The sequence below is a fragment of the Pseudomonas sp. Cab53 genome (genome assembly GCF_018325965.1).
Taxonomy (GTDB): Bacteria; Pseudomonadota; Gammaproteobacteria; order Pseudomonadales; family Pseudomonadaceae; genus Aquipseudomonas; species Aquipseudomonas chlororaphis_E.
This window is the reverse complement of record NZ_AP021902.1, coordinates 3,700,164-3,757,834: the sequence shown is the minus strand read 5'-3', so window position 1 is coordinate 3,757,834 and position 57,671 is coordinate 3,700,164. Positions and strand designations below refer to the sequence as shown.

The window sequence follows — 57,671 nt, the reverse complement described above, 5'->3', positions numbered from 1 at the left end:
GGGCGCCATCCGTGGTCAGCTTCACGGCGTCGCCGTCGTACAGTTTTGTTGCCGCCATGCTTTCGATGAGCCCGACCATGTCTTCGAGCTGCGCAGTTGGCCCCAGGGTGTTGGTTCCGATTTGCAACAATGCCCTGACCAGAGCGGTTAGCGGCATCGGGACATCCCTGGACATTCCCAGCGCGACGGCTTGATCGACGTCTTTGAGCATCAATGCCAGGGCGAAATTGGTAGAGGGTTTTCCCTGGGCAAGCGCGGGTAGCATTCTGTCTGTGGTTTGATTTCGCGCTTTGCTGCGGTTCAACACGTCCGCCATCAGGGGCAGTGACAGGCCGGCTTTTTTGCCCATGGCCACGACCTCAAGAGTCCCTAGTCGGCAACCGGCATTCATGGCGTTGTTGACCATTTTCATGGCTTGGCCGTCGCCGACCCTGTCGCCACAACGATAAATCGTTTGGGTAATAACTTGTAAAACGGGGAGGGCACGCTCGTAAACCGTATCCGAGCCCGCAACCATCAGCGTGGCTTTGCCTTCGGCAACGACCAGAGGACTTGCAGACACCGCAGCATCCATCATGTCGATACCGCGTTCGGCCAGTTCTTCGGCCATGCGTCTGGTCTCACCCGGGATGCCACTTGTTTGATCAATGATCAGCGTCCCTGGTACCAATCCAGCCGCGAGGCCGTTTGGACCGAACAGTGCAGACCTGACGTCCGAGCTGCGTGGCAGGCACAGGAAGATGACGTCACACCGGCGAGCCAGGTCGGCCGCCGTGGGCGCGACGTCGGCGCCCAGTTTCTTGAACGTGTCGACGGCGGCCGTGTTGATATCCCACACGCATAACGAGTGAGACAGGAATCGACGAGCGAGTTGACTGCCGAGGGCACCGAGCCCGATATATCCGATTTTCATTGCCTGTCGCCTCTCTTGTGACCATTCAACCGACGCATGCGACGTATAGGGGGGAATGGTGCAGATACTTTTATTGTTCTTGGGGTGTGATGAGAGCGTATTGCCTGATTGCTAAAGCAATGAACCGATCATGCCGCCATCAACGCTGATGCTCGATCCAGTGATGAAACCCGCCTGCGTGGAGGCGAGAAACGCGACCACGCCACAGACCTCGTCTTGCTCCCCCATACGGCCGAGCGGCGTAAGTTTGCGGCGTGCTTCTGCCTGCTCCGGGGTGTACGCGGCGGTGCCGGTGCGGTGCGATGTGTCGATCAATGCCGGCGCTACACAATTGACAGTGATGCCGCAAGAGCCCACCTCGTTGGCGAGATGTTTCATGTACGCGGTGACGCCTGCGCGAAAAACGGTTGAAAGGCTATGGTGCGGCATGGGTTGCTTCACCGATGCCGAGGTAATGGCGATGACGCGACCCCATTGCTTCTTGAGCATCTGAGGAACCATTTCCTTGGCGACCTGAATGGTCCCCCAGAGTTGATTTTGATAGGCCTCTTGCCACCGTTCCTCTTCCGTTTCGTCGAGCGTCGCCCGCAGCGGATTTGGGGCTCGTCCCGTGTTCAGGACGAGGATGTCGGTGCCGTTGAATGTAGCGTTCACCGTGTCGGCGAGGTGCTTTACATCAGCGGCGATGCGCATGTCGCCGGCAATGGCGACTGCACGCACGCCATGCTTTGCCGTTATTTCCTGGGCGATGGCGGCCAGTTTGTCCGCTGAACGTGCAAACAGCACCACATGAACGCCCTCGGCTGCCAATGCGTGGGCAATGTTCTTGCCTAAACCTGCGCTGGCGGCGGTGATGACTGCCACTTTTCCGTTGATCTTCAGGTCCATGATTTACTCCGACACGATGATTTCATTGCCTTCGACGCTAAATCGATGGGGCATGTCTTCGGAGGCCCATTCCAAGTAGGAAAGCACTTCCTGGAATCGAGGATCGTCGTGATTCAGCACTTCAGGCCGATACCGTGCGTCCATGACCATCGGAACGAACGAAACCTTTTGTATACCGTTTTTGGTCGCCACTGCTTTGGCGAGCAAGCTCAACGTACAGGCCTTGCCGTAGGGCATGAAAGGATATTCGGGATCGAGGTCCGCGTGATTGCGAACCGCACCGTGAGACCAGGCGGGCTCGCTCCATGAAGGCGCGGGAAATGACTTGGTCATTGCGAACACGCCGAGACTGTAGAAGACGGCTTTGCCCTTATACATCTCGATTGCTTTGGGAATATGCGGTGCGTGGCACACCACCATATCTGCACCTGCATCAATGGCAGCATGGGCTACGGTCACCTGGTAATCGGAGATCACGCGCGGCAGCCGGATGACGCCGGAATGAAAAGCCAGGATAACGACGTCTACCTCACCTTTCAGCTTCTTGATGTCCTCGACCAGGTTCGCCAGGTCGCTGGAGTCAGGTTCCGTGCGAATGCGAACGGGCTGGTGGGGACCTCGTGTTTCATAGGAGGTATCGACCTTGATACTGGTCACGCCAGGTTTTTGCAGTCCTGCCTCGCTGCCGGCAGGACCGAGCGAGGTATAGCCCAAGTAACCGACCTTGATGCCGTCGTGTTCAATGATGGCTGGACGTCGTGCTTCTTCCAGATCCCGACCTGCGCCTGTCACCTGGATGCCGCGCGAGACAAAAAAGTCCCGGGTATCCACGAGGGCATCCGGGCCGCTGTCGTAGCTGTGATTGTTTGCCAGAGTCACCGCGTCGAACCTGCCATTGGTGAAAATAGCAGCCATTTCAACGGGCTGACCGACTTGAGGGGCATGGTCTGCGCGCACGGTGCGATCCGAGTAGGTGCGCATGCAGTTGATGAAACGCATATCGGCCGAGGCAAGAGTCGGCAGGACGAGTTCTGTGTACCCCTCCACCGGGAAGCCGTCTTTCGCTCCATGCGTGGGGCCGCAGTCCCCGCCGATCAGTATGGTGGCGTTCGATGTCATTTTTCCCTCCTATTATTTTTGTGGGAAATTTATGGTTTCGATCAATGAAACAGATGCTGCTAGATAGAACTAATAATAGCACCGCGAAAACGGCATGACCACGATTTGTACAGGCATCATGTCGTTGGATAAAGAGTCAGTCTGGATTTTCGTGGTTCTGATGATTGGAACAGGTATCGATAATAAGAACATGTGATAGTATCGATTTTGACATCCGTCCGGGCGCAGGCGTTACCTACCTGACCGTCTCTATGGCAGGTCGAGGGTCGACACCTGTTCAGGAAAACGACGTTGGTGCCAGTCTACTATTTGAAATTATCAGTTAGTTCAATCGCTTACATGAAAATAAGAGAGGGCGGAAATGGCAAGCTCACTGGATCAAACGCAGGGGCACACACCGGCAGGGCGGCTTGCCGGGAAAGTTGCTGTTGTTATTGGTGCTGGACAAAGCCCGGGCGAAGGCATGGGTAACGGTCGAGCGGCGGCTATTCGATTTGCGCGTGAAGGGGCGCACGTCCTGGCCGTTGATCGGCAAATCGAGTCCGCTGAGGAAACTGCGGCGATGATCATTCAGGAGGGCGGTTCCGCTGCAGCATTTTCTGCGGATGTGACCCGGGAACACGAGTTGGCCCTTGCCATGCAGATGGCAAAAAAACGTTGGGGGTCCCTGGATGTCCTGCACAACAATGTGGGGGTCAGCCTCGCCGGTGGTGACGGCGACTTGATGGACATCACCGAAGATCAGTTCGATAACATTTGCCGTATCAATCTTCGCGGTACCGTCTTTGCTTGTAAGCACGCAGTAGCAATCATGCGTGAACAAGGGGGCGGGGTTATCGTCAATGTGTCATCCGCGGCGGCATTGGGTAAGTATCCCTACGTAACGTACAAGGCTACAAAAGCGGGTGTCATTGCTTTCACCGAGCAGTTGGCGCTTCAAAATGCCCCTTATGGGATCAGGGCGAACTGCATCCTGCCAGGCTTGATCTCGACGCCGATGGCGGTCGAGGCGCGTATTCAAGCGTGGAACCAGACGCGTGAGCAGGTCAGCGCGGAGCGCAACGCCAAGGTGCCGCTCGGCCGCCAGGGAACCGCTTGGGATGTTGCGAACGCGGCCCTGTTTCTTGCGTCCGATGAAGCCAATTTCATCACTGGTATCTCATTGGCGGTGGACGGCGGCCGGCTGCTCAATCGTATTTAATCGTAGTCCCCCACTGCTGGCAGTGGGGGACCATCGGCGCATTACCGCTCAATCAACGTAGCCCGACAATACCCATCCAGTACTGAAGTTGATTTCCTGGCGTCTCGACATCAACGCTTCGAGCGTACTTTAGATGCCCGTCATCACCTATCCGGAATATCGACAGTGTCGCGGGCGTTACAGTCAGCCCTTTTTCATCATCGTATGCGGCCAAGGCCTTGATACTCGCCGTGACGAGCAAGCGGCCACTGGGATCACAGGCAAATGTTCGGACGTGAAAGGAACGAGTGTCCACATGCTGAACGAGTGTGGGCTCGCCTGTTTCAGGGTTGATAGCGTAGACGGCTATGTTGTTTTCACCTCCGGAGAACACTTGGTGCCCCTGGTGGGAGTGCGTCGCATCTGCGCGATTTACTAGGTAAACAAACTTCCCGTTTGGATGAACATGGATTGCACCGGCGAGTTGTCGCGGGCGCACGTGCTCAGGGGTTCGCAGCGTTCCCCGCGTGAAGGCTGGCTCGGCCTCGATCCGGTCACCGTCATGTCGGAACATGTAGAGACGGTTGGTTCGCTCGTCGGCTGCGTAAAGCCACGGATGCGTCGGATGAAAGTCGACATGCCGCGGGCCGAAGTCATGGCCATGATTCGGCGCAACCACATCGCTCATTTGGAGATGCTCTTCAGTTAGCCGAAAAGAACGGAGTGCCCCGGGATCTTCCAGCTTGTCTGTCGTTGCGTTATTGCCGCGGTCAACTACCAGGACTTGTTTGGCGGATGGATAAAACATGACCTGGTGCGGATAGATCCCAAAGTCGGTGTTCGGATCCTGAGCCTGGCAGCTGCCAATTGTGCAGTCTGCGTTGATGCGGTGCACAGTCAATGAGCCGCGCTTGAAATTGTGGGCATTGACGATAAATCGTCCCAGGGGGTCGATACACAAATGTACCGCTCGGTAGGGAAGTCGCGCAGGTAAGCCATGAGTGTTGAGTTGCCCGTCAGGTCCCAACGAGTAAGCGCTGACGTGATTGTGATGGGACTCCACCCTCGGGCCACCGTCGCTTGTTGAGACATACAGGAAGCCGCTGGATGGATGAGGCCATGCGTATTGCACCTTTGAGGCCACAGTGACGCTTTCCATCCTGTGGAGCGTTGCGCTGTCTACGTCAATCATGTAGCGCGTGATGACATCATCTACGGCGCTGTAGAGTACGGCGCGGCTGCTCATTCAAGCCTCCGAATGGTCAATTGTGAACATGGGAACGGACATGCCGCTTTCTGATTCTTTAAACGCGACCCTGACCCGCTGCCCGATGCGAACACTGTCCAGATCAACATCGACAATGTTCGTAAGCATCATCAGTCCCTCGTCGAGGCGCACATAGGCAATGCAGTACGGTGCTGATGCGCCACGTCGTGTGATGCTGAAGGTGTAGATCGTCCCGGTCCCGCTTGCGGTGATCCATTCGACATCGATGCTCCAGCAAAACGGGCACAACGCACGAGGATAGTGATGCGGTTGATGGCAGGTATTGCAGTTCTTCAAGAGCAGGCGCCCCTCGGCCGCAGCGTCGAAATAGGGTTCATCACCGGGGTTCAGGATTGGGTCGCTGATGGGGCGTTCTGTGTAGGGGGTCGACATGTTTTTACTCCCTTTCCATGATGACGGTGGCTGCACCGTGCCGATGACCTATCGCGCCGCCGATGCCGGTGGCGAGGGCTAGCGAACAGTTGGGAACTTGCACCTTTGGATGAGCCTCGCCTCGAAGCTGTCGTACGGCTTCGATTATTTTTGTGATCCCACCGCGATTGGCGGGATGGTTATTGCACAGGCCGCCGCCATCGGTGTTGAACGGCAACTTGCCGATGCCCGAAATAAGGTTGCCGTCCGACACGAATTTTCCGCCTTCGCCTTTTTTGCAGAATCCCAGGTCTTCAAGTTGCAGGATGACGGTGATGGTGAAACTGTCATAGATGGAGGCGTACTGGATGTCGGCCGGCGTCACACCCGCCTCTTCGAAAGCTCGAGGGCCGGTCCACGCGGCTCCGGTATAGCTCAAGTCGAGGTGTCCACCCATCTGGTGTTTTGTGGATTCACCACAGCCAAGTATCCGTATCCGTGGTCTGTTGAGGGCCTTCGCAATCTCCGGGCGGGCAACGATAACTGCGCCGCCGCCGTCGCTCACGACGCAGGAATCGAGACGCCGCAGGGGGTCGGAAATCATCGGCGATGCCAATACATCTTCGACCGAGACCACTTTGCGCAACATCGCCAGAGGGTTGTGTTGCGCATGGTGAGAGGCGGCGACCTTGACCCACGCCAGTTGCTCGCTGGTTGTGCCGTACTCATGCATGTGGCGCATCGCACACATGGCATAGAGGTTCAACGTGACTGGGTTATAGGGCATCTCGAATGGCGCGTCCGGTAGATTGACGCCTCGTACGCGCGCCTGTATCCCAGAGATACCTTCAGAGTTGGGGCGGCCGGCCAGTGTAATCAGCGCCACGTTGCATCTGCCCGCTGCTATTGATTCTGCAGCGTGGGCGATATGGGCGAGATAAGAGCATCCTCCCATATCGGTCGAATCGACATGCCTCAGCTTGTCCAGATTCAGGTAGTTGGCCATCGACCATACATTCCCGCCGGGTGCATCGCCCGCGCAAAAATATCCGTCGATGTCATCTTTGCTTAATCCCGCGTCCTCAATTGCCCCTTTCGCCGCCTCCGCATGTAGCTGTGCCACCGAATGGTGGGGGGCCTTGCGTAGGGGGTGCTCATACGCTCCGACGATGTATGCCCTGCCTTTTATTGTCATCTCTAGGGTTTCCTCAGTGCATGAAGATGAAGCTCGAATGTGCTGTCCGGTACCTTCGTTCAGGGGGGATCGGTCCAGCGTCAAAGACTAAAGTAGCACGGCGCAAAGTTCCGATCAGTGAAATCTGTGCTGATTATCAAAACTCATGCTACCATCGATTCAACGTTGTTTGGAGCGCGGGATGGCGCTGCACTCAAATTTCCGGGCCAAACCAGGATGCTCATTGGATGCGAGCGGTCGCGGGGTAGGGGCAGGCCTTATTTTTTTTGAGACAGGAAGATGAGATGAGTGAAAGCCTGATGGTCAGTTACGAAGTCGAAGGCGTTGTGGCCGTAATCACAGTCAACAATCCGCCCGTCAACGCCCTGACTCCCGAGATGAGAGGGAGCATCATTGACGCCGTTGCCCATGCGAACGCCGACCCGGCTGTCGCGGCGATCGTGTTGATGGGGGCCGGTCAGAATTTCATCGCGGGTGCTGATATTCGACAGTTCGGCAAGGCGAGAACAATCACTACCCGCATGAGCGCCGCGGCACTTGACGCCAGCGCCAAGCCGACTGTCGCGGCTATTCATGGATATGCGCTGGGAGGCGGTCTCGAGCACGCCCTCGCTTGCCATTACCGGATTGCATTGCCCGAAGCCAAGCTCGGATTGCCCGAGGTCGCTCTCGGGTTGATACCAGGAGGCGGCGGTACGCAGCGCTTGCCGAGGCTGGTCGGGGCTGCCGTAGCCACCGATTTGCTCGTCTCAAGCCGCCATGTCCATGCCGCCGAAGCATTGAAGATCGCGCTTATCTCCCAGATTGTTCCAGGAACACAAAGCCAAGAGCTTCGTGATGCCGCCGTAAGCTATGCAAAGGCCGTGGCGCACGCTCAACCGCAGCGCGTACGCGATTTGGTGCTCGAACCGGTGGATGCGACAACCATGGATGTGCTGCAAGCGGCACGCCGCGAAGCAGCCAAAAAGTCTCCTCACAACAAGGCGCCACAGTACGCGATCGATTGTATCGAAGCAGCTTTCAGCCTGCCGTTTGATGAGGCTCTAGAGGTTGAGAGTCGCTTGTTTTCTGAGCTGGAGGGTTCTGATGTTGCCAAGGCACTTCGCTATGCATTTTTTGCCGAGCGTGAGGCTGCCAAGGTTCCGGATGCGCCCCCGGGTTTCAAGCCTGCTGGTGTGACGTCCGCTGCTGTGATTGGCGCGGGAACGATGGGCGCCGGTATTGCCATTTGCTTCGCTGATGCAGGCATTGTGGTGAAACTCCTGGAAGCGAGTGCCGAAGCACTGGACAGGGGCCTGCAGCGCATACGTGACATCTACGCCGTAAAGGTCAAGCGCGGACGAATGACTGTGCAAGAAATGGATGCATGCCTTCAGTTTGTCCAGCCTGTCTCCCATTACGAAGAGATCGGCGACTGTGATGTCGTGGTTGAAGCGGTGTTTGAACGGATAGATCTGAAGAAGGATGTGTTCACCAAACTTGATGCGGTGATGAAGCCGGGCGCGCTGTTGCTAACGAACTCTTCCGCGATTGATATCAACGTCATGGCCAACATGACAGGCCGGCCTCAGAGTGTCGCCGGCGCTCATTTCTTCGCTCCCGCGAACGCGATGAAACTGTGCGAAATCGTGAAGGGTGATCAAACCTCGATCGAGACAGTTGTGCGGGCCATGAAGATGGGCCGCGATCTTAAAAAAGTCTGTGCGGTCTCCGGGACGTGCGATGGCTTCGCGGCAAATCGCAGTCGCGCGCCGCTGGTCACGGAAATGATGCTACTGCTTGAGGAGGGAGCACGCCCTGAGCAGATCGACAGGGTCATGGTTGAGTTTGGCTATCCGATGGGACCGTTCGCAGTGAGCGATCTGTCCGGTCTCGATGTCAGCTATGACACGCGCAAGCGTCGCGCGGCAGCTGACCCTCAATACAGGAAGCTCCATGTCCCGGATAGGATGGTCGAGCTGGGCCGCAAGGGCCAGAAAAATGGGGCCGGGTGGTATCGCTATGAAGAAGGTGACCGCACACCTCGTCACGATGAAGAAGTGATGCGGATCATCGCGACCGTCGCCCATGAGCTTGGCACGCCTCAGCGTACCTTTACCGACAGTGAAATCCTCAGACGTCTGTTATTCGCCTCGATCAACGAGGCCTGCAAGATCCTGGATGAAGGCAAGGCATATCGAGCCAGTGACATTGATGTCATGTGGTTGTACGGCTTTGGATTTCCTCGCCATCGAGGAGGGCTGCTGTACTGGGCCGACACGATCGGGGCCACGGAAATCCATCTGCAAGTGCAGCAATGGCATGAGCAATACGGCAGGCGTTGGGCACCTAGTCCGCTGCTGTCGAAAGCGGCCAATGAAGGGCTGTCCCTGAGAGAGCTGAAATCAGTCATATGAAAAGCACGGCAATGGCAACCATGGCCGCGTGCGGCCGGTAACAGCTGTTCTGGCAAAGTGAAAGCAACGCCCTGGTTGCTGTCCCCCAAGGGTTACGAAACGCTTCCCATGGTCGGCAAAGGGGCCAACAAGTAGAAAATGAAACGGAAGAAAAATCATGAGCAATGACACGTCCACACAAGCCTTGTCCGAGGGCGAATTCAAAATTTGGCAATGCATTTTATGCGGTTTCATGTATGACGAAGCCGAAGGTATTCCGCAAGAGGGCATACCTGCTGGAACTCGGTGGGAAGATGTTCCCCAGGATTGGATTTGCCCTGAGTGTTCGGCGACGAAGCTGGACTTCGAGATGGTCGAGATTTGATTAATTGCCTTTCCGGCACAGTGTTTTTTCGGTGATTGAGGGCGATATCAACCGAGTCCCTTGGCGCCAAATGTAGAGGGAATTCAGATGTCCATTGAAACCAATAATAATGTCATCGCCGACGCTGACCATCCGCGCGTAGGCCTCTTCATCGACGGTGAGTGGATTTTCGACCGCCCCTCTTGCTTTGAAGTGTTGGACCCCAGCACCGAAGCATCGCTCACCAACGTTCCCGGGGCCACGACCGCTGACCTGAAACGCGTGTTGGCCGCCGCTGAGCGGGGGTTCAAAATATGGCGGGACACACCACCGGCTGAGCGTAATATCATCATCAGTCGTGCCATCGCAGGCGTGCGTTCACGTTCCGAAGAAATCGCGCAGATCATCACCCGAGAGAACGGCAAATTAATTGCAGATGCGCGTGCGGAGGTGGAGCGTTCGGCGAGCTTCTTCGATTGGGACATGGCACAGGCCCTGCGAGCCTACGGGACCATCGTTCCGGGCGAAGCCCAAATGCAGAAATCGATTCTTCGTCAGCCAATTGGTCCAGTCGCAGCGTTCACCCCATGGAATGTGCCGCTAAGCGCACCGTCGCGAAAAATCAGCGGTGCACTGTGCGCCGGGTGCTCCATAATTTTGAAAGCCCCAGAAGAAACCCCTGGCGCTGCAGTAGCCATGGTTCAGTGCTTCGAGCGAGCCGGTTTGCCTAAGGGCGTATTGAATCTGGTGTTTGGCAACCCGGCGCTAGTGTCTTCGACCCTGATCGAGTCGCCAGTGACCCGCATGGTGACCTTGACGGGGTCGGTGGCAGTCGGCAAGCACTTGAGCCAACTGGCGGGTGCGGCCATGAAGCCGGTGCTGATGGAGCTCGGCGGCCATGCCCCGGTCATCGTTTGCGAAGGGGTCAATGCCGCGGAAATCGGCAAGATGGCACTCAAGAGCAAAATTCGGATCAACGCTCAGTGGTGCGCTGCGCCAGGTCGCTTCCTGGTACACGAGAGTATCTACGACGAATTCGTAGCGGCGTTTGTGGCAACCGCCGATCAGGTACGTGTGGCCGACGGCATGGATACGAACGCTGACATGGGGCCGGTTACCAGTGGCCGGCGTCTCGCCGCGATGCAGCATTTTGTCGATGACGCATTGGGCCGTGGCGGCAAGGTTGCCGTGGGCGGGCATCGCGTGGGTGAGCGTGGCTATTATTTTGCCCCGACGCTGCTGGTCGACACCCCGCTGGATTGCGCCATCATGACCGATGAGCCTTTTGGTCCGGTCGCTGTCGCGGTTCGTTTCTCGACCCTTGATGAGGCCATCGAGATTTCCAACAGTCTATCCGTGGGCTTGGCTGCTTTTGCGTTCACCAATTCACTTGAAGAAGCTGAACGACTGAGTCGTGAGCTGGATGTAGGGGTCCTGTCTATCAACCATTTCGGTGCGCCGGATCCTGATACACCGTTTGGCGGTGTGAAGGACAGTGGTATTGGAAGAGAAGGAGGGCCCTGGAGCCTGGACTCGTACATGGTCAGCAAGACCGTGCTACAGAAAACTGCTCGCGTCTGACTCGGTGCCCCCAGTTCCCGTGACGGGCGTTGGGGGCTTTGGCTTTATTCGATGATCAAGGCCAATCCAGTGACCACTTGGATTCATAGGAGCATTCACTGAGGCAGACATTTCCTCAAGCCGCTTGCTGCTAACGTCGGAGTTTTTTTGATGCGTAAGGCATCAGCGCGTTTCGCAAGAACGCATCCGACTAAGGAGTCTGCCCATGAGTGCCAATAATGGTCGCCTGCCTATGATCGGGCTACTTGCCCTGTCCACTACAGCGTTTCTCACCATTTTGACCGAGACGATGCCGGCAGCGGTTCTGCCTGCGATGGCGGAGAGCCTTGAACAGCCCCCCGCTGGTATCGGTTTATTGGTTTCCATCTATGCATTGGCCTCCGCTGCGGCCGCAATCCCCATTGTGGCGCTCACTCGAGGTCTGCCTCGAAAATCGTTGTACATCATGCTCGTGCTGAGTTTTGCACTGGCTAATGGCGTCACCGCCATCTCGACGTCTTATACGGTGACGGTCGTATCGCGAGTGATAGCGGGGCTCGCCGCAGGAGTCGTCTGGCCAGTCATCTGCGGTTATGCCATCCGCTTGGTCGATCGCAAAGACATGGGACGGGCCGTCGCGATTACCCTGGCTGGGAGTACCGTGGCCATGGTCGCCGGTTTGCCACTGGGTAGCATGCTGGGCTCACTGCTTGGATGGCGTTTCAGCTATGGACTGCTTTCGCTGCTCGCGCTGCTTGTCATCGTTTGGGTTTTGCTGGTCGTGCCGTCCATGCCGGGTGAACAGCGCAAGGAGGGCACTTCGATTCGTGACGTCATTCGCACCCCGGGGCTGAGAGTGATCTTGGTGTCGGCTTTTTGCGCGATCCTGGCTCATTACACGCTGTACACCTACATGGCGCCGCTCGCGGAAAAAACCAGGCTGTCAGGCGGGACCGCTCAGGGCCTGTTTCTGTTCGGTACGGGCGCCATCCTGGGCGTACTGATTGCTGGACGTTTCGTCGATACAAGGCTGCGGCTCATAGCGACCACCGCGTTAACCTGCACGGCTGTGACGATGGTTGTGCTGATAGCGGCTCCGTATCAAATGATCGCTTCGGCTGCGATATTTGTGTGGGGGGCTTCGTTCGGTGGCATGCCGACCGTTTTCCAATCAGCGACGGGCCGGGTGGCAGAAGATAATGCGGAGCTGGCAACGGCGATATTGACGACTATCTACAACTTGGGGATTTTTGGCGGAGGTGCCGTAGGTGGTCTGCTCCTAAGCTACTTCGGGACAGTAAGTCTCTCGGGGTTTGCGCTGCTCATCGTTAGCGCTTCCCACGTGGTGGTCATGGGCGGGAGGCGTCACGCCTTTCCGCGGCAGTAAATTATTGCGGGATATATCTCCCTGATAGCGCGCGCGACGTAGATGAAATCCTCACAACCGCGCTTAGCTGCTGCCGAATGGTTAGTCGGCATTCACCGAATTGCGACTTGGCGTTGTTCAAGTGATGCAATTCTGTCTATCGCGATACCTCTTAACTCGTTGTTTTCATGGGTGAGTTCTTGATGCTATGACATCTGTCTTTTCAGGACGCGCAACTCATAGCGAAGCCACCGCTGCTCAACGGGGCTCGCGGTAGCGCGTTTCAAGCACGAGCACTGTTGAGAAAAGCTCATGAGCGTATCAACAAGGTGCCGTATAGCCAGCGGCCAATGCCGGGGCTAGGTTTGTCTCGCTGCTGCAGCAGGAATGCTTTCGTTGGATGCGGGACTTGAACGCGCACACCACAGGCATTGCACGCAGTCGTAATTTAATTTTATTACCCAAGCAAAGCAGGGCCGGATATGAATATCGCCGCAGTTAATACCTTGGAGATTCGAGTGATCGAAGAGGTTGACCAATACTTTGAACAGCGTTTAAAGGCGTACGCGGAGACTTTTGAAAAAGTACACGGATGCCTGGGCTATAGCGTGATTCGCAGCTCCCGCGATCCTGGTTTGTGGGTCTTCAGTGGCTACTGGAGCGCGGCATCGATGATGACTGAGCACTTTGAGAGTGAGTCGATGACGGCGTTGGTCAATCATTTGGTAACGTCATGTTCCAACCTGACGTTTGCCAGTTTCACGCCCCAAATCGGAAGGGGACCGCACGATGAAGCTTGATGAATCGCTATTTACGGCGATCGATCTCAATGCCTTGTTCATTCTCTTGGTGGTCTATCGCGAGCGAGGCGTGACGCGGGCAGCCGAACGACTGAACGTAAAGCAGCCAGCGGTGAGCAATACGCTGGCGAAGCTGCGCGTCCACTTTAAAGACCCCTTGTTTATCCGACGTTCCAGGACGCTGGTGCCCACGGCCAAGGCCAACGAAATCGTACGGGGGTTGGCGCCGGCATTGATGAGGATCCAGGACGTTATACGCCCCTTGGAAGGATGATCGGCAACGCTAGTCTGAAGCTGGTGTGGAGCAATCGACGATTAGGTCTGCATTATTCTGTTACATTGATGGATGGGCGCAGTGGGGAGTCGGGGCTTTTTCGTCGTTGATTAACGGAGCAATTTAATGAGCATCCCGTTCTCCGTGGGTATGCTCTGAGCTGTAGCTAAGAAAATTATCAGCGCACCAGCTCTCAGCCTCAAATAATCCAGCAGCTATTAATTACTTTTGTGCATGGCTCCATTCAATTGGATGTGGTGTTTTCTAGGTCGCGCCTCGAATACATTGACCTCGACGAATTGATCCTTTGTGGGCTTAGACGTAATGCCATGAAGGGTAGTGCCCGGCGTCAAAGCCCAATGCTCCGTTCAGCGCAGTTGGCCAGCTGGATTTGATTCCACTGGCGTTCATCGAGCCAGGCCGCAGTCGTTTTGGATGTCCACACATCGGTTCTTAATTAGGAACAACACCATGAAGAAATTATTTTTTACGCTGGCCCTGCTGGCCAGTTCGTTTACTGCGATGGCAGCCGATATGTCCAACGGCGCGAACAACTTTTTCAAGAGTGATAAGGTGACTGAGCAGAAGGTATCCTTCAATAATCAGTACCGAATGAAAGTCGTCGGGAACCTGTATGTCCCGAAAAATTTGAATAAGGCCAATAAAAGCCCTGCGATTGTCATTGGCCACCCGATGGGGGCGGTCAAAGAGCAAAGCTCAAATCTTTACGCTCAGAAACTCGCTGAACAAGGCTTTGTGACCCTTGCGATCGATCAATCGTTCTGGGGCGAAAGCGAGGGGCAACCGCGTAACGCCGTGGCGCCGGATATTTACTCCGAAGCGTTCAGCGCAGCGGTCGATTACCTTGGAACCCAGTCGTATATCGATCGCAACCGCATCGGCGTTCTCGGTATCTGTGGCAGCGGCAGTTTTGTCATCAGTGCGGCAAAAATCGACCCTCGGATGAAGGCGATTGCCACCGTCAGTATGTATGACATGGGCGCAGCCAACCGCGATGCGCTCAAGCACTCGCAAACACTTGAACAGCGCAAGCAGATCATCGCAGAGGCGGCTGAGCAGCGTTATGTAGAATTCACGGGTGGAGAAACCAAGTACACCGGCGGTACCGTGCATAAACTGGACGCGAACACCCATCCCATCCAGCGCGAATTCTTCGATTTCTATCGCACGCCTCGTGGTGAGTTCACCCCGGCCGGGTCTTCGCCTGAAGTGACGACGCATCCAACGCTGACCAGCAACGTGAAGTTCATGAACTTCTATCCGTTCAACGATATTGCGTCGATTTCGCCTCGTCCTATGCTGTTCATCGCAGGCTCTGAAGCACACTCGCTGGAGTTCAGCCAAGAAGCCTTCAAGCTGGCGGGTGAGCCTAAGGAATTGTTCATCGTGCCAGGCGCGGGTCACGTGGACTTGTATGATCGGGTGAACCTGATTCCGTTCGACAAGCTGACTTCTTTCTTCCGAACCAACCTGAAGTAACCCATCTTTGAAGCCGCAACTGCCCGGTTTGCATAGGATGTTGTGGCTTCAAGTCTGAACGTAGGTCGTAGTGCGCATCGCTCGACTTGCCCTTGGTGGAACGTTCATCCCTTGAGTCTTCATGGCTCTTTCAGGCCCTGCACGCTGTGCAGGGCCTTTTTTTCTGTCATGACTCGTGGCGCAACGCGGCGATTAATAACGCCATAGCCCCGGAGGGTTGCCGACGGCTTGGGTAATAGAGATGAAGTCCTGTCCACAGCGGGCACCAGTCTTTCAGTACCGGAATCAGGTGGCCGGCCTTGACATAGGGGGCCGCGATGTCTTCAGGTACATAGGCGATACCCAAGCCTGCAATGGCTGCATCAAGGCAATCATAAATACTGTTGTAAATCAGCTGACCATCAACCCGCATGTTCAACTGCCGGCCATCTTCCCCGAACTCCCAAGGCCACAATCCACCATGGGTAGGAAGACGCAGGTTTATGCAATTGTGCTGCATCAAGTCTTCGGGCGTCTTTGGTTCAGGGCTGCTGGCGAAGTAGCGTCTGGTCGCTACTGCGGTGAATCGCATGTCAGGACCGATGCGTACGGCGATCATGTCCTGGGCTATCGCCTCACCCAATCGGACGCCCGCATCGAAACGATCTGCTGCGATGTCGATAAGCCCATTGTCCGCGAACAGCTCGACTTTTATCCCAGGGTACTTCGGCAGGAATTTCTTCAACTTTGGGGAGATGATCGATCGGATGGCATGATCCGATGCGGTGATGCGTACGGTCCCGGTTGGGCTTTCGCCCAGCTCTGACAACGCCAGTAATTCAGCGTCGATCTCTTCGAAGCGGGGACCGACAGTTGCCAGTAACCGTTCACCTGCTTCCGTTGGCGAGACTGAGCGGGAGTTGCGCGCAAGCAAACGCGTGCCCAGATTTCGCTCCAGTGAGCTGACGGCATGGCTGACCGCGGATTGAGACAGGCCCAGATGCGCTGCTGCTCGAGTAAAACTCTTTTCCCGGGCGACGGCAATAAAGGCCATCAACCCACCAAAGGATTGCTTAAGGATGTCATCTTGCATGGCTTGAATGATCTTCGTGGGTGCGCATGAACAATAACATTCCAGTGCGTGGTGCGTAGAGTTTACGGAGGAGTTTGCTAGCGATGGTGAGTGACAGGGAAGTGTTGCCGAGTAGGGGAAACCAGCCCTCGGGCATGCAGACATTTGCGGTGTGGCTTAAGCCTATGACGTTATCTGACGGTGCTCAGACAAACGAATGATCAGCCGTGCCACAAAAGCCCCTGTCAGGATGACCGCAAACAACCGCAGGGTCTGCATTGCCAGCACCAGTCCCACGTCGGAATGCGTGTCCACCGCGATGATCGCCATCGTGTCGAGCCCGCCCGGGCTGGTGGCCAGGTAAATCGAGAGGAAGTCCCTGTCCGATATTGATGCCAATAGCCAGGCAGATAGTGCGCACAGCGCGATCAAAAGCGTCGCCCCCATTATCATCGCCGGCAGGCGCCGCCAGACGTACCCAATCGTTGGGCGGTCAAAGCGCAAGCCGACGTAGCAACCCAGCGCGCCATAAGCAGTAGCGAGGAGCCAGTCGGGCAGCGCGATGTGCAACAGGCCGCTGATTTGCAAGGCGCCACCCAGCAGCAACGGCATCAACAGCGCCCCGGCGGGCACTCGATTGCCCAGTGCAACACCAGCAAGCAGCGTGGCGATGGTCAGGCCTAGATTAAGTAGTCCGAAGCTTTGCGGCTCGACGTTTGTCACGTGCGTTTCGCCGCCTGTCGGTGCCCCGACCCAGTGGCTCACCAGTGCGCCGATCATCACCACGCACACGACTCGCACGTATTGCATGGTGGCGACCACTCGCGAATCGGCACCGTACTCATCCGCCATCGAGACCATCGCCGAGGCAGCGCCTGGAGCCGTTCCCCATGCGGCGGTGCTGGCCGGAATGCCTGCCCATACCAAGGCGAGCCCGACCAGAGCACTGAGGCAAACCGTTGCGGCGGTTGCCAGCAGCATCATCGGCCAGGACTGGGCCATCGAGAGAAGCACTGCCAGCGTCATGGAATGGGCCGCCAGAATGCCTACACAACCTTGGCCCAGCTTGAAGGCGTAGGGATGGAGCTGTATGCCCGCACCGAACGTTCCAAATACGATGGCGACCATCATCGGCCCCAGGAACTGGCCGGCTGGCACCCCTAGAAACTTCAGCAACTGACCGGCTGCTCCAGCCACTAGCGCAAGCGCCAACCATTTGAATGGCGCGGGGTAGGCATGTAGAGAAAATCTGGCAGAAGAAGACAAGAGTCGTGCTCCAATCGCTGGTCGCCTTGAGGGCGTGGCATCGCTATCGATGTGCTGATAATTATTGATAGCGTGTTTGATAAAGTCTATTTTCTAATATCGATTGATTGATAACTTTGGTTGATAGATATGGACCTGCGTGACCTTGCCTATTTTGAAGTCATCGCCGAGCTGGGCCATCTGGGCAGGGCCGCACAAAAGCTCAACCGCAGTCAGCCGGCGCTGACTAAAAGCATCCAACGACTTGAGGAGTCGCTAGGTGCCCGGCTGTTCGAACGCGACGGGCGTCGGATCAAGCTGACGGCAGTGGGGGAGTTGCTGAAGGTGCGTGGCAAACAGTTGCAGCAGAGCGTTGCCGAAACCCAGCGAGAGATACGTGATGTTGCCAACGGGGTAATGGGCAATATTCGCCTGGGCTGCGCTGCTTCCATGGCTGATCACCTGCTTCCGCACCTGACCGCGACTCTGCTTTCACGTGCGCCGCAGATCACCTTGAACCTGGTGATTGGGCAGGACGATTTACTGCGCGAATCACTTTTTTCCGGGCGGCTGGACATGGTGATCTGCCCGCAGTACGAAGCAGATCCTTTGTTGGAATTTCATGCGTTGTTTGACGATGAGGCAGTAGTGGTCGCCAGCCGCAACCATCCGTTGTTTAGTGCAGGTTATGAGTTGCGCGATTTGTGCCAGTACCGTTGGGTGCTGCCTGCCACCGCCGTGCCGGCCCGACGCTGGATAGACAATGCATTTCAGTCCAGAGACCTGCCTTTGCCTCAAGTACAGATCGAAACGACTTCGATCTCCTTGCTGCCACGCCTGATTGGTGAAACCAACCTGCTCAGCTTTCTGGCCCGGGAGACTCTCGAAGACGTAAAGGGTGTGACGCACCTTCGGGAGATCAAGCTCAAGGAAACAACAATGAAACGCACGATTGTCGTTTTCGTGCGAACCGGCGCCTATTTGTCGCCGGCGGCGCAAGTACTGCTGAATGTGCTTAAAGACGATGCTCCGCTGTTATTGAGGTAGCGGATGCATAGCGACGGCTTGGGGTACAAGAGGCTATCAGGCGGGCGTGGACTGGGTAAGCCGCCCGCCATTTCCAACGACCAGCGCTGCCAGGATGAGCAATACGCTGCCGCCAATCAGCGGAGCTGTCACCGATACATGATCCAGCAAGCTGCCACCGAAAGCGCCTCCGACCATGATCGCCATCTGGATAGCTGCAACCATCAGTCCACCGCCAGTTTCGGGCTCATCGCTTACCTCTTTGGCGAGCCAGGTCGACCAGCATACGGGGATGGCCGAGTACAACATCCCCCAGGCAAACATCATGATGGCGGCGGCTGCGAAACTGTAGCCCAGCTCGGCCAGAGCCACCGTCATGACAGCCAACGCCACCGGAAGCCAGTGCAACAATTGGAAGAGGAATTGTTTTTCCAGCAGTCGGCTGACGATGTACGTACCACCGAAACCGGCTATGCCCAGGCTCAACAACAAAACCGACAGTTGAGTGGAGTCGACGCCAGTAACCTGTTCGAGAAATGGCCGCAAATAAGTGAAAGCGGTGAACGTACCACCAAACGTCAGCATGGCGGCCAGCAGACCGAACATGACGTTCCGACGTTTCAGCACCCCGAACAGCCTGGAAAGGGGAATGGTTTTTTCGGGCTGCATTGCGGGCAAGCTTTTGTATTGCCAGATCACGTTAATGATGACAATCGGTACAAGCGCCGCGAACACAAAGCGCCACCCCAGATGACCTCCCACATAGGCCCCAATGGGGGCGGCAAACGCAGCGGCCACTGAGTGGCCCATATAGATCATGCCCAAGGCTTTGGGCACAGCCTCCTCCGGGACTATCCGAAGCACAGTGGCGGTGGACAATGCCCAGAAACCGCCGATTGCGACGCCTAGAAAAGCTCTGGCGATCATCAACCAAGTAAAGCCCGGCGCCAGAGCTATGACCACCAGCGAAATGAGCATCAGCAGGGTCATCGAGACCAGGACATGGCGTCGATCGAAGCGTCCGGCGATAGAGGCAATGCAAAGACTTGCCACCACCGCAAAGAAGCCGGAAATGGAAATGGCTTGGCCAGCCATGCCTTGTGAGGTGTGAAGGTCGGTGGCGATGGGCGTCAGGAGACTCACTGGCATGAATTCTGCGGCGATCAGCAGAGCCACGCAGAGTGTCAAAGACCCCACGGCGCTCCAGATTCGGCTGTCAATCTGGGCCGTATTCAAAGTTGAGGTAGTCATCGGTGTTCCTGTGAAATAACCAATACATGACGCCCTCGACAACTAGTGCGCCAGGCGAATGGACGAATTAATGAAAAGAAAAAATAACCAGGGATCGACCCCAGCGGGCGATGGGACGCTGTCTCATCGCAACTTGCTTGAGGCGAAATGATAGGGGGCTAAGTATGATCTGTAATGATCTGAAATCCGAAAGCGCCTATGAATGATGGCGAATAATTCAGATGCGAAAAAGGAAGGGTTCAGAGCACCGTTGACTATCCGGGGTACCGTAACTCATCGATTAGAACCTGCATCGCCCGAGACTTCTCGCGCTCGCTGGAGTAGTAAAGGTGCAGCCCCGGGAATGTTCTCCACCAGGCTTGCATGACAGGAACCAGAGTGCCGTTAACCAGATGGGGGTGGGCGATGTCCTCGGGAACATAGGCCAGCCCGAAACCCGATACAGCGGCATCCAGGATCTGATTGATGCCGTTGAATACAAGTCTGCCTTTGACTCTCGTATTGATTTCCTGGCCGTCCTTTTCCAGCTCCCACGCGTACAGGCCGCCACGTGTTGGTAGGCGCATATTTATACACTCATGCTCCATGAGGTCTTGAGGTCTGGTCGGCATGGCACGAGACTCCATGTAGGACGGCGCGCCCACCATTACAAAACGCATGTCGGGAGCGATACGAACGGCTTCGATCCCGTTTGCCAACCCGTCCCCGAGCCGGATGCCAAAGTCGAAATGGTCGGCCACGATGTCCGTCAAGCCATAGTCGATAACGACTTCTACACTGATTTGTGGGTATTTCGGCAGCGCTTGTGCCAATTTCGGCCAAAGAACAGTTTCGATGACATGGTCGGTTGCCGTGATGCGAATGTTACCGGCGGGGGTGTCGCCAAATTCAGCTACGGCGATCAGTTCGGTCTCGATTTCCCGCAACCGCGGTTCAACGGTATTGAGCAGACGTTCACCGGCCTCGGTGACGGATACGCTACGGGTCGTGCGAGTGAGAAGACGTACGCCGACTCGAGCCTCCAATCTCTGGATGCTATGACTGAGCATCGATTGAGAGATTCCCAGCTGGGAGGCCGCCCGCGTGAAACTCTGCTCTCGTGCTACTGCAATGAGCGCGAGCAGGTCGCTGTAGTGTTCCTTTGCCATTCATCATTCTCTGCGTGGGGGCGAATACTGTATCAGCTCAAGCGCCCGCTCCAAGGATCTATGTTCATGAGCCGGCCATGACAATCGTGGAGGGGATTAATCAATTTTGATCATACCTCTATTCGCCGTCGAGCCTTTCACCCGAACGCCATCCGTGTTTTTAATCGAAAAAATAACAAGAGGCCTTTCATGAAAATCGGAATTCTTGGCTCCGGCCGAATGGGCAGTCATCTGGGCACCATGTTCGCCAGGGTTGGCCATGAGGTTTCCTTCAGTTACTCGCGTAATCAGCAGAAACTTGCCGATCTGGCTGCATCGGCAGGCAAGAATTCACAGGCCAGCACGCCGGCAGAGGCGGCATTCAACGCTGACTTGGTCCTCTTGGCCGTGCATTGGCTTCAAGTGCCTGACGTCCTCAGCCAGGTGGATGACTTGAGCGGCAAAATCGTCGTGACCTGCTGCAATCCTTTAAACGCGGAAGACACCGAGCTTGTCATCGGCCATACGATTTCCGGTGCGGAAACGCTGGCACAGATGATTCCTGAGGCCTATGTCGTTGCGGCCTTCCAGTCGACGCCCAGCGAAGTTCTGTTCGATGTATTCGCGGCCAGGGACGAGGCGCTACGTCCCAGTTTGATCTTCTGTGGCGAGGACGAAGCCAGTAAAGCCACAGTTTCGGATCTTATCAGTCAGGTGGGCTTTGAACCGGTGGACGCTGGGGCTCTGAAGGTTGCCCGTTATATAGAGCCTTTCGCGATGCTCTCCGCAGTGTTGGCTTACGAAACGGACCAGGGGCCCGAATGGGCTTATCGCTTTGAGCGTTTTGACAGGTTGTTCAAAGGCACTTCCCGCGTCGGGAAATAGCGGGAGGAGTGGGTACATGCAGATTTATGATTACATCGTTGTCGGTGCCGGTTCTTCGGGCTGTCCGGTTGCGCGCGGTTTGTCTGACGATCCCCGGAACAACGTCCTGCTTATTGAGGCGGGACCTGCTTCAGATCGTTTCTGGGTCAATACGCCCGCGGGAATGGGCAAGCTCTATTTCAATAAGTCATTGAACTGGAATTTCCGCACCTCGCCTATGGAGAAGCTTCAAGGGCGTCGGATGTATTGGCCTAGGGGCAAATTGCTCGGTGGATCCAGCTCCATCAACGGCATGGTATTCATCCGAGGTCACCAAAAGGATTTTGACGGCTGGCGTGCCTTGGGCAACCCAGGCTGGGGGTATGAAGATGTCTTGCCGTATTTCAAAAAGATGGAGCACTTTGAGCGGGGCGGCGATGAATATCGCGGAGCGAATGGTCCGCTATGGATCAGTGATCCGGTCGTCAAAGAAAAGAGTAGCTACGATTTTATAGAGGCCGCTAACCGTATTGGTATCCCGGTGACCGAGGACATGAACGGCGCCTTGCACGATGGCGTAGGTTTCATGCAGCACAACATCCAAGACGGGCAACGGATGTCGACTTACCGGGCTTTTATCGAGCCTGTCATTGAACGGTCGAACCTGACGGTTCGAACCGGATGCGAGCTGCAGCGCGTTTTATTCGAGGGGCGTACCGCTGTCGGTATAGAGGTTTTGAAGAGTGGCCGTTTGGAGCGTATCTATGCGGCGCGCGAAGTGATTCTGTCAGCAGGCTCGCTGAAGACCCCACAGATGCTGATGTTGTCCGGCATCGGCCCAAGGGCTGAACTGGAAAAACACGCAATTCCCGAAGTTCTGAATTCCCCAGGAGTAGGGCAAAACCTGCAGGATCATTTTTATATTCACACAGCCTTCCGTTGCACCCCAGACAGTTCGTACAACGCAAACCTCGTAGGCCTGCGCAAGTACTGGGAAGGCTTCCGTTACCTGATGACCCGCAAAGGGTATCTTGCCCTTGGCTCTTCCCAGGTCGCGGCGTTTGTTAAAAGTAGCTCGGACGAGGACTACGCTGATCTCCAAATCAGCTTTCGGCCTATGACCTTTCAATACTTTCCCGATGGCACGGTTGACGTTGAAAAGCATCCCGGGCTCGGGGTGTCGGTTTATCAGTTGCGTCCCAGCACCACGGGAACAGTGACGCTGCGCTCGACCAACCCGTCTGACCCGGCCGATTACACGCCAAATTTCCTGAGCAGCGGTTACGACATCAATGCCGTGATCAGTGGTGTGCGCTGGATACGCAAAATCATGAACAGCGAGCCCATCAAATCTCGCGTGGTTTCGGAACAATTGCCGGGGCCCCACATTCGTACCGATGAAGATATCTACAACTATCTGGTCGAAACCGGCAACTCGGCCCACCACCAGGGCGGCACCTGCAAAATGGGTAACGACGCCATGGCGGTGGTGGACGAACGACTGCGTGTCCGTGGTATCGAGCGACTGCGGGTGGTGGATGCCTCGATCATGCCATTCATCACGTCGGGCAACACCAATGCGCCGTCCATCATGATTGGTGTGAAAGCCGCCGACCTGATTCGTGAAGATGCAATGACTCGCCGGGCAAGCAGTTCGCCGGTCGAAACTGTTGGTTGAATCGGCGGGTACCGTGTTGCCACCTGTCACGAAAATCCTCACCGAATAACAACAACTGGAGGCACCAGCAAGATGCACGATTACGCGAAGTTTTATATCGACGGTGAATGGGTAGAGGCCGCGACCTCCCAGCGCCAGGAATTGATTGATCCGACTACCGAAGAAGTGTTTGCCACGGTCGCCATGGCGACTGTTGAAGAGGTGGACACTGCCGTGGCCGCAGCTCGGCGTGCATTCAAAAGCTATTCGCAGTCTTCCCTCGATGAGCGTTACGACCTGATCAACCGTATCATCGAAGCCTACGAATTGCGCGCCGATGATTTTGTACAGGCCATTGCGCAAGAGGTGGGTATTCCCTGCAGCGCCCGTGCTCAGGTCATGGGGCCAATCGAACATATGAGGGTCGCTCGCGACCTGTTGAAGACGTACGAGTTCGAGGCGCGAATTGGCAATACGATTGTTCGCCGTGAACCCCTGGGTGTCTGCGCACTGATCTCGCCTTGGAACTGGCCGGTCCAGACAACCGTCATCAAGCTGATCTATGCGCTGGCCGCCGGTTGTACAGTCGTATCCAAGTCCAGTATCAACTCGCCGGTCAGCGCTATTCTGCTGACAGAGGTGCTGGATGCCGCAGGCGTACCCAAGGGCGTTTTCAACATGCTCAACGGCTCGGGGCGAGTGATTGGCGAGGCGATGTCGAAGCATCCCGATGTTGACATGGTTTCCTTCACGGGCTCGACCGGTGCCGGTGCGCAGGTAGGCGAGGCAGCGGCACGCACCATCAAACGCGTGTGCCTGGAGTTGGGCGGGAAGTCGGCGAATATCGTGCTGCGAGACGCCGATCTGGAAAAGGCCGCGCGCTGGAATATTCAGCGCGGCTTCTTCAATACCGGACAATCCTGCCACGCGCCGAGTCGCATGTTGGTGCATGAAAGTCAGGTGGAGCAGGTCATTCCGTTTCTGGTTGACGAAGCAAACCGATTCCGTCTCGGAGACCCGCGAGATCCCGCCACGACCATGGGGCCGATTGTCAGCCGGGCACAATTCAACAGCATCCAGCGCCACATACAGTCGGGCCTCGATGAGGGTGCACGACTGATTGTTGGCGGACTGGGACGCCCCGAAGGCTTCGAACGTGGTTTTTTCACCCGTCCGACCGTGTTCGTCGATGTGACGCCGGAGATGACTATTTGCCGGGAAGAGATTTTCGGGCCGGTCTTGGTGGTGGTGCCTTATTCCACCGAGGCGCAGGCATTGGAAATCGCCAATGACTCGCCTTATGGGTTGGGTGGCTATGTATTCGGTGGGGACCGGCGCAAGGCGTATGAGTTCGCCAGCGGCCTGCGTGCCGGGCGCGTTTGTTTTAACGGCGCGCCGACTAACTCGCTGACGCCTATGGGTGGCTACAAGGAATCCGGCATTGGCCGCTCGATGGGCGTTTTCGGGTTGCAAGAGTATCTGGAAATCAAATCGGTCTATGGCTTTGACGAGGAAGCCGCAGCACTGCCGTCGTTGAAGGCCTGATACGACTATCCAAGACCAAGCGGTGCCGCGCCGATGATTGGCGCGGCACGCCTGCCGTTTGAAGAGAATATTTATTCATCTGATTAATAGCACCTTGCGAGCTGACTCACGTGGTTCGCTTGCTGTGCCACGGACGAGCCCAGTAGGGTAAGGCTCGTCTAAAAAGACGACGTTGCAGGTGTTGTTATTGCGAATGGTCAGTTGCCAAAGATTATCCGCAGGTCGTGCTCGGCCATTTTTCACACTGTTTTCAATCGAGGCATTCTTACAATGGAACTCAACGTAAATGGCACTGTGTATGAGGTTGAGGCGGATGCGGATACACCATTGTTATGGGTGATTCGCGACGATATCGGCCTGACCGGAACCAAGTACGGGTGCGGTTTGGCGCAATGCGGCGCCTGTTCGGTCATGGTGGACGGCGTGCTGCTTCGCTCATGCGTTACACCGGTTGAAGGGGTAAAGGGCAAACAGATTCGCACAATCGAAGCCATTGAAGACGACGAGTTGGGCAAGCGCGTAGTGGCGGCCTGGGTCAAGCATCAAGTCGCCCAGTGTGGCTATTGCCAGTCTGGCCAGGTAATGGCCGCCACTGCGCTGTTGCAGCGCATTCCCAAACCTTCCCAAGCCGATATTGCTGCCGCCATGACGAATCTCTGCCGTTGCGGCACTTATAACGCGATCAAGACTGCTGTCGATGAGCTTGCTGGTGCTTGAGCACGCGCAATTCGACTGAGCTGCGACTGCGACGTGCCTGGTGACAATGCCGACGGCTAATCCTGACCACCTTTAATGGAGCAGAGATTGGTCTGCTGCCAGGCCGAGCATTGAATGCAAACACAGGGGAATACTATGTCAAAACTGGATGATTCAATCGCCGAGCGCGGCGTACTCTCCGACGCTCAACCTGTGAACGTCTCTCGCCGCCGTTTTTTGCAAGCATCGGCTGGCGTCACGGCGGGTGCGCTTGTTATCAGCTTCGGAATTCCCCTTGGCCCGTTGCGGGCTGCCGAGCGTGCCCAGGCATTGCCGCCTGGCGCCCGTGTACCGGCGTTCCTGGAGATTCGTCCGGATAATACCGTTCGCCTGCAGAGCCCCTTTATTGAGGGGGGGCAGGGCATTTTCACGGGCATGGCACAGGTCGTGGGTGAGGAGCTCGATATAGATCCAGCCAGCTTTCTGGTGGAGAACGCGGCGCCCGGGAATGACTTCAAAGTCATGGAAGGTGGCATGCGCTTCACGGGTGGTAGCCGGTCGATGCGCGCGAGCTACATGACCATGCGCCGACTGGGCGCATCGGCGCGCCTGATGCTGTTGCAGGCCGCGTCATCTCACTGGAAGGTGCCGCTGGCGCAGCTGACTACTGAGCCAGGGCGGGTCATTCATGTCGCTTCCAATCGATCGATCACCTACGGTGAACTCGCGCCGCTAACGCTCGATTTGCCCATTCCCGATCCGCAAACCGTTACTCTGCGCGACCCTGCCACATTCCGCTGGATCGGTAAGCCGGTCCAGCGAATAGACGTCTACGACAAATCTACTGGTAAGGCGCAATACACCATCGATACTCGTGTCGAAGGCATGCTTCATGCTGCGGTACAACATGCGCCGCGCCTGGGTCTGCAAGTGGGCCTGGTGCGCAACGAGGATCAGATCAGAAACCTCAAAGGCGTACATTCGGTGCACCGTCTTGAGGGGGCAGTGGCGGTGGTTGCGCAACGCTGGTGGGTGGCCAAGCGTGCCGTCGAGGCTCTGCAAGTGGAGTGGACGGAGCCGGGTGGCGATTCAACCGTGCGCTACATGCCGGCTAATTTCGACACCCAGGCCTATGCGGAGCAATTGAGTAAAACCACCGACGCCGGGGATGAGGCCGAACGTGAGGGCGACCTGCAGCAGGGGCTGGCCGGCGCCAAGAAAGTCGTCAGTGCGACTTACCATACCCAATACCTCAACCACGCCCAGTTGGAGCCGCCCTCGGCCCTGGCGCGCTTCGACGCTGAAGGCAATCTCGATCTGTGGCTGCCGAACCAGGCCCCGGATTTGTTTTTGGCCGACGTCGCCAAGCGTACCGGTCTGGACCCTTCCAAAATCACTCTCCACTCTCCGCTGCTGGGTGGCTTTTTTGGCCGGCATTTTTTATACCCGAATGCATCACCTTACCCTCAAGCTATCCAGCTGGCTCAATCCACGGGTCGACCGATCAAGGTGATCTGGAGCCGCGAGGAAGAGTTTTTGCGTGACGTGCTTCGTCCTTCCGCCGTAGTGCGCTTTCGCGCTGGCCTGGATGAACAGGGCATGCCGGTGGCCTTTGAAGCAATTAGTGCCACGGAAGGGCCAACTGAGGGTATCGCTAACAAACAAGGAGACAAAATCGACCCGACCGCCGTCGAAGGCCTGGCCGGTAAAAAATACGCCATTGCCCATCGTCGGATCGCTCAACTGTACTCGCAGACCCCGGTGATGCTGGGCTACTGGCGTTCAGTCGGGAACTCCATCAATGACTTCATGTATGAAGCTTTTCTGGATGAGGTGGCGGATGCCGGCGGTCAGGATCCCTATGAGCTGCGGGCCAAGCTGCTGCAGGGCAACGAGCGGCTAAGCCACTTGCTCAAGGCCGTGGCCGACCTGTCCGGGGGGTGGAAACGAGGGCCGTTCACGGCGCAAGACGGCACCAAGCGAGCAAGAGGCGTTGCAATGGCATCGCCATTTGGTACCGAAACGGCGGTGATCGCAGAGGTTTCCATCAGCAACGGAGCTGTGAAGGTTCACGACATCTGGCAGGCAATCGATCCGGGTAGCATCGTTAATCCCGCCATCATCGAGGCTCAGGTCAACTCAGCCGTGGCCCTTGGCTTGTCTCAAACCCTGATCGAACAAGCCATCTACAAAGGTGGTACGCCGGTGGCGCGCAATTACGACCTCTACCGCATCCTCACACCGGAAATGATGGCCAGGGTCCATGTCCGTGTGGTGGAGAGTGGTGCGCCAATGGGCGGAATCGGTGAACCGCCTCTGCCTGCGGTGGCACCGGCGGTTGCTAACGCCGTCTCGCGACTGACCGGTCAACGAATTCGCAGCATGCCTCTATCGCAGTACCGCTTCGACACCTGATGAGGAATGGTTCGTGAATAAAACTATAAAGTATCTGCTGCCAGCAGGCATCGTCGTGGCAGCTGGCTTGGGCTGGTTTGTCAATCGCACACCATTTTCGCCTTTTGCTAATGAGGCATCTGCACCCTCGGCAGATGCACAGCTCGTCCAGCGTGGTGAATATGTCGCCAGGCTTAGCGATTGCGTGGCCTGCCACAGCACGCCCAAAGGTGCGCCGTTTGCCGGCGGCCTGGAGATGGCGACCCCGATGGGATCAATCTATGCCACCAACATTACCCCGGACAAACAAACGGGCATCGGTAATTACAGCCTGGCCGACTTTGATCGCGCAGTACGCAGCGGAGTTGCGGCTGACGGGCACAGGCTGTATCCGGCTATGCCTTACCCATCCTATGCCAAGCTCAGCGACGATGATGTGCGGGCGCTTTATGCGTTCTTCATGGCCGGCGTTAAGCCGGCGCAGCAGCAGAACCAGCAAAGCCATATCCCCTGGCCGCTCAACATGCGCTGGCCGCTGGCTTTGTGGAATACCGCGTTTGTCGATGACGGTGCCTATCAGGCCAAGCCCTCAGAGGATGCACTGTGGAACCGCGGCGCCTACATCGTCCAGGGTGCGGGGCATTGTGGCAGTTGCCATACCCCACGCAGCTTGACGATGAACGAGAAGTCGCTGGATGAAAGCAGCGCTACTTTCCTCAGCGGTTCGCTGCTCGATGGGTGGTACGCGCCGAGCCTGCGCCAGGATCCGAACACTGGATTGGGGCGCTGGAGCGAGCAGGAGATCGTCGACTATCTGAAAACCGGACGTAACGCTCACAGCGTGGTCGTGGGCACCATGGCGGAAGTCTTCAACAACTCGACGCAATACATGTCCGACCCGGACTTGAAAGCCATTGCGCATTACCTGGTGTCGTTGCCGGGCGATCCAAAGCGTGACGGGCCGCCATGGAAGCCAGCGGCCAAACTGGCAGAACAACCTCTGTCGACACCTGGGGCAGCCAACTATATGGCCAAGTGCAGCAGTTGCCACGGCAGTGACGGCAGCGGGCAGGCGCCATGGATACCTCCTTTGGCAGGCGCATCTTCATCGATGGTGAAGCAAAGCGCTACGAGCATCAATGCCACGTTGAACGGTTCCGAACGTGTCGTTGCCAATGGTATTCCGGATTCGTATCGCATGCCCCCATACCGCAACCAACTCTCTGATCAGGAAGTCGCTGATGTACTGACTTTCGTTCGCACGTCATGGGGTAATCAGGGAGGCGCAGTGAAGGCTGACGAGGTGAAGGAACTGCGTGAGCGAACCAATCCGGCCAGCAGCAACCCGATCATCCTGCAGATGCGTTGAGAGAGTATGGTGAGGGCTTGGCCAAGGCCCTCGCCATACATAAGGAGTCCCCGTCGGGGAGAAGCGGTCCGTGTTTTCGATCATTACGCTTCGGCGTGCATGATCCAAGCAGAGCTCTGGTGTTAACGCCGTTGTGGGGCTAGTAATCAGAGGGACAGGCGCCACTTTCGACGTCCGGGTGCGTTCAGGGAACGTTGTGGCCAGCCGCTTGGATAAGCCCGTACCATTCGGGGCGGGTGAGCGGGATATTCGAGCCCGCGGCTGCTTCGATGAGGCGCTCGGGTCTCGTGGTGCCCAGTACCACTTGGATGCCGGCGGGATGACGAGTGATCCAGGCTGTCGCGATCGCGGTCGGAGTGGCGTCGTACTTCGCAGCGAGTCGTTTGAGTTCGGCATTAAGCTGCGGGTAGTCGGGAGAGTCGAAGAAGACCCCATCCTGAAAGGCTTTCTGGAACGGAGACCACGCCTGCAGCGTGATTTTATTAATCCGTGCGTAGTCTACGATGCCGCCACCGTCACGAGTGATTGAGTCGTCGAATCCGGTCATGTTCGACGACAGGCCTTGGGCGACGATCGTCGAATGCGTCAGCGAAAGCTGGACCTGGTTCGCCAGGATCGGCTGGGTCACGGCGGTCTTGAGCAGATCGATCTGACGGGGAGTATGGTTGGAAACCCCGAATGCGCGAACCTTTCCGGTGGTCTCCAGGTGGTCGAAGGCGCGGGCGACTTCTTCCGGTTCCACGAGTGCGTCGGGCCGGTGCAGCAATAGCACATCCAGATAGTCGGTCCCCAGCGCTTTCAGCGACCTCTCGGCCGACGCCACGATGTGCTCGTAGGACTGATCGTAGTGCCACGGGTCGGCCACAATACTGGTTTTGGACTGGAGGAAGATCTGCTCGCGCTCAGCGCTGCTGAGTCGCAGCGCCTCGTCGAACCGGCGTTCGCACAGGTGCGGGCCACCGCCGGGATGGTTGAATCCGTAGAGGTCGGCGTGATCGAAAAAATTGATGCCCGATTCGCGCGCCGCGGTGTAGAGCGCCCGGATCTGGTCATCGGTGCTGCCGGCAATGCGCATCATGCCCGCGACGACATTGGGAACCCGAGTGTCGGTTGATCCTAGTGGTACGGTCTTCATGAAAGCTCCTTGTCAGGACAGTGGTGGGCTGTCGGACGCCTTGCGTGACTGCAATGCACTTACCAAGGCTGGTTCGCAGGGCCTACTGTGAACTCGTTGATTGTCGTGTCATCGGGCTGGTCGATCGCGAAGGCTACGATGTTGGCGATCCGGTCTGGAGAAATGCCGTACTTGTCATAGATGTCCTGCATCTGGTCAAGCGCCTGCTTATCGCTGATCGTCGCCAGCAGTTCCGTCTTGACGGCGGCCGGGTAGATCGTCGCGGTGCGGATGTTATTGCCTTCCAAGGCGGACTCCATGCGCAGGACTTCCATGAAGTCGCGCACGAACCACTTTGTACCGCCATAGACGGCGCCGCCCGGATACGCCTTGAGCCCCGCCACCGACGAGGTGGTGATGACGTGCCCAGACTTCTGTGCCAGGAACTCGGGTAGCACCGCTGCCACGCCATTCAAAACGCCCTTGACGTTGACATCGATCATTTGGTGCCAGTCTTCGGTCTTCAGTGCGGACAGGGGTGAGTTCGGCATCAGCCCTGCATTCAGGAAAATCACGTCCACGCGACCGAACCTTTCTTTGGCCAGGCGGACGATGCTGTCGCTGTCCTCTTGCTTGGTCACGTCCAGCACTTGATAGACCACTTGGCCTCCGTTCAGGAGAATCTCGTCCGCGATCTGCTTGAGCTTGTCTTCTCGACGGGCGCCGAGCACGATTTTTGCGCCTTTGCTCGCGAGCAGCTTGGCGGTTGCCTCGCCGATTCCGGACGATGCGCCGGTGATGATGACTACTTTGTTTTTGATCATGATCTCTCTCTGGATTCGGGCTGCGAAGGAGATGCAGCAGATGATGAGGCGGTATTTCAGATCGGTGTTGAGTGCGTGGGAACTACTTTGTCAGCGCACGCTGCTATTGGGAGAACACCACCCGAACATCGCCACGGCCGAGCGCCTGGGCCAGGCCAGTCGGATCGTCCACGCGGCCCAGACGGGTGTATGAGTAAGCTGAGTCGAAGGTCTTGTAAAAGATGACCACGGTGCGCGATCCCCAAAGCATAAGGTCTCCGTTGCGGATCGTGCCGGGCCGGCTCTCACTGGTGGGCAGCGCCTCAGGCAGCTCTTTTTTCTTCTCGTTTCCGTGGAGGTCCTCCATGTCCAGTGTCAGCGGCAGCGTGGCGGCGAATGCGCGAGTGGCCTCGTTGTCGGCCAGTGTGATGGCGAAGCGACGTTCCCCGACGGTCATCCACAGGCTTGATTCATCCGATTCCTTGGGTGCTTGAGTCACATCCTGCTCAGCGGCCACGGGCAGCGCAGTGCTGGCGGCGTGGGCGGGATGGCCGCTGCACAGTGCAAGGAGAAGCAGCGGCATTCCAAGCTGTGGCACGGCCCGCCGGTGCCAGGAATGCCTACGGCTTGCAGCGCCAAGAGAGGAGAGAACGCCGCCTGCACCGACGTCAACGGTTTTGCTCTGCATGTTGTTCTCCTTTGCAATGCGGAAAATGGGCCAGACGCGTTGCCGCGCCTGCACGTGAATTCGTAGGTTTCGAGCGCGAATTAGCGCAGCAATATGGCGCAGATGCTCCTCAGCGAGTGGTCTATTGCCAGTTCTGGTTGCGATCCTCACTGGAAAGTCAGAAGTGCTGAGTGGCATGAATCCATACCGTAGGGCGCGTCATCCCGCTCAGTCGCATCCAGGTGCATTGTCCGCCCGGATGCGACTGCCTCAAGACGTCAAGCGGCGGTTGTCGCCGTGGCCAGGTGCTGCGTGAAGAAGGTCGTCAGCTTGTCGAAAGGAATCACGTCCACACGGTCATACAGATCGGTGTGGCTGGCCTCTGGAATGATCATCAGCTCCTTCGGCTGCGCGGCGGCCGCGTAAGCGGTTTCGCTGAAGTAGCGCGAGTGGGCGTTTTCGCCGTGGATGAACAGGACCGGGCGTGGAGAAATTTCCGCGATGTAGGTCAGGATCGGCATGTTCATGAACGACAGGGGTGTAGTGATCGTCCACGAGTTGCCCGAGTTGACCGCGCGCGGATGGTGTCCGCGGGTTGTGCTGTAGTAATCGTGATAATCGACCATAAACTGCGCTTCACCACCCCTCAGTTCGTTGTAGGGGGGCTGGTAAGCAGGGGCACCATTTTTCGCGTCGAGCCAACGTTGTGCGCTCAGTTGTTCGAGCCCTTGCGTGCGCTGTTCGAGGGTCACGCTATCGTTGTAGCCCTTGGACATGACGCGGGTCATGTCGTACATGGTGCTGGCGACAACCGCCTTGACGCGCTTATCCAAGGCCACGGCATTCAGCGCCATGCCGCCCCAACCGCAAATGCCAATGACGCCAATTCGCTCGCGATCAACGGAGGATTGCAGGCCAAGAGCATCCACTGCCGCGCTCACATCCTCGGTGTTGATGTCTGGCGAGGCGACGTTGCGCGGCTCACCGCTGCTTTCCCCGGTGTAGGATGCATCGAAGGCCAACGTGACAAAGCCGCGCTCGGCCATGGTTTGCGCATAGAGCCCGGAGGACTGCTCCTTCACCGCGCCAAACGGGCCACAGACGACAATAGCTGCCAGCTTTGCGCTGGCGTTCTTCGGGTGGTACAGGTCGCCCGCCAGGGTGATGCCATAGCGGTTCGTGAAGGTGATCTTCTTATGGTCCACCTTGTCGCTCTTGGCGAAAGTCTTGTCCCATTCCTGTGTCAGTTGCATGTGCTTGCCTTACATGTAGTTGAGATTGTTCCTGCCAGCCTGAATACCCGTCGGGCAGCGGGGGGCTTGTCGTCGGCGTCATAGGCTTTTAGAACCATGGGGAACATGTTTCGTGAATGACGTCGCCCGTCGGGATCGGCTTTGCCAGCTAATGTATGCCTGTCACTGCCCCAAAACATCCCATGAAATTGCAAGCATCTATGCACGCTATTGGATAATCGCGCCCCCAAGTCCCAGGCGGTTCGAAATGGAAACCTACCCCGATAAGTTCATGCTTGTTCGAATGACATATCACCACGCTGCGATGACCATTGATCATCGAGTCCCGTACATGGAAGTATTCGGTCCGCCTGCATCAGCTCAGCCTCGCTATATGACCGGCGGAAAAACCGCCGCAGGTTGCGTTGGTCGCCGATTCGAGTGACTCGGTCTGGGACAGGCGATGGGCGAGACCTTGTAGAGGACATCGGCCAAGTGCTTAACGGACGTGAAAGCTTGTTTGGTCAAGGCTTGTTGGGCTGCGTCGACAGAGAGACCACAACCTCTGTTTCCGTTCCGGCGGCTTCCTGCTGAAGCTGCCTCTAAACCCGTTCTTCAGGTCTGTAGGGGCAAGAGGCCATTTGAAAAAATTAGCCGCTGGCCGAAAAGTAATACCCACATCCCGGTTGTGGGTTGGTAGGTTTTTCCAAAAGAAAAAATGCAAAGCCCTGAATCGGTAACGGTAATCGTCTCAAGCATGTTGCTTAGTTGTGAGTCATGCTCGTTCGTAGTTGAGCGGGCACTAAATCACTGTATTGATGAGCCATCGATGCGCGGTGATTTCTTGTATTGCGTACTTTTATTCATAGTGCCTAGCACGCGGCTGCATGATTGAGCCCACTAAGCTCGTGATACTTTCAAACCATGTATAGGTAGCCATTACGCGACGCCCCGTTAATAGCGCTTTTTAGAGCCAAGATGGCTGGAGAGTTATGGCGCTTCAGATTAACGATAAGACCTATCAGGTCGAAGCTGAGGGCGACACAGCCGCTGCTGTGGGTGATTCGTGACGAAATCGGTATGACGGGAACAAACTATACCTGCAATGGGGATTACGTGTTTGGTCTCGCTCAGTGTGTCGCTTGTTCCGTCTTGATCGACGGCGTTGTGGCGCGTTCCTGTGTCATCCTCGCTATCTCCGGCCAGCGTACTTCCAGGTCGGCACGGTAGAAATCAAAGAAGCCGGCACCCCGTTGAGGGGGGCAGACAAAACGCGTCGCAGAGCATCACTCTGGAGCCCGGATGCAGATTCACCATCACCTCGCTGTGCAGTTTTGCCTGGGGGAATAATCATCGCCACTTGTACTGCTTCTTCGCCGAGCCGTGCGGCCGGCGGCAACGTAACGTTGCTGGCCGGTGTATATAGAAGTCTTCAGCGCCGTAGCGACTTCGCACAAGGTTTTGAGTAAAGCGTTAAATTCGTTACAGAACTCTCCACCCCGCACTCCGGAAGAAATTTCGATGAACGAGCGACATCCTCACTCCAATAAGTCTTTTCTAGGGCCGCTCGTACTGATCGCGGCGGTGGTTGTCGCCGTCGGCGCCGCGTTCGCATACACAGCCGGTTGGTTGACACCCGCACGCCTCACGCCGACCAAGATCGTCGAGGTGCTGGCGCCGCCCGCAGGACCGGCTCTCGGTTTCCGCCGCGCCCATGCCAAGGGTATCTGCTTCACCGGTACCTTCGAGGCCAACGGCACGGGAAGCGATTTGTCCAAGGCACAGATGTTCGCCGCCGGCACCTATCCCGTGACCGGCCGCTTCAACCTCGCCTCGCCCGACCTCAAAGCGCCCGATGGCACAGCGCGCGTGCGCTCCCTGAGCCTGCGCATCCGAACGCCCGACGGCCAGGAGTGGCGCTCCGCGATGATCAATGCGCCGTTCTTTCCGGTCGCGACGCCGCAGGCTTTCTACGATTTGCAGGTGGCTTCTGCCGACAAGAGCCATCCGGATGCGTTGAAGAACTTCGCCGCTGTGCACCCCGAGATCAGTGCGTTTAGCCAGTGGGCCGGCAGCGCGCCGTTCACCAGCTCGTACGCCGAAGACCGCTACAACGGCATCAACAGCTTCGTCTTCACCAACGCGCAGGGCCAAGACAAAGCCGTGCGCTGGTCCTTTAAGCCGGTCGCCAAACCTGTGCTGGTCTCGGGCGATGAACTCAAGAAGCGCGAGCCCGATTTCCTGCTGACCGACATCACCGAGCGCGTCGCGAAGGCGACGCAGCGCTGGGCTATGACGGTCATGGTCGCCGACCCGGGCGACCCGACCGCCGACCCGAGCAAGGCTTGGCCGGAAGATCGCCGCAGCGTCGGCGTCGGCACCCTGTCGGTGACGAAGATTGAGCCTGAGGCCGATGGCTCATGCCGCGACATCAACTTCGATCCCACCGTGCTGCCGGCCGGTATGCGCACATCCGACGACCCTTTCCCCGCCGCACGTTCGGCCGCTTATTCGGTTTCGTACAACCGCCGGACCGCCGAAGAAAAAGACTATCCGCGCACCCCGTCCACCACCGGAGCCAAGCCATGAGCCAAGTCAACCAGCAATTCGCGCCGTTGCAGCGGGCGCTTCATTGGGGCATGGCGATCTGCATCCTCGCGATGCTGTTCATCGGCGTCGGCATGGTCTCGACGATCACGCCCGCGTACCTGATGCTGGTCTCGATCCACAAGCCGTTGGGCATTGCGATCCTCGTGCTCGCGGTGCTGCGCCTGATCGTCCGCTGGCGCCTTGGTGCGCCGCCGCTGCCGCGTGACATGCCCGAGCCGATGAAGCTCGCCGCCAAGCTCTCGCATGTCGCGTTCTATGTGCTGATGCTCGCGATGCCCTTGCTTGGCTGGGCCATGTTGTCGGCGGCGGACTACCCGGTGCTCGTCGCCGGGCTGCATCTGCCCGCCATCGTGTCGCCCGACGCCGGCCTGCACAGCTGGCTGTGGAACGCTCACAAGTTCCTCTCGTTCTGCCTCTTCGCGCTGATCCTGCTGCACCTTGGGGCCGCTCTGTTCCACGCGCTGGTGCGACGCGACGGCGTGTTCGAGGCCATGGCGCCATTTCCGGTACATCCGTCGGTCGACGGCAGGGTCGTGACCAAGTGCGCTGACTGACGCAGGCTTCGTTACCACGGGCGCGCTGGCGCACGCGTTCTCGGTGGGGCGAGATGAAATACCTCAGTGGGCATGTACTGTGGAACCACGACCTGCAGTGACCGTCGAGCTGGGAGGCTGGCGCGAAGTGACTCTGACCCTCGCCGGATCACCGAGCTTCATAGAGATGTTCGTCGCCAAGTTCAGCGAGCCGCCGACTTGGGGTGCCGTGCCTAAACACCTGGCGTCGAAGCCTCCCGCCATTGGCGTTCGGACGCAGGGGGGCGCCTTCACGATGCGCAAACTTCAGCGCATGAACGGGATCGCAAAAGCAGAGAAATATCTGGATGCACATGCGTAGCGCAAAGATTTACTAATTTATATCTTTCTTCGTAGGGTGTGCTAGCGGCTGTCAAATCAACCATTGGAACAGTCATGAATCTGAAACTTGAGTGGGTTCTGGTCCCAGCATTTCTTGCCATGGGTTTTGCTGCCAGCGCGCTGGCCGTCGAGGTGCGGGCTGAGCGTGTGGCAACCGGATTGGAGAATCCCTGGGCAGTGGCCTTTCTGCCGGCACATCGCTACTTGGTGACCGAACGGCCGGGCCGGCTTCGGGTGGTTGATGCCGATGGGAGCATCGGCCCGCCGGTTGAGGGGCTGCCGGCGATCGCGGCAGGCGGGCAGGGCGGGCTGCTGGATGTGGTGACGGACAGTGCTTTCGACGTGAATCGCATGGTCTACTTCTGCTTTTCCGAACCGGCCGCTGGTGGCGCGGGCAATAGCACGGCAGTGGCACGCGCGACGCTGTCGAGCAACATGGTGCGCCTCGACAACCTGCAGGTGATTTTCAGTCAGCGGCCGAAGGTGAGCAGCTCCGCGCATTTCGGCTGCCGTATCGTCGAGGCGAAGGACGGGACGCTTTTCGTCACGTTGGGCGAGCGTTACAGCCGGAAGGAGGATGCGCAGAAGCTCGATAACCACTTGGGCAAAGTGGTGCGCATCCAGAAGGACGGCGCGGTACCGGCCGACAACCCTTTCGTCGGCCGCGCTAGTACCTTGCCGGAGATCTGGAGCTATGGTCATCGCAATAGCCAGGGCGCTACGCTCGGTCCGGACGGCCGCCTCTGGATGAACGATCACGGTCCGCAGGGCGGCGACGAGATCAACGTTCCGCTGGCGGGTCGTAACTACGGCTGGCCGGTCATCACCTACGGCGAGAACTATGGCGGCGGGAAGATTGGCGACGGCCTGACCGCCAAGGACGGCATGGAGCAGCCGCTGCATTACTGGGTGCCCTCGATCGCGCCGTCCGGCATGGCCTTCCTGACTAGCGACCGTTATGGGCCGGCATGGAAGGGCAATCTCTTCGTCGGTTCGCTCAAGTTCGGCTACCTCGACCGTATTGAACTGAAAGACGGTAAGGTCGTGGCCGAGCACAAGTTGCTGGAGGACGGGCATGCCCGCATTCGGGATGTCAGGCAGGGCCCTGACGGCCTGCTCTACGTGCTCACCGACGAACGGGATGGCAAACTGCTGCGTCTTCAGCCGCGCTGAGCGCCATCAGGGCAGGCATTGCGCAGCTGCAGCGTCGGCAAGCCGCGACGCCTGCCCGCAACCTCTTCGACGGCTTGCGCTCGCCGCCTCCCAAGGAGGAACTCGGCGATATCAAGCTGATCGTCGAGAACGATACCAGCCAGGTCGGTTCTGTGGGGAAATGTGTTTCAGGATCTCGACACCAGCGCTGGAAACAGAAGCGAGAAGCCCATTCAGGGTAACAGAGAGGCCGTCAACTCACATTTTCGAACCAGGCGGGAGCGTCCCAGGCCTTGTATTGATCACTCCAACCGCCAACCGTTCAGGTCAAGACCTCCTCTGGAATAACCTCATCGAAGAAATCAGCTGGGTTTGCGCTTGCTCTGATACGAATGCAGGAGCTCATGGAACATTCCATTGACGGTGCTTTCAGGGGGTAAGACTGTACCGGCAGAAGGTGACAACCGCCGATAGGTCTGCCAAGAGGAGGATCATCCTGCGATAACGCTCCCTGACCTATGTCCCTTAGAAGTCCATGGTCAGCCCCGCGTAAACGGCGCGGGCATCGAATGCGGCGTGCAGTGATTGATCCACTCCAACGCTGGTGTCATACCAGACTTGGATCTTGAAATACTTCAAAAACAAGTCCAGAATCAAGTCCATTCCTGCTTCAGGAATAACAGAAACCCTATAGATTTCAATGGGTCGGACGCCAGATACGAGTCTCGTTTCCCGCTCCAGGATTCAGAAAAAAGCCACTCAGATGAGTGGCTTTTTTTTATGCCTGAGATTTGTAGGATGAAACGTGGGCCCTCGGGTTTTTGATCAATCGTTCTCGCCATCAACGATATTCATCTGTTTAGCAAGTCTGCAGGCCTTTGTGGGTGGCGATCTCGGTTGGTCCTCGGTTGATCCATGCTGGAGTGATTACCCATTCGCAGAGGACGGCCACGGCGAGGAGTGGGACAAGTCGCAACGTCCTGCGCTGTAGAAGACGCGCTGCAAAACCTTCCGTAACAATAGTGAGGGTTGGGCCGGTTTCAGTGCTACAGTCTCGCCCTTCCAGGGTGAGGGTACATCATGCGGCTCATGCTAACGGTTTTTACCATGGCGCTGCTGACAGGGTGCGCGACTGTCAACGAAAGCTCCAGCTACGGGCACATGTGTGGACTCCATCCTTACTGCGGCGTTACTGTCGATCTCGAGATTATCAAAGGCCACGACAATGCTGGGGCCATGAGTGCCCTGACTCCGTTTGCAGTCATTGACCTGCCGTTCAGTTTCGTCGCCGATACGCTGATCCTGCCGTACACGATTTTTCATATGAAGAGTGCCGACGAGTAGCGCTGGCTGATCGCGATCGTCAGGACGATCACCCTGGCGGTGTGTTCAAGGCTGTGCATTGCGATCGAGCGCTCAATGACGGACCAGGGAATGATCGCTTGGTTTGCGGCGGGGTCGTTAGCGGTTCATTGATGAAGAGTCTTTTGCTGAGCAGCGATTGCCTCTACACCTGGTGCGGAAACGCTCGTTTCTTTAAGCGGTACTTCACCCACGGAAAGTGCCCGCTCGATCAGCAACTCGCAGCCCTTATCTTGCAATAAGGCTTGTAACCGCTGGAATTCGCCGCACCAGATGGTTGCAACGTCGCGATCCCGCGTCTTGTCGCGATCGCTGCTGAGAGCGACCGCGCGAACTTGCAGGCGGCCATTGTCGGCTTTGCCACCCACTTCAACGCCATAACCGGGCGTCGCGGCTTTGCGCAGCACGACCTTGCCGGTTTCTGCCCAGGCGGTTGCCATGCCTTCGCGTACCTCGTAGCCGAGGCTGGCCAAGCCGCCGAGCACGGCTTCGCGGCGGGCAAGGGCGGCTTGAGTCTGCAAGTGGGTTGCGATATGCGTTTTACACTGCTCGATCAGCCCAGCCATTACCGAGAATTCGCTATCGGTCGTGCAGGCGCCAATCTGACTCAGTAAGGTTGCGTGTTCGGTGCCCATGCAGGTTTCGATTTCGCTGGCCAGGTCCTGCAGCTGTTCGAGGCACTCACGCTGGCGTTGGAAGTTTCGAGTGGACGTGCCGAGGTCGAGTACCAAGCTGTCGAGCAACAGATTGCGCCGTTTGGCGTCGACTTCCGTTTCAGCTCTTTCCAGTGCTAGAAGGAACGGTGCGGCACGCTCTGCGCCTTGCAGCAGTTGCAGTTCCACGATGTGGCGGTCGATGCGCAGCAGACGTATGTCTCGCGTGGCTTCCGGTTCCCGTGCCGTTATCCAATCGCGCAGGGAAAGCTCGGGTTCGGCAACCTTGAGCTGCTGCGCCAGGGCGCGTTGGGTATCGCTCAGCACCGGCTTCTCGGTGGCCTTGGTCAAGTGGGTGAAACCTTCGGCCAGCAGACGTTCGGCATCTTCCCGATTGGCACCGCTCGCCAATTGTGAGAGGGACTGCAGCAAGGTTTGATCGGCGCTTTGGGGATTGGCGTGCAAGGCGTCAAGCAATGTCGCGGCGTTTTCCTGGACGCGGCGGTCGCGTTGGCGTCGCTCGGCGGCACGAATGATCGCGCGTTCTTCGCGGTCCTCCAGATCTCGGCGCAGGTGCTCAATCTCCACGGGCACGGCCTTCTGCAATTCGGCCAATCGATCTTCTGCCAGCAGAGCGCGCAGGCGAGCGTGTCGCGCCGTGGCGGCGATGCGCTCCTGCTCACTGAGTTCGCCAAGCCTTGTGGCTTGTGTCTGCCAACGCTCCACGGCGCGCTCCAGGCGTTGCAGGTGGCCTTCACAGATGGCGATGATTTCTTCGCGAGTGACAATGCGAACGACCTTGGGACCACTCATGGGCAGATTTCCGTATCAACTGGAACAGGATTGGGTTGCAGTGGCTGCTCGACCTTCATGGCGTGTTCGATTGCTTCACGCAGCCGTGATCGCTCGCTGTCGCCGTTGTGATACCAGGCTTGCGATGACACGCGATGGATATGCGGGATGGCGCGATGCAGCACGGACGGGCGCCAGATCTCCCGGGCGCGGGCGCGTTCGAGCAGAGTGTGGCAAGGCGCATCGCACTCGATGCCAATGGCGTACAGACCCGTATCTGGATGCTCGATGGCGAAGTCGAGGCCGAAAGCATCGCCTTCACTGGCGGGAGCGGCTTGCCATCCCAGAGATTGAATGAATTCGCCGACCAGCCTGACAAAACCATCACGTTGCTGACCTTGTTCGCGGTGCACGCTGCTGCGGTCGGTCTGCAGGCGCTCCAGCAACTTGCCGCTGCTGCTGAACTCGCCAGAGGAGAGGGCGCGGGCATATTCCAGATAGCCTTGCAGATAGTCACGCGGGCTGGCGGGGGCACGGTGCGTGTTGAGCATGTCGGAGATATCGGCGATCGGCATCGATGTGATCATCACCACCTTGTGTCGCGCACGGGTCACCGCCACGTTCAGGCGCCGTTCGCCACCGGTCTGCCCGAGCACGCCGAAGCTACGGCGGAAGGTACCTTGGCTGTTGCGGCCGAAGGTGGAGGAGAAGACGATGATGTCGCGTTCATCGCCCTGCACGTTTTCCACGTTCTTGACGAACACCGACATGTCCTCGCCGTCTTCGCTGCGCTCGCGTTCTTGGGCGTAGGCTGTGCGGAACAGCTCATCCTGCTCGGCACGCTGCTCCAGATGCTCCTCGATGAGGTCGGCCTGCTTGCGGTTGAAGGTGACGACACCCACCGAGGGGCGCTGGTCGTAAGGTTTTTGCCACAACTCGTTGAGGTACTCGACGACCCGCTCGGCTTCTTGGGCATTGCTCTGGTTCTGGTACAGCCCACCGACCTGGATCAGTTCCAGCGGTTTGATCCGTTGGATGCTTGCCTGTGGATGACGGACCGGAACGTTCAGGCGATTGCCATAGAACGAGGCGTTGGAAAAGCCGATCAGTTCACGGTAGGCCGAACGGTAGTGAATCTGCAAAGTGGTGCTGGGCAGGGCGTTGCGCGCCAGTTGCAGCAGGTCAGGGCAGTCCTTGATCTCACGTCGGTTCCAGGTGTCTTCGAACGCTTCGCGCTGTTCCTCATCCGCGTCCTCGTCAGGCTCGTCGCCGTCGAACACTTCGGCTTCGTCGCTTTCGATGCGACTGGAAAAGAATGCCGTCGGCGGCATTTGCTTCTCATCACCACTGACAACAGTGACTTGGCCGCGGAATAAGGTCGGCAGGGCGAACTCGACCGGCATCTGCGAGGCTTCGTCGTAGATGACCGTATCGAACAGGCTGGCCTTGAGTGGTAGTACACGACTGGCGACGTCCGGGTTCATCAGCCATACCGGACGCAGGCTCATCAAGCCGAGATTACTGCCCAGTTCAATGAATTCGCGCAGACGCCGCGAGCGTTTGCCCGTTAGGCGGGTGACATCCTCCCATTGCTTGCGATTGCCCAGGCGGTCGAGGTTGATGCCTTTGGCCAGCAGCTCACGATTGAGCAGTCGCATCTGTGCGTCGGCTTGCGCGAGGCTGGCGACTTTGGCGCGGGCTTCGTCCTGGCTGAACAGCAGTTCAGGATTGGCTTGCTCGACGCGATGTTTCCAACCCAGTCGGGCTTCGCGGTTGAGCAGGCGTCGCACTTCGGCTTCCAGTTGCTCGGGTGCAATGTTGTCCAACTGTTCCTGGCGTTGGCGCAGCAGGGCGAGCAACTCGAGGTCGGCTGTCGTCAACTGACCGGCGCGCCCGCGGAATGTCTGGTAGGCGGCCAGGAAGGGCAGCGCCTCATGCAGGCGATCAAGACTCAGTTGATTGCTCAGGTTGTGTTCGACGGCATGCTGCAGTTGTCGCACCAGCTCATCACCCAGCCAGTCGCCGAGTATCTTGAGTTGTTCGAGGCTGGAATGGCGAACGCCATGGCGTATCAGCGACGCGTCCAGATCGCTGAGCAGCGCCTCGAGGTGCTGTTTGTCGCCGGCGAGGGCGGCTTCATCCGCCTGTCGGGCACGAGGCGATTGCGCCAGGGCCAGCGCCAGTGCCTGGATTTCCAGCAGGTGGCGAATGTCGCTCTTCACGAGGCTGGACAATTCCAGGCAGGCTTGCCTGTTCACCGTTTCCAGCTCTAACGCCTGATGCAGGGTACTCAGCTCGGCGCGCAAAGGTCGCCACTGGCTTTCCAGGCGAATGGCTGTCTGCAGCGTGGGCAGCGCTTCAACAACAAGACTTTCCCCTTGCTCTTGAAGAAAGTTGCGCAGTCGCTTGCGCCGCAGCAGATGCAGCGGGTTGATGTTCGCCAACCAGGACCGGGCGGCGATGACCTTGGTACAGTCCTGATCCAGATGCCTGAGGGCTTTGTTTTCGAGCAGACAGAGTGCCGGAGACAAGGCGGGGACGTAGTGGTCCTGATCCAGTTGGCCGAGTTGCTGATCCAGTTGCTGCAGTTCGGCGAGAATCGACTCGCCCCGTGGGAGTTGGCCCTCTTCGCGGCTGCGGAATAGCGGCAGCCAGCGCGCAAGACGCAGACGTTGCTCTTGCTTCAGACCGAGGAGGGTCGCGACATGGGTCGTCATCCAGTCGCGGTATGGCGCGGGGTCGTCGATTTCGAAGCTGGCGGGGTGTGCCTGCAACGTAGCCTGACGGTTGTTTTCGGCCTGAATGAAACTGTGCAGATTTTCGGTGAAGGCCTGCAAGGTCGCTCGGTCGGCGGCAAATGACTGTAGTTGGGCCAGTGGGCTGCCTTCGTAGCGTGCGGGCAACCACAGGCGTACCAGCGGCGCGCAGCTTTCTTCCAGGCGGGTCAGGCTGGCGAGGTCCAGGGATGCCAGGCGTTGGCGCAAGGCCGGAAACTCGAGCGGCGCTGCGCCGGACTCCAGTTCGATCAATTCACCAAGCAGCCTGCGATAGCTGAGGCCGGTATTGTCATCAAGTCGATGCAGACTCTGGTGGAAGCGGTCGAGTTCGCCCTCCAGGGCTTCGATGCGGGCCGCGACCTGTTCGCGCTGGCGTTGCCAACCTTGCGCCTGGCTGCCGTCCGTGAACAGGCTTTCCAATTGTTCGCGAATGCTGCGGATGACGGGCTCGCGGTCGCGGTTGACGTCATTGAGCATGACAATGCGTTGACCGAGGCCTTCGGCGACCAGGCGTTTGTACACCACCTCCAGCGCCGCATGCTTCTGACAGACGATAAGCAAGCTGCGCTGGCGGCCGATAGCATCGGCGACCATGTTGACGATAGTCTGGCTCTTGCCGGTTCCGGGCGGCCCTTCGACCAGCAGTCCCGGGCTCTGCCGGGCCTGGATCACGGCCGCTTCCTGTGAAGGATCACTGGCCACGGTGAAGTAGCGTTGCAGCTCGCCTGGCGGCACCTCGCGTGGGGATTCGTCGGTGGCCTTGAGGCGCAACGCGGTTTCCAGCCCGGTGCCGACAGGCGAAAGCGTCTTCAGTTGGCGCAGGTCTTCACCGATGGCTTGCCCCATGAAGGTCACGTGAAACAGCACGGCCGCGCAGTCCAGTTCATCCTGGTAGGGCGCGATTTCCACGTTGCTGGCGGGTAGATTGCCAAGGGCACGCGAGCGAATGGTGGCAAGCATTCCGAAGGCGTCCATGACATCCGCCGCGCGAATGGAAGAACGACCCAGCAGCTCATCGGCGGTCTTGCGCCAGCGCTTGCAGGTTTCGGCACCGAGTACGCTTTCCAGTGCGGGGTTGAGCCGCACTTCCTCACGTTCACTGTCGAACGCCAAGGCGGCGTGCCCACGCGAACCCAACTCCAGCAGCAGCTTCACTGGCCACAACAGCAGCGGGATGATTCGCGTGCGCGTGGTGCCGCGAGGGTCACGGTTGAGCAGGAAAGGGAAGCCCAGGTACAGGCCATCGATGCCGGTGTCGCGTTTGTAGAGTGCGCTTTGCCGGTACAGGGTATGCAGGCGTGATTCCAGCTGGCCGTTGAGCTGAAAACTCTCCGGGTCGAGATTCACGGCCCGGGCATTACGTTGCAACAGGTGATCGAGCAGCGCCGCGGCCGGACTGCGCTCGCTGTTGAGTTCGTTGAGATCTACCCGTGCGGTGGTCTTGCCGATGCTCATGCGTACCAGCGGCCCGCGCATCACGGCGGTCACAACCTTCTTCTCGAAGAAATCGAGGATCTGTGAAACGTACTGCTGTTTCTGTGGTTCCAGCCATTGACTGGACGGGATGGCCAGCAGCACCAGTGTCTGGGCCAACGGCATACGTCGTTCCAGGCGGAACTGCTCGGCCCACTCGTCCACGACTGGCACGCCACAACGGGCAAAGCCCTGGATACGCTCATCGACACTCCGGTACAGCTCAAGTCGAGAGTGCAACAGCAGCTGGGTTGCCGCTTCGGCGTCGAACCAGCCGACATCGGCGTTCCTGGCCAGCTCGGCGGCGCTCTCCACGATCGAGGGCGCTGAACGAAACTGGCTGATCGCGGCGCTGAGCAGCACGATCAGATCTTCTTCGGCGATCACCCGGCGTTCCGACAGCGAGGCCAACCCCGGATGGTCGGTGTCGGGGAACAGGCGTTGGCGTTCCTGCCACTGCGTGGCCAGTTTGGCGCGTGAGGTCGACAGCAGGAATATCCGCAGTTGCTCTTCGACCAACTCGATGTGTTGGTGCAGGGCACGCTGACGGACGTTTTCGGCGCGGTTTTTGAGACGCGATAGCCAGTTGTCGGTCTGCAATTGCTCAAGCAGGTCCGGGACCGACCCGCTGATCAAGCGATAGCCTTCCAACGGATGCTCCAGCAGCCATCCTGGCGTGACGATGTCGCCACGATGGATCAACGGGATTTCCGGGTTGAGGATTCTCAACGCCAGCATGAGACGGAAGTCGTCCTCGATATCTTCGTGCTGGACGACCTGTCGTAAGCCGGCGACCAGGGACGGGGCGAGACCAATTTGTTCGGCCCATGTCACGATCACACCGCGCAGCAAGTGGTCCAGGGCCTGTTGCCAGTTATCCGCCTGGGCCGCCGCCAGGGCGAATACGCCGGGCTTGTGGAAGCGACGCTCTCCCAACTGTAGGGTGGCGCCTTCACCTTCGTCCGTTTGCTGGGCGAAAGAGGCCGGCGCCTCGACCGCAATGCCGCTGAGCCAGTCCTGGACCTGTTGCCATTGCCAGCGCTGATGACGGTCGCGTGCCAGCAGCCCTCGCAGCAACAGGTTCAGACGCGGGTCGAGGTCGTCGGGGATCGGCACGCCATTGGCCAGCACGTGAATAAGAAAAGCGTTGGCATTTATGCCGTCGAAGCAGGCGCCCTGGGTCAGTTGCTCGAGCAGAATCATGCCCAGGCTCCACCAGTCCGAGGCGGCCGCAACGCCACCTGCGATAGCTTCCGGCGCCATGTAGCGACTGGTTTCCAGAGGCGAGACGATGTCCAGGTCGAACTCGGACAGGCGTGCCGAACCGAAACCGCTGATGACCAGGTCCAGGGGGTCGCGGGAACGTACCAGCAGGCTGGTTGGGCGCAGGTCCCGATGGCGTAGGCCAGCTTCGTTGAAAGCATGCAGCGCCTGTCCCAGTTCCTTGACGACATGGTGCACGCTGTCGCTGTCGCGGATCACGCTGCCGAGTTCTGCCAGGGTTCCGCCGGTGAGTTCTTCAATGACCTCGTAGGCACGGTCATCCCAGCGGCCGGTGGCGATGATTTCAGGCACGTGCTCGCGGGGCAGTCGGCGAATTACATCGTAGATCGCCGGGTCCGGTTCGGCACCGGGTCGATACAACGTCAGGACTGCTCGTTGCGCGGTTTCATCGTGCTCAGCGAGGTATCGCTCACGCACACCGTCGGTATTGCTGATCTGGCGGATCAGGCGCCAGCCGTCGATCAGGGTCTGGGTGATGCCTTCCGGTTCGCTGCTGTCTGGCAGCGCGCCGGAGGGCGTTGCTTGCGCAAGTGAGCTGCCACATTCAAGGCACATCAGGTCGCCATCGGCCATCGGGTGACCATTTTCGCAGAGCAGGTCAGGGACAGTTTCCTGGACCGGACTTACCTGCGGGAGGGTTTCCTCAGTGAAGACGGCTTGCGGCCGCCAACCGGCGGCACGAATGGGTTCGCCGGCGAGGTCCCAGCCGCAAGGTTGTTCCTGAATGAGCCCTTCGCAGAATATTTCCTGGAGAGCGCGCTCGGTTTTGCAGTTGGGGCAGAAACGTATCATGGGGGCTCCACTCAGCGGCGTCGCGACGCGTGTGCGCTGATCTGTAAATGATGGCCTTGTTCATGCAGCAGGTCGCGTAAGCGCAATAAGTCGCCACGTCGTGGGATGCCGGCCATCCAGACGCTGCCGCTTTCGTCAAACATCAGGTCAAGCGCCTTGTCGGCGGGTTCCAGCAGGCGTTCGTAACGGCCCAGGCGTGCCTGCCCCAGGGGCGTAAGCAGGCTCAGGCGTTGATTATCACTGCCGCGCAAGGCCATGGTCTGGCTGAGTGCTTCGATATAGGGGTCGCTGATCAAGGCGTCTATCAGGCCATTGGCTTGAAACAACGGCTCATCGAGTTGCTCCAGGGAGTAGCCGCTATAGACCAGGATGTCGAGATCGCTGCGTTGACGCAGGCTTTCGAGCAGCGACCGCAGGGCGTCGAACTGGTCGAACGGCTCTCCGCCGGAAATCGTGATCCCGTCTGCCTCGTGCAGCCAGGGGGTGATCTGTTCTAGCAGTTGCTCCAGCGACAAGCGCCGGTGTCCTGGCCCCCATGTATCGGCAGAGATGCAGCCAGGACAGCGGATGCTGCAGCCCTGGAACCAGATACCAAGGCGCCGTCCCGGGCCGAGGGTGGTGACCGGAAAGTGTACGCGCGACAGACTGAGGTCCATGTTCAGCGACGTTCCATCTTCAGCCCAGCGATGTCCAACTCGGTGATGGTGAAGTGCTCGCCTGGTTGAGCATCCTGATCAAACAGCGCCCGCGACAGGGGATTGAGCAGGCGTGCCTCCAATTGGTTGCGGATGCCTCGGCCACCGTTGGACAGATCCTGCAGACAGAGGCCGTGCAGTGCCTGGCGTGCCTGGGGGCTAATTCGATAAACAGGTTCTGTCCCTGCAGATCGCTAAAAGTGGCGTTGACCATCTGTTCAAAGATCTGCACTGCAACGTCTTCACGAATGAAGTCGAAGACAATGATGTTCTCGCCGATTCGATTGAGGATTTCCGGTCGGTTGAGCACCAGCTTGAAATACCGGTCGATCTCGCTATGCACCTTGTCCTGGACCTGCTCGAAGGCTTCGCCCGGCAGGACGTTCGCGACGCGTTCGCCATTGTCGCCCTGGCGATAGATCCCGAGGTTGGAGGTGAACACAATCAGCGCCTCCGAAAAGTACACACGGTCACCACGGCCTGAAGTCAGCACGCCATCGTCGAGAATCTGCAGGAATTTATCGAGGATCCGCGGATGGGCTTTTTCGATTTCATCGAATAACACCACGCTGAACGGCTTCTCGCGGATGGCATTGGTCAGCTCACCGCCGACGTCATAGCCGACGTAGCCGGGCGGTGCGCCGATCAGGCGTTGGTCGGCATGCTCGGCGCTGAATTCGGACATGTCGAAGCGGATGTATGCACTTTCGTCGCCGAACAGCAGGCTGGTGATGGTTTTGGCGAGTTCAGTCTTGCCTACGCCGGTCGGCCCCGCGAGAAAGGCTACCCCCCGTGGACGATTGCCCTTGCGACTGGCGCCGACGCCCGTCATCGCCCGTTTGACGATATCGAGCATGTGCGTCACTGCATGCTCCTGGCCTTTGACCCGCTGGTGGACGAGGGCATCCGCCTGCCGGATGCGCTGACGGTCGATCTTCAGCCACGGATCCTCGGTGACGCCGATCTTGTAGCGGCGCACTGCGTCGGCAATCTGCGGCATGGGTACACCCTCGACGCGCGCCAGTTGAGCAATGGCACTGAGATCGAGCAGCAGCAAGCCTTCGGTATTCTGTACGAAGGCATCCACAGCTTGATGCATGATCTCTTCGCTGGCGCCCTGGCTGCCACTGAGCCCCTTGAGCAGCGCCGGTGCCAGTGCGCGACGGGCCAGTTGATCGGGCTTGGATACGGGAATGTGGCGCAAGCGCGGGTTGTCGACCAGCAGCCAGTCGGGTAGATCACCTTCTTTTTCCACCAGCCACAGCAAGGTATTGAAGAAAGGTTTGCGCAGTTCTGTGGCTGGACGGCTGCGAGCCTGATGGGATTGCACCAGGGCCTGGGTAAAGAGATGATGTTCAGCCGCGCTGAGGGCGTCGTTGCGGACCGCCAGGCGCGAGGCGAAATCGATGATCAATGCGACCGGTTCACCAGCACGACTCACCAGCCGTGACAGGGTGGCGCCCAGCAGGTCGATACCTGCCGGTGCGACGCCGTTCACCGGGGTCAGGCCAAGTTCCTGAAGCACCGTCAGGCCGGCCTCTGGGTCGGAACCAGGTTTGCCGACAGCCCGGAAACCGGATACCGGATCCCAGGCAATGACTTGGGCGTAGCCAGCATCGAGCAGGGCATTACAAAGGGTTTGGTTGAAGCTCTGGGCGGTCACCGTACCGGGCGCCACCTCACTGGCCTGTAGGTCCCGGATGTTGCCTGACAGGACGAATTGGCTCTTCAGAGGCAAGAAGCGCAGAAGATCTCGCAGCCAACGTGGGCTTTCAAATATCGCAATCCCTGACATGTTTCAGCTCGTAACGTTGGGTCGGTATGGGCAGGGTATTGCTCAATGCGCCCATTTGCCAGTGCGCTGCTACGGAAAGTTGTGTTGAGAGAGCGCTTCTTAGGGGGCGCTCGTTTCTTTTATCCTGCGGCACGTAGGCCGCGGATAATCTGCAGCCTTGAGGCATCCGCTACGCTGATCGGAGCTGAGCTTCGATCGCTCCCTTATCGATGACCGACCAGACCTCGCGGATCCTGCCGTCCTCGAACGCGTAGAAGACGTTTTCGGCGAACGAGATGCGTGTCCCATTCACCGCCAGGCCCAGGAATTCCCCAACCGGTGCGCAATTGAAGGCCAGGCGAGCTGCCAACTTAGGTGGGTCGATCACCAGGAATGCAATCGCAAAGCGCAAGTCGGGGATAGCCCGATAATCTGCTTCCAGCATGCTTCGATAGCCGTGCAACCCTAATGGTTTTGCGTTGTGAACCACATCCGGGTGCACAAAATGGCCCAGGTTTTCCCAGTCCTGTGCATTCAGGCAGGCGATGTAGTCGCTATAAAGATCGGCAAGGTTCGGGCTCATGGGGCTGATTCTCCTCTTCATGTCTGTTCTTGCCTTTGCGATCCTAGGTCCGATTGTGATGTCTCATCAAGGCAGTGAGCAGAGTAGAAAGTCAGCGGTGTAGGTGACAGTGGTCATCGCGTTGCTGAACGACCATGGCGGAGCGTCCGGCGGACACGGGGACGCCGACGCGATGGCGCCAGGCAATGCTGACTTTCAATAGGGTTGAACGGCGGCCGGCGAACTTCCGGTCGCGGGCCAGTGAAGGTTTTACAGCGTGATACTGGCGGCTGGGTAGAACAGAATATTGAGTACGAAGAGGATCATCCAGAAACCGATTTCGAGCGTTTCGGTAATAGGCTGGATCTGTTTGATTGCGCCGTAGACATGCACGAAGAACATCAGCGTGAAGACCACGAAAAGAATATCGAAGGCATAACTGAAACTGGTGCCGGTGGTGGCTGAACGCAACATCGCTACTTCAACGACAAGGATGAATGCACCGAGGCAACGGCCGAAATAGATAGCCAGATGTTCGTGTTCGGGGACGGTCCAGCGCATAAGCCGGGCCCATTGGAGCGGGGCGAAAAAGATGGGCAAGGCAAAGAAGAGGGTGGTCACCACCATCAGGGTTGTGATGTATTCCTTGCTGTATTGCGCATAGTAACCAAGCATTTAAGAACTCCTTGTCTCATCCGCACGCCTAGGCGCCCGGCAGTAATTATTATTGTGAGCGGCGTGAAGTGTTGCGAGGGCTGACCAGAAGCGTCAATTGTCCAAAAGCGCCTGCTACCAAAAGCGCGGAGGGGAGTAGTACCACTTACACACGCCGTTTCGACCGATGGCCGTGGTATCTGGGCGGAACTCACTGCGGCGAGGGCGACTGGCGTTTGCGCGGCGCGAAACGGGTAGTGTTGAGGTTGAGCACAACTGTGGGTTAGAGGCGAAATCGCCCACGGAAGCCAGGGGATCGCTTCCCAAACAAAAAAGAGCATTTCGGCACGCTTATCGAGCATTTCGGCACAGTAGCCACGCTTTGTTCAACCTAGACTCGAGCTTCACTCTAAGACTCAGATGGAGCCGCGATGAACATCAGATCAGTCCTGCCTGCACTTACCATGGCTGTAGCATTCAGTGGATATGCCGCCGACTTCTCACTGACCAGCCAGGATATTGCTGACAAACGTCCGCTGACCAAGCGCGAAGTGTTCCAAGGCTTCGGTTGCGAAGGTGGCAACACTTCTCCCGAGCTTTCCTGGGCAAACGCTCCCGCAGGTACTAAAAGCTATGCGATCACGGTCTATGATCCCGATGCACCGACCGGTAGCGGTTGGTGGCATTGGACGGTGGTTAACCTGCCGACTTCCACCAATAGCTTGCCGAGAGGAGTGGGAGCGAACCTGCCTGCCGGTGCAGTACAAGGGCGAACCGATTTTGGCCAGCCGGGATTTGGCGGGGCTTGCCCACCTGTAGGGGATAAACCCCATCGATATCAATTCACCGTATGGGCGTTGAAAGTAGATAAGCTACCACTCGACAGTGAGGCCAGCGGTGCCTTGGTAGGGTACATGCTCAATGCCAACGCCCTTGCCAAAGCGACCATTACTTCAACTTACGGACGTTAAGAACGATGCGCCCTTGTGACGGCATACAGCACCGGGAAAACATTATCGATGCGTGTGTCATACGGGCGCGACAGCCATTGACCTTGCCAAGGGTGCCGGTGTTCGTGACCACCTTGTGTCGAGTGCGGCAAGGGGAAAAGCTGTTGCAATGGGATGATCGGGAGATGCGTGCCGGGCCGCAACATCTGATCCTGATGCCGGCCGGACGCGAGCTGGGTATCTCGAACTTCCCCGGACTTCACGGTCACTACATCGCCGATGCGGTGACCTTTCCCATCTCGGCATTGCGTAACTTCAGCGCCCGATATAGCCAGCAGATCATGAGCCGTCAGGGTGTACTGAAGACCGATCTATGCGTCCCTCTGGACAGGCACACCACACAGGCATGGGATCAATTGTTGGCCTCTATCCATGCGAACTCCCCGGACGCATTACGCGCGCTCTACGGGGAAGCGGTTCTTCTGAGTCTGTGCCTTGGTGGCCAGATCGGACCTCTGCTGATGGGGCGCAACGATCCCGTTCGTGAACGTGTGCAGCAGATCGTAATGGGCAGCCCGGAGAAAGACTGGACGGTTGCGACCATTGCACAACGCCTGAATCTGGGTGAGTCGACGTTGCGTCGCCAGCTGGCGAATGAGGGGGACAGTTTCCGGAACATTCTGGAGGGCGTTCGACTGGCCACGGCGTTGCAAGGGTTGCAAACAACTTCTCGCCCTATCGGGGAAATTGCCGCGGCCAGTGGTTACGCCTCGGCCTCACGTTTTGCGGTGCGCTTTCGCTCACACTATGGGCTGTCGCCACGTGAATTGCGGGCAGCGATTTAAGCCTGAAACGTTGCGCTACGATTTGGGCATTCCTTTGCAGGCACCCGCCAGAGGCCGATGCAATTGCACAGCCGGTATTGATCAGGCCTGGATCATCAACTACCCGAACTGGATTTGAAAACACCACTAAGGACAAAGGCATAGCGTTCCGGTCGGATGTAAAACGTCGTGCGGTCGCAGCAGCGGCCGTCGGCGAAATAGGACGTGCGCTCCATGACCAGCAGCGCTGCGCCGCGTTTGATCTGCAGCGCGTCGGCCAGCTTTTTGTCGGCCTCTTGCGCACGGATTGCCAGGTCGGCGCGAATGACCGGCAGGCCGGTGATGGATTCGAGAATGGAATAAATCGGTTGATGTTCGACTTCCGCCCAGGCCACCTCGGCCAGCTCGGCGGGTAAATGGCTGCGGCCCAGGGCGATGGGTTCGCCATCGACAGAGTGCAGCCGTTCCAGTAGCAGACAATTCCCGGTGTTTTCAAACAATCCCCGCAATGCCTCTGGAAGGGCCTGCAAGGCATGACTGATCACCTGCATGGTCGGCTGAAGTCCTTGCAACAACAACGCCTCATGGAAGCTGCGCAACGCATCCAGGCCGTGGCGCACCTGCTTGGCCGCGACGAACGTGCCTTTGCCTTGTTTGCGCTCCACCACGCCGTCATCACTGAGCTTGCCGACCGCCAGGCGAACCGTGACGCGGCTCACCCCGAACCGCTCGCCCAACTGCGCCTCGGACGGCAACTTGCCGCTGGGTTCATAGTCGCCGCGTTGAATTTCCTCCAGCAACCGGTGGGCGATCTGTTCGTAGAGCGAGGTGGTGCTGTCGCGAAGAATGGACGTAGACACTGTCAGCTTCCATGGTCTTGAGTGGGGCAGGGCCGTCACTTCTAAGGTTATAAAAATAGGTTATTGGGCGTACTTGTATTAATACGTATTATGTCGAGCATTGCCATTGTAAACGACCCGACGATACTTGCCATGCTCAGAACCTTACCGCGCCGACAGCTGCAAGCCGATGCCCTGACCGTCGCTGATATCAGCTTCAGTTACCCCAATGGGCATCGGGTGTTTTCCTCGTTCAGCCTGAATGCCAGACCCGGTGAATTCGTCGCGATCCTCGGGCCATCCGGCTGCGGGAAAACCACGTTGCTGAACTTGTTGTCGGGGTTCGTGCAACCGCAAAGCGGGCATATCACCATCAACCAGACCGCGGTGCGGCCAGAGCGTTCGGAGTTGGGGTATGTGTTCCAGGCGCCGCAATTGTTTCCCTGGTTGAGTGCCCTGGAAAATGCCCGTTTTGGCTTGCGGATGAGTGCCCGGACCAGCGAAGCGCAGCAGCGCCAAAAGGCGCTGCAATACCTGCGCCTGGTCGGTCTGGAAAAAGCGGCGCATCAGCTGCCGCATCAGCTGTCCGGCGGTATGCAACAGCGCGTCTCCCTGGCCAGGACCCTGGCGCTCGAACCCAGCGTGCTGCTGATGGACGAACCCTTCGCCGCGCTGGACGCCATCAGTCGTAACAGCATGAACGAAGAGACATTGCGTATCTGGGCCGAGCTCGGCCAGACGGTGTTGTTCATTACCCACGATATCGACGAAGCGGTGTTCCTGGCAGACCGGGTCATCGTGTTGAACATCGCCCCTGGCGGTATTCACAGCGAACTGGAGATTCGCCTGCCGCGTCCCCGTTCCAACCTGCAAACCCGCCGCTTGCCGGCCTTCCTCGATTACCGCAATGAGCTGATGGAACGCATTTCCCAGGTCATGGACGCGCCCCCGGGTACGGCTTTTCCCACCCCCCGACTTGAGATGACAGCATGACCAAACGTTCGCTGCTTGCCTTTTCCTTGTCTGTTGCCACGCTGGCAGGCAGTGCTTTTGCCGTGGCTGGCGAGGATAAACCCTTGCGTATCGGCTACGTCTTTGCCATGGCCAACGCGCCGGCGTTGATCGCCGACAAGCAGGGGTTCTACCGCGAGGAAGGCCTGGACGTCGACCTCAAGGCGTTGGGCGATGGCCCAGTGATCCAGCAGGCCTTGGCTTCCGGGGAGCTGGATGTGGCCTACGTCGGGACGCCGCCGGTGTACCAGTGGTTTTCCCGAGGCTTGCAAAGCCGGATCCTGGCAAAGGTCAACTACGGGCAGGCCGCCGTGATTGTCGATAGCAAGAGCCTGATCACCGGCCTGGACGCGCTCAAGGGCAAGAAGCTGGCGGGGGTCAAGAAGGGCAGTGGCATGGATGTGCTGCTGCGTGGTTACGTGCTCAAGGAAAAAGCCGGCCTCAATCCTGACAAGGACCTGGACATCATCGACATGCCGCCCGGCAATATGAACGCTGCCCTGGAACGCGGCATCGTCGACGCGGCGTTTTCCTGGGAGCCTTTTGTCAGCCAGTCAGTGCTGCGCGGCTCGAGCCGGATCCTGCTGGATGTCAACCAGGCGCTGCCACAGTATCCCTGGTACGTGGTGATCGCCTTGCCGAAAACCTTGCAGGAGCGACCCGATGACGTGGTCAAGCTGCTGCGCGCCCATCGCAAGGCCATCGCCTTTCTCAACGAGCATCCGGCCGAATCGAACCGGCTCATCGCCGAGGCATTCAAGCTAGAAGCGGTGCAAGGCCTGGATGGCAAGACCATTGCCCCAGAGGCCATTGTTGCCCAGGCACGTACGCGGCTGGGCTGGTCGGCGGATTTGCAGGCCTCGGATATCCAGTTCATCCAGCGCCTGATGGATTACTCCCACGACCTGGGTTTTATCGATACCACGCTCAAGACCGAACAGATCGTGGATACCGCTTACTTGGAAAAAGCCTCGCACTGAGTCCGTCATGTCCCTACCAAAACCGAACTGGGGATGGGCTTCGCTGCCGTTCCTGTTGTTGATCTGGGTGGCCTTGGCCAGCCGCTTTCCCACCTACATCCTGCCGCAGCCCTGGGATGTGGCCCGCGAGGCTGTTCGCTGGCTAGGCGACAGCTCGCTGTGGCAACACCTGCGGGCCAGTGTCCTGGAAGAGCTGGGTGGTTTCTGCGCGGCGGTCGTCTTCGCTGTCGTGCTGGGTACGGCGGGTGGACTGTCGTCGCGTTTTCGCGATTTCAGCTCGCCGCTCAACAGCCTGTTCATGGCCATCCCGCCGATCGCCTGGGCGCCGCTGATCATGATCATTTTCGGCCTGGGTTATGTCTCCATCGTCCTGGTGATCTTCATCGCGGCGATGTTTCCCATGGCGGTGACCATCCAGGAAGGCGTGCAAAGCATCCGTGGCGGAGAAGTCCGCGCGGCGCGCACCCTGGGCGCCAACGCCTGGCAACTGCTGGCCCACGTCTACCTGCCGGCTTCGTTGCCCTTCGTGACCGCCGCGTTGCGCATCGGCTTCAGCCAGGGCTGGCGGGCGTTGGTCGCGGCGGAAATGATCGGCGCCTCCCAGGGTATCGGCTGGATGGTGTCCACCGGTGGGCAGATTGGCAACAGCAGCCAGGTGCTGCTGGGCATCGTCGTGATCGGCCTGATTGCCTGGCTGATGGAGAGTTTTGTGTTCCGGCGCATCGAGCGTCATTACCAGAAATGGCGAGTGCAATAAGCACCTTGGCCCCCCTTCAAACCTTCAATGGACCATTGCACGAGGTGTCATGTGAGTAACGTTTTCGATCCCCGCGACGCCGGGCATTACATCGCCCCCCTGGGCCTGTACGAGCGCAACAAGCAACGGCCGTTCCTGGGCAGTATTCACAGCGACCGTGACACGCTGGTCGCCGGTCAATGGGATGAAATTACCCTGGTCTACGAGGTCGGCGGCAGCGGCCTGGCCGACGGCGCCTGGCTCAAGCTGGCCTTCAAGTTCTACTCCGATTGGGCCCTGTTCCAGACCTCGAACCCGGCCGGCCCCAACTATGTCAGCGCGGAGTACCAGGCCGGCGAGCTCGTTCCGGGCCAGAGCCAGGCCACCGTGCAGCACCTCAAGGTGCGCTTCGACCAGAAGGGCCATGAGCGGCCGTTCCAGAAGGCGATCATCATCGATATCGTCGACGGCTATCTGAATCCAGGCGACAAGGTCATCATTCGCCTGGGTGATCGCCGTCAGGGCGGGGCGGGCACGCGGGTGCAGAGTTTCGTGGAAAAAGACTTCCGCTTCCGGCTGTTCATCGACCCGTTGGGCAGCTCGAAATTTGCCGAGGTGCCGGGTGATCCGTTGCTCGACATCGTGCCGGGGCCTGCCCACGGCCTGCAGTTGATCGTGCCACGGCTGGTCAGCGCGGGAGAGGCGTTCGATGTGCTGCTCAGGGCCGATGATGCCTGGGGCAACACCTGCCGCCAGTTGCCGCTCAACGGCACCCTGACGTTGGTTGATCCTGAAGGCGTGGAGCGCCAGCGGCCGTTCACCCTGGCGACTGATGGCTGGGCCATTGCCCGGATTGCGGCCGTTGACCTCGGCACGTCGGGCGAGTGGCGCTTGCGGGCCGAGGTGAAGGCGCGGTCCGTGCGTGGGGCCCAGGCGTTTGTCACGGTCGATCCAGCGGGAACAGCATTGCGCCCTCTCTACGCAGACCTGCATGTGCATTCCGATGACACCGTGGGCACCAACGACACCTTGTACAACCTCAGCTACGGCCGCGACGTTGCCGGGCTCGATGTGCTGGGCTACACCGCCAACGATTTCAATATCACCGAGCAACGCTGGGACCAGGCGGTCAAGCTGATCCATGAACTCAACGAGCCGGGCCGGTTCGTCTGCTACCCCGGGACCGAATGGTGCGGTAACTCCTGTGCGGGCGGGGATCGCAATGTGGTGTTCCTGCATGACCGCAAGCCCGAGTTTCCCTTCGATAATCAAGGGCGCCTGGTGCGCTCCTTCGAATGGAACGAGTTCACCGCCGGTACCATCAAGCCGGGCGCCTGGCCGGTGGATGAGTTGTATGCCGCTTATGCCAAGGATCCCGAAGGCCATCTGATGATGCCCCACGTGGGCGGACGCCGTTGCAATCTTGACTGGCACCACCCGCAGCTTGAGCGACTGATCGAAGTCGGTTCGGCCTGGGGGCAGTTCCATTGGGTCTACGCCGAGGCGCTGGCCCGTGGTTATCGGGTGGGAGCCGCGGCCAATAGCGACGAACACCAGGGGCGTTGCGGCGGTGGTGTCCCGGCCACGGCGGTGTTTGGCTCCCGTGGCGGGTTGACCGGTGTG

The 57,671-nt window shown here is 58.3% G+C and carries 47 protein-coding genes and 3 pseudogenes (2 of these 50 cut by a window edge); 27 read left to right on the top strand and 23 right to left on the bottom strand.

The window, feature by feature from the left end; genetic code table 11:
- From KI241_RS16270 to KI241_RS16260, 3 genes are all read right to left on the bottom strand, one after another.
- A protein-coding gene (locus tag KI241_RS16270; RefSeq protein ID WP_212802727.1) for an NAD(P)-dependent oxidoreductase crosses the window boundary here: on the bottom strand, nucleotides 1-913 show its 5' portion. 287 nt of this gene lie to the left of the window's left edge; only the first 913 of its 1,200 coding nucleotides appear in the window; the start codon lies at nucleotides 911-913; its stop codon lies beyond the left edge, outside the window.
- Between the two features lie 111 nt (nucleotides 914-1,024).
- A complete protein-coding gene (locus KI241_RS16265) occupies nucleotides 1,025-1,801 on the bottom strand; it encodes an SDR family oxidoreductase (RefSeq protein ID WP_201005371.1) in 777 nt (258 codons plus the stop codon).
- 3 nt (nucleotides 1,802-1,804) lie between these two features.
- Nucleotides 1,805-2,920, bottom strand: a complete 1,116-nt coding sequence (locus tag KI241_RS16260; RefSeq protein WP_236124245.1) for a CapA family protein — start codon at nucleotides 2,918-2,920, stop codon at nucleotides 1,805-1,807.
- 361 nt (nucleotides 2,921-3,281) lie between these two features.
- Between KI241_RS16260 and KI241_RS16255 the strand changes: the two genes are divergently transcribed.
- On the top strand, nucleotides 3,282-4,121 hold the full coding sequence (locus tag KI241_RS16255; RefSeq protein WP_013692821.1) for an SDR family oxidoreductase: 840 nt from the start codon (nucleotides 3,282-3,284) through the stop codon (nucleotides 4,119-4,121).
- Nucleotides 4,122-4,173: 52 nt separating this feature from the next.
- On the opposite strand, the gene KI241_RS16250 is transcribed toward KI241_RS16255, so the two are convergent.
- The 3 genes from KI241_RS16250 to KI241_RS16240 are packed head-to-tail and all read right to left on the bottom strand — an operon-like array spanning nucleotide 4,174 to nucleotide 6,934.
- Nucleotides 4,174-5,346, bottom strand: coding sequence for a beta-propeller fold lactonase family protein (locus KI241_RS16250; RefSeq protein WP_212802726.1), 1,173 nt, complete (start codon nucleotides 5,344-5,346; stop codon nucleotides 4,174-4,176).
- The gene (locus KI241_RS16245; RefSeq protein ID WP_201005365.1) at nucleotides 5,347-5,760 is read right to left on the bottom strand and encodes a Zn-ribbon domain-containing OB-fold protein; all 414 of its coding nucleotides are present in this window, start codon (nucleotides 5,758-5,760) and stop codon (nucleotides 5,347-5,349) included.
- A gap of 4 nt (nucleotides 5,761-5,764) precedes the next feature.
- Nucleotides 5,765-6,934 carry a thiolase domain-containing protein gene (locus KI241_RS16240; protein WP_201005362.1) on the bottom strand — a complete coding sequence of 390 codons (1,170 nt, stop codon included), beginning with the start codon at nucleotides 6,932-6,934 and terminating at the stop codon, nucleotides 5,765-5,767.
- Nucleotides 6,935-7,218: 284 nt separating this feature from the next.
- Between KI241_RS16240 and KI241_RS16235 the strand changes: the two genes are divergently transcribed.
- The 7 genes from KI241_RS16235 (at nucleotide 7,219) to KI241_RS16205 (ending at nucleotide 15,173) form a co-directional block, all read left to right on the top strand.
- On the top strand, nucleotides 7,219-9,330 hold the full coding sequence (locus KI241_RS16235; protein WP_212802243.1) for a 3-hydroxyacyl-CoA dehydrogenase NAD-binding domain-containing protein: 2,112 nt from the start codon (nucleotides 7,219-7,221) through the stop codon (nucleotides 9,328-9,330).
- Nucleotides 9,331-9,514: 184 nt separating this feature from the next.
- Complete coding sequence (locus tag KI241_RS16230) at nucleotides 9,515-9,694, top strand: rubredoxin (RefSeq protein WP_348532647.1); 180 nt, start codon at nucleotides 9,515-9,517, stop codon at nucleotides 9,692-9,694.
- A gap of 87 nt (nucleotides 9,695-9,781) precedes the next feature.
- Nucleotides 9,782-11,254 carry an NAD-dependent succinate-semialdehyde dehydrogenase gene (locus KI241_RS16225; protein WP_212802725.1) on the top strand — a complete coding sequence of 491 codons (1,473 nt, stop codon included), beginning with the start codon at nucleotides 9,782-9,784 and terminating at the stop codon, nucleotides 11,252-11,254.
- Between the two features lie 205 nt (nucleotides 11,255-11,459).
- Nucleotides 11,460-12,620 (top strand): MFS transporter, encoded by a 1,161-nt coding sequence (locus KI241_RS16220; protein WP_212796431.1) that lies wholly within the window; start codon nucleotides 11,460-11,462, stop codon nucleotides 12,618-12,620.
- 461 nt (nucleotides 12,621-13,081) lie between these two features.
- Complete coding sequence (locus KI241_RS16215) at nucleotides 13,082-13,399, top strand: antibiotic biosynthesis monooxygenase family protein (protein WP_212796430.1); 318 nt, start codon at nucleotides 13,082-13,084, stop codon at nucleotides 13,397-13,399.
- Nucleotides 13,389-13,673: a LysR family transcriptional regulator gene (locus tag KI241_RS16210; protein WP_212796429.1), complete on the top strand. Its 285-nt coding sequence runs from the start codon at nucleotides 13,389-13,391 to the stop codon at nucleotides 13,671-13,673. Before KI241_RS16215 ends, KI241_RS16210 begins: the two co-directional genes overlap by 11 nt.
- 471 nt (nucleotides 13,674-14,144) lie before the next feature.
- Complete coding sequence (locus KI241_RS16205) at nucleotides 14,145-15,173, top strand: alpha/beta hydrolase (RefSeq protein WP_212796428.1); 1,029 nt, start codon at nucleotides 14,145-14,147, stop codon at nucleotides 15,171-15,173.
- A gap of 166 nt (nucleotides 15,174-15,339) precedes the next feature.
- Here the strand turns inward: KI241_RS16205 and KI241_RS16200 are convergent, their stop codons facing one another.
- The gene (locus KI241_RS16200; RefSeq protein ID WP_212796427.1) at nucleotides 15,340-16,245 is read right to left on the bottom strand and encodes a LysR family transcriptional regulator; all 906 of its coding nucleotides are present in this window, start codon (nucleotides 16,243-16,245) and stop codon (nucleotides 15,340-15,342) included.
- Nucleotides 16,246-16,407: 162 nt separating this feature from the next.
- Nucleotides 16,408-17,490, bottom strand: a complete 1,083-nt coding sequence (locus tag KI241_RS16195; protein ID WP_212796426.1) for an AbrB family transcriptional regulator — start codon at nucleotides 17,488-17,490, stop codon at nucleotides 16,408-16,410.
- Nucleotides 17,491-17,619: 129 nt separating this feature from the next.
- Here KI241_RS16195 and KI241_RS16190 point away from each other — a divergent pair, with 129 nt between their 5' ends.
- Nucleotides 17,620-18,516 (top strand): LysR family transcriptional regulator, encoded by an 897-nt coding sequence (locus KI241_RS16190; protein ID WP_013692834.1) that lies wholly within the window; start codon nucleotides 17,620-17,622, stop codon nucleotides 18,514-18,516.
- Nucleotides 18,517-18,552: 36 nt separating this feature from the next.
- On the opposite strand, the gene KI241_RS16185 is transcribed toward KI241_RS16190, so the two are convergent.
- Both KI241_RS16185 and KI241_RS16180 read right to left on the bottom strand, forming a co-directional pair.
- On the bottom strand, nucleotides 18,553-19,746 hold the full coding sequence (locus KI241_RS16185; protein WP_212802724.1) for an MFS transporter: 1,194 nt from the start codon (nucleotides 19,744-19,746) through the stop codon (nucleotides 18,553-18,555).
- 254 nt (nucleotides 19,747-20,000) lie between these two features.
- Nucleotides 20,001-20,894 carry a LysR family transcriptional regulator gene (locus tag KI241_RS16180; RefSeq protein ID WP_013692836.1) on the bottom strand — a complete coding sequence of 298 codons (894 nt, stop codon included), beginning with the start codon at nucleotides 20,892-20,894 and terminating at the stop codon, nucleotides 20,001-20,003.
- A gap of 99 nt (nucleotides 20,895-20,993) precedes the next feature.
- Between KI241_RS16180 and KI241_RS16175 the strand changes: the two genes are divergently transcribed.
- From KI241_RS16175 to KI241_RS16150, 6 genes are all read left to right on the top strand, one after another.
- Nucleotides 20,994-21,758: an NADPH-dependent F420 reductase gene (locus tag KI241_RS16175; protein WP_348532646.1), complete on the top strand. Its 765-nt coding sequence runs from the start codon at nucleotides 20,994-20,996 to the stop codon at nucleotides 21,756-21,758.
- 16 nt (nucleotides 21,759-21,774) lie between these two features.
- Nucleotides 21,775-23,415: a GMC family oxidoreductase N-terminal domain-containing protein gene (locus KI241_RS16170; protein WP_212796423.1), complete on the top strand. Its 1,641-nt coding sequence runs from the start codon at nucleotides 21,775-21,777 to the stop codon at nucleotides 23,413-23,415.
- Nucleotides 23,416-23,487: 72 nt separating this feature from the next.
- Complete coding sequence (locus KI241_RS16165) at nucleotides 23,488-24,939, top strand: aldehyde dehydrogenase family protein (protein WP_212802723.1); 1,452 nt, start codon at nucleotides 23,488-23,490, stop codon at nucleotides 24,937-24,939.
- 270 nt (nucleotides 24,940-25,209) lie between these two features.
- A complete protein-coding gene (locus KI241_RS16160) occupies nucleotides 25,210-25,656 on the top strand; it encodes a (2Fe-2S)-binding protein (RefSeq protein ID WP_013692840.1) in 447 nt (148 codons plus the stop codon).
- Nucleotides 25,657-25,791: 135 nt separating this feature from the next.
- The gene (locus KI241_RS16155) at nucleotides 25,792-28,050 is read left to right on the top strand and encodes a molybdopterin cofactor-binding domain-containing protein (RefSeq protein WP_212802247.1); all 2,259 of its coding nucleotides are present in this window, start codon (nucleotides 25,792-25,794) and stop codon (nucleotides 28,048-28,050) included.
- A gap of 13 nt (nucleotides 28,051-28,063) precedes the next feature.
- The gene (locus tag KI241_RS16150) at nucleotides 28,064-29,398 is read left to right on the top strand and encodes a cytochrome c (RefSeq protein WP_212796421.1); all 1,335 of its coding nucleotides are present in this window, start codon (nucleotides 28,064-28,066) and stop codon (nucleotides 29,396-29,398) included.
- Between the two features lie 184 nt (nucleotides 29,399-29,582).
- Here the strand turns inward: KI241_RS16150 and KI241_RS16145 are convergent, their stop codons facing one another.
- From KI241_RS16145 to KI241_RS16130, 4 genes are all read right to left on the bottom strand, one after another.
- On the bottom strand, nucleotides 29,583-30,533 hold the full coding sequence (locus KI241_RS16145; protein ID WP_212796420.1) for an aldo/keto reductase: 951 nt from the start codon (nucleotides 30,531-30,533) through the stop codon (nucleotides 29,583-29,585).
- A 59-nt stretch (nucleotides 30,534-30,592) separates the two neighbouring features.
- Complete coding sequence (locus KI241_RS16140) at nucleotides 30,593-31,336, bottom strand: SDR family oxidoreductase (RefSeq protein WP_212796419.1); 744 nt, start codon at nucleotides 31,334-31,336, stop codon at nucleotides 30,593-30,595.
- A gap of 103 nt (nucleotides 31,337-31,439) precedes the next feature.
- A complete protein-coding gene (locus KI241_RS16135) occupies nucleotides 31,440-31,913 on the bottom strand; it encodes a cyclophilin-like fold protein (protein ID WP_212803880.1) in 474 nt (157 codons plus the stop codon).
- A 347-nt stretch (nucleotides 31,914-32,260) separates the two neighbouring features.
- Nucleotides 32,261-33,235, bottom strand: a complete 975-nt coding sequence (locus tag KI241_RS16130; protein WP_212802722.1) for an alpha/beta hydrolase — start codon at nucleotides 33,233-33,235, stop codon at nucleotides 32,261-32,263.
- A 971-nt stretch (nucleotides 33,236-34,206) separates the two neighbouring features.
- Here KI241_RS16130 and KI241_RS16125 point away from each other — a divergent pair.
- Nucleotides 34,207-34,399, top strand: a pseudogene (locus KI241_RS16125) ((2Fe-2S)-binding protein); the annotation flags it as partial.
- Nucleotides 34,400-34,413: 14 nt separating this feature from the next.
- On the opposite strand, the pseudogene KI241_RS27835 reads toward KI241_RS16125, so the two are convergent.
- A pseudogene (locus KI241_RS27835) lies at nucleotides 34,414-34,564 on the bottom strand (urease accessory protein UreD); the annotation flags it as partial.
- 171 nt (nucleotides 34,565-34,735) lie between these two features.
- On the opposite strand from KI241_RS27835, the gene KI241_RS16120 reads away from it, so the two are divergent.
- From KI241_RS16120 to KI241_RS16105, 4 genes are all read left to right on the top strand, one after another.
- The gene (locus tag KI241_RS16120; RefSeq protein ID WP_212802721.1) at nucleotides 34,736-35,803 is read left to right on the top strand and encodes a catalase family peroxidase; all 1,068 of its coding nucleotides are present in this window, start codon (nucleotides 34,736-34,738) and stop codon (nucleotides 35,801-35,803) included.
- Complete coding sequence (locus KI241_RS16115) at nucleotides 35,800-36,378, top strand: cytochrome b (protein ID WP_212796417.1); 579 nt, start codon at nucleotides 35,800-35,802, stop codon at nucleotides 36,376-36,378. The genes KI241_RS16120 and KI241_RS16115 overlap by 4 nt, the downstream gene beginning before the upstream one ends.
- 97 nt (nucleotides 36,379-36,475) lie before the next feature.
- Nucleotides 36,476-36,718: a hypothetical protein gene (locus KI241_RS16110; RefSeq protein WP_212796416.1), complete on the top strand. Its 243-nt coding sequence runs from the start codon at nucleotides 36,476-36,478 to the stop codon at nucleotides 36,716-36,718.
- Between the two features lie 74 nt (nucleotides 36,719-36,792).
- Nucleotides 36,793-37,911, top strand: a complete 1,119-nt coding sequence (locus KI241_RS16105) for a PQQ-dependent sugar dehydrogenase (protein WP_212796415.1) — start codon at nucleotides 36,793-36,795, stop codon at nucleotides 37,909-37,911.
- 504 nt (nucleotides 37,912-38,415) lie between these two features.
- On the opposite strand, the gene KI241_RS16100 is transcribed toward KI241_RS16105, so the two are convergent.
- Nucleotides 38,416-38,553 carry a hypothetical protein gene (locus tag KI241_RS16100; RefSeq protein WP_156877850.1) on the bottom strand — a complete coding sequence of 46 codons (138 nt, stop codon included), beginning with the start codon at nucleotides 38,551-38,553 and terminating at the stop codon, nucleotides 38,416-38,418.
- Between the two features lie 444 nt (nucleotides 38,554-38,997).
- Between KI241_RS16100 and KI241_RS16095 the strand changes: the two genes are divergently transcribed.
- On the top strand, nucleotides 38,998-39,234 hold the full coding sequence (locus KI241_RS16095) for a YceK/YidQ family lipoprotein (RefSeq protein WP_234407908.1): 237 nt from the start codon (nucleotides 38,998-39,000) through the stop codon (nucleotides 39,232-39,234).
- A gap of 125 nt (nucleotides 39,235-39,359) precedes the next feature.
- On the opposite strand, the gene KI241_RS16090 is transcribed toward KI241_RS16095, so the two are convergent.
- The 6 genes and pseudogenes from KI241_RS16090 to KI241_RS16065 form a co-directional block, all read right to left on the bottom strand.
- Entirely contained in the window at nucleotides 39,360-40,718 is a 1,359-nt protein-coding gene (locus KI241_RS16090) for a hypothetical protein (protein WP_212802720.1), read from the bottom strand.
- A complete protein-coding gene (locus KI241_RS16085; RefSeq protein ID WP_212802719.1) occupies nucleotides 40,715-47,023 on the bottom strand; it encodes an AAA domain-containing protein in 6,309 nt (2,102 codons plus the stop codon). Before KI241_RS16085 ends, KI241_RS16090 begins: the two co-directional genes overlap by 4 nt.
- Nucleotides 47,024-47,034: 11 nt before the next feature.
- Nucleotides 47,035-47,679, bottom strand: a complete 645-nt coding sequence (locus KI241_RS16080) for a 4Fe-4S single cluster domain-containing protein (protein WP_042731468.1) — start codon at nucleotides 47,677-47,679, stop codon at nucleotides 47,035-47,037.
- 2 nt (nucleotides 47,680-47,681) lie between these two features.
- Nucleotides 47,682-49,513 (bottom strand): annotated as a pseudogene (locus KI241_RS16075) (AAA family ATPase).
- 169 nt (nucleotides 49,514-49,682) lie between these two features.
- Nucleotides 49,683-50,075, bottom strand: a complete 393-nt coding sequence (locus KI241_RS16070; RefSeq protein WP_042731470.1) for an ester cyclase — start codon at nucleotides 50,073-50,075, stop codon at nucleotides 49,683-49,685.
- 249 nt (nucleotides 50,076-50,324) lie between these two features.
- Complete coding sequence (locus KI241_RS16065; RefSeq protein ID WP_042731466.1) at nucleotides 50,325-50,729, bottom strand: hypothetical protein; 405 nt, start codon at nucleotides 50,727-50,729, stop codon at nucleotides 50,325-50,327.
- A gap of 410 nt (nucleotides 50,730-51,139) precedes the next feature.
- Here KI241_RS16065 and KI241_RS16060 point away from each other — a divergent pair, with 410 nt between their 5' ends.
- Entirely contained in the window at nucleotides 51,140-51,679 is a 540-nt protein-coding gene (locus KI241_RS16060) for a kinase inhibitor (protein ID WP_080922128.1), read from the top strand.
- A 5-nt stretch (nucleotides 51,680-51,684) separates the two neighbouring features.
- Nucleotides 51,685-52,503: a helix-turn-helix domain-containing protein gene (locus KI241_RS16055; protein WP_042731465.1), complete on the top strand. Its 819-nt coding sequence runs from the start codon at nucleotides 51,685-51,687 to the stop codon at nucleotides 52,501-52,503.
- 95 nt (nucleotides 52,504-52,598) lie between these two features.
- Here KI241_RS16055 and KI241_RS16050 read toward each other — a convergent pair whose 3' ends face one another.
- A complete protein-coding gene (locus KI241_RS16050) occupies nucleotides 52,599-53,342 on the bottom strand; it encodes a GntR family transcriptional regulator (RefSeq protein ID WP_042731464.1) in 744 nt (247 codons plus the stop codon).
- A 132-nt stretch (nucleotides 53,343-53,474) separates the two neighbouring features.
- Here KI241_RS16050 and KI241_RS16045 point away from each other — a divergent pair, with 132 nt between their 5' ends.
- The 4 genes in view from KI241_RS16045 to KI241_RS16030 are tightly spaced (at most 51 nt apart) and all read left to right on the top strand, a layout consistent with a single transcriptional unit that may run on beyond the window.
- Nucleotides 53,475-54,314, top strand: a complete 840-nt coding sequence (locus KI241_RS16045) for an ABC transporter ATP-binding protein (RefSeq protein ID WP_042731463.1) — start codon at nucleotides 53,475-53,477, stop codon at nucleotides 54,312-54,314.
- Nucleotides 54,311-55,312 carry an ABC transporter substrate-binding protein gene (locus KI241_RS16040; RefSeq protein WP_042731462.1) on the top strand — a complete coding sequence of 334 codons (1,002 nt, stop codon included), beginning with the start codon at nucleotides 54,311-54,313 and terminating at the stop codon, nucleotides 55,310-55,312. Before KI241_RS16045 ends, KI241_RS16040 begins: the two co-directional genes overlap by 4 nt.
- 7 nt (nucleotides 55,313-55,319) lie before the next feature.
- A complete protein-coding gene (locus KI241_RS16035) occupies nucleotides 55,320-56,069 on the top strand; it encodes an ABC transporter permease (protein WP_123578882.1) in 750 nt (249 codons plus the stop codon).
- Between the two features lie 51 nt (nucleotides 56,070-56,120).
- A protein-coding gene (locus KI241_RS16030; protein ID WP_212802718.1) for a hypothetical protein crosses the window boundary here: on the top strand, nucleotides 56,121-57,671 show its 5' portion. Its footprint extends 825 nt past the window's final position; the window shows 1,551 of its 2,376 coding nt (coding positions 1-1,551); the start codon lies at nucleotides 56,121-56,123; the stop codon falls past the right edge of the window.

Excerpts from the sequence above, each read along its gene's own strand:
- KI241_RS16145 (WP_212796420.1), bottom strand. The coding sequence starts at position 30,533 with ATGAAGACCGTACCACTAGGATCAACCGACACTCGGGTTCCCAATGTC.
- KI241_RS16040 (WP_042731462.1), top strand. The coding sequence starts at position 54,311 with ATGACCAAACGTTCGCTGCTTGCCTTTTCCTTGTCTGTTGCCACGCTG.
- KI241_RS16155 (WP_212802247.1), top strand. The coding sequence starts at position 25,792 with ATGTCAAAACTGGATGATTCAATCGCCGAGCGCGGCGTACTCTCCGAC.
- KI241_RS16225 (WP_212802725.1), top strand. The coding sequence starts at position 9,782 with ATGTCCATTGAAACCAATAATAATGTCATCGCCGACGCTGACCATCCG.
- KI241_RS16220 (WP_212796431.1), top strand. The coding sequence starts at position 11,460 with ATGAGTGCCAATAATGGTCGCCTGCCTATGATCGGGCTACTTGCCCTG.
- KI241_RS16055 (WP_042731465.1), top strand. The coding sequence starts at position 51,685 with ATGCGCCCTTGTGACGGCATACAGCACCGGGAAAACATTATCGATGCG.
- KI241_RS16215 (WP_212796430.1), top strand. The coding sequence starts at position 13,082 with ATGAATATCGCCGCAGTTAATACCTTGGAGATTCGAGTGATCGAAGAG.
- KI241_RS16165 (WP_212802723.1), top strand. The coding sequence starts at position 23,488 with ATGCACGATTACGCGAAGTTTTATATCGACGGTGAATGGGTAGAGGCC.
- KI241_RS16080 (WP_042731468.1), bottom strand. The coding sequence starts at position 47,679 with ATGGACCTCAGTCTGTCGCGCGTACACTTTCCGGTCACCACCCTCGGC.
- KI241_RS16260 (WP_236124245.1), bottom strand. The coding sequence starts at position 2,920 with ATGACATCGAACGCCACCATACTGATCGGCGGGGACTGCGGCCCCACG.
- KI241_RS16105 (WP_212796415.1), top strand. The coding sequence starts at position 36,793 with ATGAATCTGAAACTTGAGTGGGTTCTGGTCCCAGCATTTCTTGCCATG.
- KI241_RS16085 (WP_212802719.1), bottom strand. The coding sequence starts at position 47,023 with ATGATACGTTTCTGCCCCAACTGCAAAACCGAGCGCGCTCTCCAGGAA.
- KI241_RS16120 (WP_212802721.1), top strand. The coding sequence starts at position 34,736 with ATGAACGAGCGACATCCTCACTCCAATAAGTCTTTTCTAGGGCCGCTC.
- KI241_RS16205 (WP_212796428.1), top strand. The coding sequence starts at position 14,145 with ATGAAGAAATTATTTTTTACGCTGGCCCTGCTGGCCAGTTCGTTTACT.
- KI241_RS16255 (WP_013692821.1), top strand. The coding sequence starts at position 3,282 with ATGGCAAGCTCACTGGATCAAACGCAGGGGCACACACCGGCAGGGCGG.
- KI241_RS16045 (WP_042731463.1), top strand. The coding sequence starts at position 53,475 with ATGCTCAGAACCTTACCGCGCCGACAGCTGCAAGCCGATGCCCTGACC.
- KI241_RS16235 (WP_212802243.1), top strand. The coding sequence starts at position 7,219 with ATGAGTGAAAGCCTGATGGTCAGTTACGAAGTCGAAGGCGTTGTGGCC.
- KI241_RS16185 (WP_212802724.1), bottom strand. The coding sequence starts at position 19,746 with ATGACTACCTCAACTTTGAATACGGCCCAGATTGACAGCCGAATCTGG.
- KI241_RS16140 (WP_212796419.1), bottom strand. The coding sequence starts at position 31,336 with ATGATCAAAAACAAAGTAGTCATCATCACCGGCGCATCGTCCGGAATC.
- KI241_RS16210 (WP_212796429.1), top strand. The coding sequence starts at position 13,389 with ATGAAGCTTGATGAATCGCTATTTACGGCGATCGATCTCAATGCCTTG.
- KI241_RS16240 (WP_201005362.1), bottom strand. The coding sequence starts at position 6,934 with ATGACAATAAAAGGCAGGGCATACATCGTCGGAGCGTATGAGCACCCC.
- KI241_RS16250 (WP_212802726.1), bottom strand. The coding sequence starts at position 5,346 with ATGAGCAGCCGCGCCGTACTCTACAGCGCCGTAGATGATGTCATCACG.
- KI241_RS16060 (WP_080922128.1), top strand. The coding sequence starts at position 51,140 with ATGAACATCAGATCAGTCCTGCCTGCACTTACCATGGCTGTAGCATTC.
- KI241_RS16115 (WP_212796417.1), top strand. The coding sequence starts at position 35,800 with ATGAGCCAAGTCAACCAGCAATTCGCGCCGTTGCAGCGGGCGCTTCAT.
- KI241_RS16095 (WP_234407908.1), top strand. The coding sequence starts at position 38,998 with ATGGCGCTGCTGACAGGGTGCGCGACTGTCAACGAAAGCTCCAGCTAC.
- KI241_RS16100 (WP_156877850.1), bottom strand. The coding sequence starts at position 38,553 with ATGGACTTGATTCTGGACTTGTTTTTGAAGTATTTCAAGATCCAAGTC.
- KI241_RS16070 (WP_042731470.1), bottom strand. The coding sequence starts at position 50,075 with ATGAGCCCGAACCTTGCCGATCTTTATAGCGACTACATCGCCTGCCTG.
- KI241_RS16170 (WP_212796423.1), top strand. The coding sequence starts at position 21,775 with ATGCAGATTTATGATTACATCGTTGTCGGTGCCGGTTCTTCGGGCTGT.
- KI241_RS16200 (WP_212796427.1), bottom strand. The coding sequence starts at position 16,245 with ATGCAAGATGACATCCTTAAGCAATCCTTTGGTGGGTTGATGGCCTTT.
- KI241_RS16245 (WP_201005365.1), bottom strand. The coding sequence starts at position 5,760 with ATGTCGACCCCCTACACAGAACGCCCCATCAGCGACCCAATCCTGAAC.
- KI241_RS16130 (WP_212802722.1), bottom strand. The coding sequence starts at position 33,235 with ATGCAACTGACACAGGAATGGGACAAGACTTTCGCCAAGAGCGACAAG.
- KI241_RS16190 (WP_013692834.1), top strand. The coding sequence starts at position 17,620 with ATGGACCTGCGTGACCTTGCCTATTTTGAAGTCATCGCCGAGCTGGGC.
- KI241_RS16265 (WP_201005371.1), bottom strand. The coding sequence starts at position 1,801 with ATGGACCTGAAGATCAACGGAAAAGTGGCAGTCATCACCGCCGCCAGC.
- KI241_RS16065 (WP_042731466.1), bottom strand. The coding sequence starts at position 50,729 with ATGCTTGGTTACTATGCGCAATACAGCAAGGAATACATCACAACCCTG.
- KI241_RS16180 (WP_013692836.1), bottom strand. The coding sequence starts at position 20,894 with ATGGCAAAGGAACACTACAGCGACCTGCTCGCGCTCATTGCAGTAGCA.
- KI241_RS16035 (WP_123578882.1), top strand. The coding sequence starts at position 55,320 with ATGTCCCTACCAAAACCGAACTGGGGATGGGCTTCGCTGCCGTTCCTG.
- KI241_RS16090 (WP_212802720.1), bottom strand. The coding sequence starts at position 40,718 with ATGAGTGGTCCCAAGGTCGTTCGCATTGTCACTCGCGAAGAAATCATC.
- KI241_RS16160 (WP_013692840.1), top strand. The coding sequence starts at position 25,210 with ATGGAACTCAACGTAAATGGCACTGTGTATGAGGTTGAGGCGGATGCG.